Here is a 46,184-nt window from a genome sequence, read left to right on the forward strand (position 1 = left end):
CGACGCCCTCATCGAACGCACCGTCGAACACTTCGGCCGCCTCGACGTCATGCTCAACAACGCCGGCATCGGCGACCGCCGCGGCGCCGGCAACCGCATCCAGGACCTCGAGGATGACGACTGGCGCGACACCATCGAGGTCAACCTCTACAGCACCTTCTACTGCTCCCGCGCCGCCGCCCGGCAGCTCCTGAAGCAGGGCACCGGCGGCGTCATCGTCAACGTCGCCAGCGGCACGGCACTCCGCTCGTCGCCCCAGTCGCTCGCCTACGCCGCCGCCAAGGCCGGCGTCATCTCCCTCACCAAGAGCATGGCCGCCCAGCTCATCGGCGAAAACATCCGCGTCAACTGCATCATCCCCGGCTTCGTCGCCCAGCAGCCGCCCCGCTCCGATGAGGAGGCCGCGATGCGCGCCCAGCGTGGCCGCTTCATCACCGTCCGCCGCCTCGGCGAGGCCTGGGAGCTCGGCCCGCTCGCCGTCTTCCTCTGCTCCGATGCCTCCAGCTACATCACCGGCGAATCGTTCGTCATCGATGGCGGCGGCCTCGCCGGCGGCGTTGCCCCGACCGGCTGGGTCGTCACCGAACCCGCGGAGGTGCGCCATGGCTGAGTGGAACCGGAAACCGGGCTTCGACCTCTCCGGCAAGAAGGCGCTCGTCGTCGGCTGCGCCAACCCCGCCGGGCGCGCCCTCGCCCTCGCCCTCGCTGAGGCCGGCGCCGACGTCGCCATCGCCTCCGCCACCACCGACGGCGACGAGATGCTCGAGGCGAAGCGCATCGCGAAGGAGGTCGCCGCTCTCGGCCGCCGGTCCTTCTCGCAGGGGTGGGATGTCACCCTCCCCACCAACGTTCAGGTCAGCCTCAAGCAGCTCGGCAAGGAGTTCGGCCGGCCGACCATCCTCGTCTACAACGCCGACCTCCCCCTCGCGAAGCCGTTCGAAAAGGTGACCGACACCGAATTCGCGCGCCTCCAGGCCGTCAACCAGAACGGCGCGTTCTACACCGCGCGCAGCTTCGTCCGCGAATTCCCCGAAGGCGAAGGCCCGGGCCGCCTCATCTTCGTGACCTCCATCTTCGCCGAGCGCGGCGTCGAAGGCCTCGCTGCCTACACCGCCGTCAAGTCGGGCGTCATCGGGCTTTCGACGGCTCTCAGCCAGGAGCTCGCCGCCCGCGGCTTCACCTCCAACTGCATCGCGACCGGCTGGATGGACTGGACGCCCGGCCGAGGCCCCGACGATATCGGCGCCAACCTCCTCATGCGCTTCATCCCGATGCGCCGCTTCGGCCGCGCCGACGAACTCGCGGCGCTCGCTGTCCTCCTCGCCTCCGAGGCCGCCGGCTACATCTCCGGCCAGGTCTTCCACGTCGACGGCGGCGTCAGCCAGCACCTCTAAGGTTGCCGGCCAACGCACCGGCCGGGGGCGGCTGCCGCTACTCGCGGTGGCTGCCCTCGGCCTTCTGCCGCTCGAGCACCCGGCCCAGCGCCCGCCCCTTGTCCGGCGTCGGGTCCTTCACCAGCCCGTAGATCTCGCGGCCCTCGTGACCCTCCGGCAGGTACTCGGTGATCGGCAGCCCTTCCTCGGTGACGAACAGGAGGCAGTGGCAGTACTTGTAGATCTGCATCTCGTCGCACGCGCAGATCCACGTCCGCCGCTTCACCTCCTCCTCTTTCGGGAGGTAGAGCCCCTCCGGCCAGTTGCCGTTTTCATCCTTCGACGGATAGAAGTTGCAGGGGCAGAGCGGCCGCCCGTACTGGTCGAGATTCGCCGCCAGTCCGAGAATCACCCCTTCCGTGATATACCGGTCGGGGTGGAAGTGCGTCCCCGACTTCTCCGCGAACTTCTCCGCGTACGCCCACATCTTGTCGATCGAAGCCTGGCTCGGCTGTTCCAAGAGTCGCGACCTCCTCAGCTGCTGCCTCCGATTATCAGGCCCGCGCGCGAACCCCGCTCGCAGCGCGTACCATGCGCCCATGCCAGCCCTTCACCCCCTCTCCGGCGCCATCGCCGACGCCATGCGCGACGCCGCTCTCACGCTCGGCTGCCACCCCACCCTCGGGGAGGTCGCCGAGGTCTCCGGGTTCACCTGCATCGACGCCGGCCTCGGCGTCTCGTCCGCCAACGTCGCCATCCCCCGCGACATCCATGGTCCCGCGCTGCCCGCGCTCCGCGCCGCCGCCCAATGGTTCACCGCGAGCGGCCTCAACTTCCGCGTCGATATCCCCGGCGACGCCCCTTCCGACCTGATGGCCGCGGCGATGACCATCGGGCTCCGCTTCTGGGAGCGCCAGCCCGTCATGCTCCTCGATGCCGTCTGGCCGCAGCCGCTCCCCGGCGACCTCGAGATCCGCCCCGTCGAGTCCGACGAGGACGTCGAAGCCTTCGCCGCAGTCGACGCCTTCGAGCACGCAGGCGAACCGCTCCCCGCCGGCATCATCGCCGCTGCCCGGGACAACCCGCAGGTGTGGCTCCTCATCGGCATGCTCGAAGGGGAATGCGTCGCCCGCATCGCCGCCATGCTCCACGGCAGCCTCGCGACGCTCCACAGCCTCTACGTCCACCCGGCGGTCCGCCGCAGGGGCATCGGCACCGAAATGACGCTCGCCGCCCTCGCCGCTGCCGGGGCCGAAGGCGCGGACGCCGCCGCCCTCGCCTCGACCGTGGCCGCCGCGCCGCTCTACGAACGGCTCGGCTTCCGCGCAATCCGCGACATCATCGTCATGGGCTGCGACGCCCCGCTCCCCTGACGCCCCGGGTCAGATCGTCAGCCCGCCTAGCCCCTGCACGCCGCGCACGTACTCGATCTCTCCCACGTGCCGGTAGCCGTGGCTCAGGCACACCCCGTAAATCCCGTCCCAGAGCGACATCTCGCCCAGCGGCTTGATGGTCACCGTCCGCCGGTCGAACTCCTCCGGCGACATGCCCGCGAGGTACCGGTCCGTCGCCTCCCAGACTTTCTGCTGGTACTCGTGCCACTTCGCGACGTCGCTGACGCGGATGGCGTTCGCCTCCTCCTCCGTCATGCCCGTGCCCTGGCTCGTCCGCGGCAGGCCGAAATACTCGTGGTAATTCCCTTCCAGCCAGACCGTCGGCTTCTGCTGCGCCACCCAGTTGATGATGTTGTCCTCGGTCCGGACGTAGTGCCACAGGCTGAAGAACGCGCTCACGCCCCCTTCCTGCGGGCGGAAGTTCAGCTGCTCTGCCGTCATCCCTTCGACGGCCTTGTCCAGCAGGTCATGCATCGACTTGAGCGACGAGCGCAGGATGTCGTGAGCGGTCCGGGCCATGCTGCCTCCACGGTGCAGGGGTCTTGCGGCCCGATTCTACGCGAACCGCCGCTCCGCGCCCGCCCCGTCAGACCGCCACAGCGGTCCGCTTCGGCTCCTCGAGCGCATACCCCGCGCCCCACCGGTTGACGATGTACACCGGCCGGCTCGGGTCGTCCTCCAGCTTCTGCCGCAGGTACCGGATGTACAGCCGCAGGTAGTGCGTCTCCGCCGTGTACTGGTTGCCCCAGACCCGCGCAATGAGCGCTTTCGATGGCACCACCTCGCCCGCGTGTTCCGCCAGCGTCCAGAGCAGCCGGTACTCCGTCGGCGAAAGCGGCACCTCCTTGCCGTCCTTCCACACCGTCTGCGACGCCGGGTCGATTTCGATGGCGCCGACCCGCACCCGGCGGGGCGCCTCGGGCTCCGCCCGGCTCTCGTGGCCGTTCGCCATCCCGATGCGCCGCAGCAAGGCCCGCAGCCGCAGGTCGATTTCGTCCGTGCTGCACTGCGGCCGGCAGTAGTCGTCGGCTCCCGCCTCGAAGCAGCGCAGCATCTCCGCCATCGTCCCGCTGCACCCGACCGCCACGATCGGCGCGTCCGTCGCGCCGCGCAGCTTCGCGACCGCGTCCGCCGGGAAGCCGACCTCCCGCCCGAGGTCCACCACCGCAGCGTCCGGTTCGTGCCGCTCCATCGCTGCGACGGCGCTGCCGACGTCGCCGAAGGCCGCCACGCGGTAGCCGATCGCTTCGAGCCCCCGTGCGCGGTCGTAGGCGCGGTCCAGTCCCTGCGAGACGACCATCACGCGCAGTCCCACCGGCGGCGGCAGCCCGGCAACCTCACGGGAACGCAGGCCCGGCATGGCAGCTCTCCCTCCCCATCGGTGCCTTCCCCGATGTTTCGACGCGCGGGGCCGGCCGAAAGTACCGGTATGCGCAGGCTCTCGATCCTCCCGGTGCTCCTCGGCGGCGCGACAGTCTGCTCGGCCCTGGCCCTCGCGGCGCTCCGCCTCGAAGCCCCGGCCGGGGCAGCACACCCCGCACCCCAAATGTCGGCAGCCGAAGCGCCGCTCAGCGCTCCTGATTCCCTGCCTGTCACCGAGGTGACACCCGCCGCCGAGCCGACGCCGTTCCCGACGGCGATCGCCGAAGCCCGCGCCACCTCGCCCGCAGAGCCGGCCGCGCCATCCCCCGCACCGCCGACCCCGGCCGCCCCCCCTGCGGCCGCCTCGCCCGAGCCCGTCGCCGCGCTGCCCGCCGCCGTCAGCCAGCCCGTCGAAGTCGTCCCGGTCGAAGACAAAGCCGTCGCCCTTCTCGCCGCGATGAACGCCGCGCGCGCAGCCGGCGGCCTCAAGCCGCTCACCTGGAGCCCGGCGCTCGCCGAGGTTGCGCTCGCTCGCGCCCGCGACCTCATCGCCAACGGCTACTTCGACCACTACGGTCCCGACGGCCGGAGCGCCTTCTCCGAACTCGCCGTCCGGGGCATCCGCTACGGCCTCGCCGGCGAAAACCTCGCCCGCAACAACTACGCCGAGGCCCGCACCGTCGAAGCGGCGTTCCAGGGCCTCATGGGCAGCGCCGGCCACCGCGCCAACATCCTCGAACCGCGCTTTGCGAACGTCGGGGTCGCCGCCGTCCGCTCCGGGCGCACCTGGCTCTACGTGACCGTCTTTACCGACTGACCGAAAGGAGTGGTTGGTGGGCGATGAGGGGCTCGAACCCCCGGCCTTCTCGGTGTAAGCGAGACGCTCTGACCAGCTGAGCTAATCGCCCGCCTCCGGGTTGCCGCCTCCAGTCTACCCGTCCGTCCCGGTTCCGGTCGCCTCCGCCAGCCGCTCGAACGCCGCCAGCGTCGCCGCCCGGTCGATGCCGAAGGCCCGCTGCTCCTCCAGCCAGCGCTCCAGCACCGCCGGCCGCCACTCCCCGACCCGGCGGTAGCCGCCGAGGTCCGGGAAGAGCCGCGCCGCCGCGCGCAAGTCCATCAGCGCCCGGTTCCGTCCCGCGATCGCCCGCGCTTCCCCGCTTGCCAGCGCTGCCTCGAGCTTCGCGTTCCGCCGTCCGAGCACCTCGGCGGCCGTCCCCGGCGCTTCGAAATAGGCGTCGAGCGGCGCCGCGGCGAGCAGCCGCGCGGCGGTCAGGGCCCCCATCCCGGGTATGCCCGGCAGGTCGTCCGAGCTGTCGCCGCTCGCGGCCCGGAAATCGAGGTACCGCTCCCGCGGGAACACCGCCGCCCGACCCTCCGCGTCGCGAGGCGCCGCATGGTCGGCGAACGTCATGGGGTCGACCACCGCCTTCTTCACCGGCGAGTAGATCGACACCCGCTCGTCGACCAGCTGGAGGAAGTCCCGATCGGTCGAGGCGATCCGCACCGGCCCGGTCTCCTGCAGCGCCCGTGCGGCGATGAGGTCGTCGGCCTCCGTGTTCACCCCGCGGAGGACCTCGATCGGCAGCCCCGCTGCCAGCTCCTCGAACGCCGAAATCGCGGCGAGGATGTGCGGCTCGTTCTCCGCGAATGAGGGGTCTGCCTCCCGTCCCGTCTGGTAGGCCGGGTAGATGCTCCGCCGCCGCACCGGCCGCCCTTCATCGAACGCGACCGCGAGCCCGGTCACCCGCGGCCGTTCGCCGTCGAACAGCCGCCCCTGCCCGCCCGGCCGCCCGTCAGGCGGTTCGCCCGCGCGGACGAGGATGCCGAAGACCGCCTGCGCCAGCCCGAGCAGCGCAGCCCGCTCTTTCCGCTCCGGCGTATCGGCGCACATCGGCCGCCGCAGGGCGTGGAAGCCTGCCCACGCCAGGTTGTTCCCATCGAGGACCAGCAGCACTCCCGGAGTATCGCACGACCCTGACCGGGGTGTTTTGTTCGTAACCAGCGCAAATACGGGAAAAACCGTGTTCCTGAGGCCTCAGTCTTAGTCTGCGCTCAGGGTCTTTACTGATCCCCGTCGGCGGGGCCGCCACCGAATCTTTGGGAAGATCTCGCCCGGGGGCATGACATGACCGCTCAACGCTTGACCGAACTCCTCGCGGTAACCGCCGCCGACCAGGCGCTCCGCCTCCGCTGGCTCCAGTTCACCGACCGCGATGCCGCCCTCATCCGCGAGGCCGCCAGCTTCCTCCGCCCCCGCGCTGACGAGATCGTGCGCAGGTTCTACGACCACTCCTTCGCCTTCCCGCAGTTCGTCGCCAAGGTCGAGGAGGCGAACTCCAGCCGCGCCCGCGTCGAAAGCACCCAGAAGGGCTACTTCCTCAAGCTCCTCGACGCCCGCTTCGACGACGAGTACTTCGAGCACCGCCTCCGCGTCGGCGCGACCCATGCCGTCCTCAACGTCGAGCCCCGCTGGAACGTCGGCAACTACGCCGTCTACGCCAGCCTCGTGTACGAAGAACTCGCGAGGAAGCTGAAGGGTCAGAAGCTCGCCGACACCTTCCTCGCCTTCCTGAAGGTGTTTGTGCTGGACGCAAGCCTTGCGGTCGAAACCTACATCAGCGAGGGCGTGCTCGCGCGCCTTGTCGATGCATGCAAGACGGTGGGAGGCGCCGCTGGCGCGATGCGCGACGGCACTGCACAAGTAGATGCGGCTGCCCGCGAGATTGCGAATGCCACTCAGGAGATCGCCCGCGGCGCCACCGAGCAGTCTGCCGCAATCTCTCAGCTCAATTCGTCGATGCGTTCGCTCGCAGAGGCCATTAGCGAGGTCGCGACTGGAGCAGCAAACCAGGCTACGGGTCTCAAGGATGCCGCCGAAGGCGCCGCTGGCGTTCGCGAATCGCTTGCACGGGTTGCAGAATCTGCGAAAGCCGCCGCTGAAAAAGGGCAGAACTCCCTGGCGGCAGCCCGCGACGGCATGACCGCCGTCCAGCAAACCGTCGACGCGATGAACACCATCCGCGAAGCCGTCCGCAGCACCGCCGGGGAAATCGAAGACCTCGGCCGCCGCGGCTCCGAAATCGGCGCTATCGTGCAGGTTATCGAGGATATCGCCAGCCAGACCAATCTCCTCGCTCTCAACGCCGCCATCGAGGCCGCTCGCGCCGGCGAGCAGGGCCGCGGTTTCGCGGTCGTCGCCGAGAACGTCCGCTCCCTCGCCGAGCGCACCGCCGTTGCCACGAAGGAGATCGCCGGCCTCATCTCCGCCGTCCAGCAGGGCACCGGCCAGGCCGTCCGCGCGATGGAAGCCTCGGTCCGCGACGTCGAGGTCGGCGCCGCACGAGCCAGCGAAGCCGGGTCGGCCCTCAGTCGAATCGTCGAGTCTGCCAATGACGTCAATGCGGAAATCGATCGCATAGCTGCCGCGGCTTTCGAGATGCAGGCGGGAGTCGACGGTCTTGTAAAGCAGGTTCAGGATGTGGCGGCCATCGCCGACCGCTTGGCCAGCATCGCGGCCGACATGCGGTCACGAAGTGAACAGGCTGTGGAGGCGATAGGTTCTGCCTCGGCAGTCTCCGAAGAATCTGCCGCCGCGAGCCAGGAGGTTTCGGCGAGCGTCGAGGAGGTAACTGCTCAAATCTCCGAGCTCGCTACGCTGGCACGTAACCTCACCGAAATTTCTTCGGAAATGGGGAAATTCCTCGCACGTTTCGGCGCGCTCGCGCACGACACTTCAGGGCAGCATTATAAGCTCGCAGCATGACGAGCTTCTCACCGGCCTGCCTCGTCCGGCAGCTCGGGCAGCGGCACCACGTAGGTCCACCGGTCCGTCTCGTCGAAGACGAGCACGCCCCCGTCGTGCGCCGCCCGGGTCAGCTGCTCCGCATACCAGGCCGTCGCCGCACCGTGCGGATTCAGTTCGATCGCCCGGGCCACCGCCCGGGCGATTTCGTCCGCGGGGCGGCCGCGCCCCACGAGCACCGTCGCCAGGTTGAACGCATCCCCCGAGGCGAACCCGAACCGCCGGTCGAAGCGCTGCAGCGCTGCCTCAGCCGCCGGCAGCCGTGCCGGGTCCTGGGCGGCCGCCGCCACCAGCGCGATCGTCTCCCGCCGCGCGTAATCCCGTTCGAACGGCATCAGCCGCGCCGCATCGCCGTACGCGTCGGCTGATTTTTCGAACCGCCCGGCCGCGAAGGTGTCCCAGCCCGCCTGCGCCCGCAGGTCGGCGAACGGCAGCAGCGCGGCCAGCGCCAGCCCCGCGGCCGCCAGCGGCAGCCCGGCCGCGAGGCCGGCCAGCGATGGCCGTACCGGCGTGGTGCGCGCCAGCGCGGACGCGGCCATCGCCCCGAGCAGCGTGAAGAAGAGCGCGTGCGCCGCCAGCGAAATCGGGTTCACGAGCGTGAGCGCGCCGTAGGCCCCCATCGCCGCCCACGCAATCGTCCAGTCCGGCCCGCCGTTCGACCTCCGCCGCCGTTCGGTTCGCACCGAAGCCCACGCGCAGCTGCCGAGGAGCGCGGCCAGCACCGTCAGCCCCGGGAGCCCCGCGTTCGCCGCGACATCGAGCACGTAGTCGTGCGAGCTCTGCGCGATGAGGTCGTACTCGGCGTAGGCCCCGCCGAGGTCCGCCGGCCGCCACCGGGGGAAGCCGAGGTGCAGCCCGTCAGGGCCGACGCCCGTAACCGGCCGTGCCGCGATGACGTGCAGCGTCCCTTCCCACAGCGCCAGCCGCGTCGACCCGCCGTGCTCCGCTGCCGTCGCCTGCCCGGACACCCGCGCCGCCGTCCCCTCGAGCCCGCCGGCCGCGAGCGATGCCGCTGTGACGAGCACCAGCGCCCCGGCCACCGCCGGCACGGCGCGCAGCACTGGCCGCCCCGGCCGCCCCGCGAGCCACCGCGCAGCCGGCAGCAGGACGAAGAACAGCGCCACCGCCGCCAGCCCCGACCGGCTCTCCGCTTCGAGCACGATGAACAGCGCCGCGCCCCACGTTGCGGCCGCAGCCAGCGCGAACCGGCGCTCCGACACGAACGCGACCAGCCCCATCGACATGACCGCGAACGCCGCGAGCTCGTTCGCGTTCCCGATCGTCCCGATCGCCCGGTCCGAGGTGTCGATCCACCAGTCGAACGGGTCGAGCCCGGCCGCCTGGACCGCGGTGTACGCGAAGGCAACCGCCAGCCCCGCGAACCCGGCCGCGAACACCCGCCAGCGGCCCATTGCCGCAAGCGCCCAGCCGCCCGCGAACAGCCCGAGGTACGCCAGCTGCGTCGCCAGTCCCTGCCGGTACTGGTAGTAACCGAGGACGCTCCCCCGCCAGTCGAGGCCGAGGGCCGTCGAGAGCAGCAGCATGCCGGCCCAGCCGATGAGCAGCGCTCCGAGCCACCGGGGCACGGTCCGCCACCACCCGCCCCACAGGAACGCGAGCGCCGCGAGACCGCCCGCCGCCAGCAGCAGCGCTTGCTTCGGCAGCGTAAAGTCGTCGTAGAGCGGATGCCAGAAGACGGCCGGCACGCCCGCCAGCGCCGCCGCCATCGCGCCGGCCAGCACCCGGTCGGCCGGCGCCGTTCGTCGAACGCTCACATCGTCATGGTACGACCGTCAGCCGGTATGGCCCGGTTCAGCCCGCCCCCAGAGCGCCCGCTCGTCGATCCGCCGCTCCATCGTGTGCTCCACCGGCACGAACCCGTGGCCCAGCCAGAACGGCGCCCCGAGGTAATTCCCCGAGGCCCAGTGGAGCGTGCACAGCTCGTGGCCGTTCGCTGCCGCCCACGCCATCGACGCCCGCAGCAGCGCCGTGCCGACGCCGCTGCCCCGCGCCGCTGCGCTCACGACGCCCTCGAACAGGTACAGCCGCTGGTCCTGCCGCACGTGCTCCGGCGTGAAGCCCGGCACGAGGAACAGCTGCATGCCGACCGCCTCGTCGCCGTCCCACGCGAGGAAGGTGGGCACCGGCCCCGCGAGGCTCGCCTGCAGGAAACCGTCCAGCGCCGCCCCCGCCTCGATCACCGGCGGCCAGAACATCGGCGACCCCTGGTGATGGGCCGCCAGCTCGCGGCTCAGCCGGCGCACGGCGGCGAAATCTTCCGGGGTCGCCTGGTCTACCCGGACGGATGCTGCTGCTGCGCCGTCGACCGGCCGTGCGGTCTCGCGCGTGCCGGCGGTCGTCGCGCGCCCGAAGCCGAGGCTCACCCACGCCTCCTCGGCGGCCGCATCCCCCGGCACGAGGTGCACCCGGTGCACCAGTACGCCCTCCCGCACCCATGCTGCCGCCAGCGCCGCGTAGAGCAGCCGGTAGACCTCCGTCGCGTCCTCCCCCGGCGTGACGGCGTGCCCCGCGACCGGCACCACCGCCGACCGCAACGGGAGGAATTGCGAGGCAAAATCAGCCGCCGAGAAGGTCAGCCGCAGCCCGATGCAGAATCCCGCGATGCGCCCGCCGCGGACCGCTGCCACGCCGCCCGCGCCCGGCCGGCCCAGCAGGTGCCGCACCGCGCCCGCAGCCGCGCCAGGCTCCTCCAGCCCCGGCTCGAGGTACGGCAGCCGCGCCCGGTCTCGCCGGTGGCGCGCGGCGAGCAGCTCCCCGCACGCCTCTGCGTCGCTTTCGTCGAGCGGCCGCACCTGCAGACGTCCCGCCATGCGCCGAACTCTACACCAGCAGGTCGAACCTCCGCACCCTGTTTCGCTCGTGTTTCGCTTGTGTTACATTTGGATTAAATCTGCACGGAGGGCAGAGAATCCATGAGGAGTACCGTCGTGACCGACCCCGAAGAGGCCGTCAAGCAGGCATCCGCCCATCTTTATGAAGCGCTCACCCACCACTTCGGCCCGCTCGACCTTGCGGCCCACCAGCCGATCGTCAGGGCCATCTCCGAGTACGGGCAGCGCTGCCGTGAGCATGACGAGGCCGGCCAGGAAGTCGCCAGCCGCCACGTCTACGAGGCCCTGACCCAGCACTTCGGCCCGCGCGACCTCGCCGCGAACGACCCGGTCGTGAAGGCGCTCGCCGAATACGGCGAGGCCTGCCGCCGCGCCGGCGTCCGCAAGAGCTGACCCCGCCCGTTCGCAAATGCGGAGCGCCCGGCGAACGCCGCCGGGCGCTCCGTGTGTCGCGCATGTGCTCGCCTAGCAGCGCGGGATGCGCTCCTCCAGCGCCGCCACCAGCCCGCTGATCGGCACCCGCACCTGCTCCTGCGTATCCCGGTCGCGAATGGTCACGCAGTCGTCGCCCGGCTGGCCGTTCTCGCCCACCGTCTGGAAGTCGATCGTCACGCAGCACGGCGTCCCGATTTCGTCCTGCCGCCGGTACCGCCGGCCGATGCTCTGCGTCTCGTCGTACTGCGTCATCCACAGCGGCCGCAGCAGGTCGTACACGCGCCGCGCCGTCGGCCGCAGCGCGTCGTTCTTCGAAAGCGGCAGCACCGCCACCTTCACCGGCGCAATCCGCGGCCGGAACTTCAGCACGATGCGCTTCTCGCCCTTCTCGTCCGGCTCCTCGGTGTAGGCGTCCAGCAGCACCACCGCCAGCGTCCGCGTCAGCCCCGCCGCCGGCTCGATGACCCACGGGATGACGTGCTCCCCGCTCTCCTCGTCGAAGTACGTCAGCGGCTGGCCGCTCAGCTCCGCATGCGAACGGAGGTCGAAGTCCGTCCGGGCCGCGATGCCTTCCAGCTCGCCCCAGCCCCACGGGAACAGGTACTCGATATCCGTCGTGCCCGCGCTGTAGTGCGAGAGCTCCTCTTTCTCGTGGTCGCGCAGCCGCAGCCGCTCCGGCGCGATCCCGATGACGTCGATGTACCAGCGCAGCCGCTCCTCCACCCACTGCCGGTGCAGCGCGAGGTACTCCACCGGGTTCTCCCGGTCCTTGGGCGGCATGCAAAAGTACTCCATCTCCATCTGCTCGAACTCAAGCGTCCGGAAGATGAACCGCCCCGGCGTGATCTCGTTCCGGAAGCTGACCCGCGTCTGCGCGATGCCGAACGGCAGCTTCCGCCGCATCGTCTGCTGCACGTTCACGAAGTTCACGAAGATGCCCTGCGCCGTCTCCGGCGGCAGGTAGGCCATGTTCGCCTCGTCCGCCACCGGCCCGACCTGCGTGCGGAACATCATGTTGAACTGCCGCGGCTCCGTCAGCTCGCCCCCGTCGAACGGGCAGAGCGGCCGCCCCTGCGCGTCCCGCGGCACCTCGCCGTACATCCCCTCCTCCAGGTGGTCCGCCCGGAACCGCCGCTGGCACCGCTTGCAGTCCACCAGCGGGTCCGTGAAATTCGCCACGTGCCCGCTGCCCACCCACACCTGCGGGTTCGTGATCAGCGCCGCGTCGAGCCCCACCACGTCGTCCCGCTCCATCACCATCGACCGCCACCACGCTTCGCGGATGTTCCGCTTCAGCTCCACGCCCAGCGGGCCGTAGTCGTAGGCGTTGGCGAATCCGCCGTAAATCTCCGCCGAGGGAAACACGAAGCCCCGCCGCTTCGCGAGCGACACGATCGTTTCGAGGTCTGGTGCTGGCACGCTACCCTGCCCGGTTCGAAAGTCGGCGCGCCCGGCTGGCGCGCCGCTGATCCTCCACGTTACCGCGGCCCTGTCTTACCTGCTGGTCCGCTGCCCGCCCCAAGCCGCGTCAGCGCCTCCTCCAACGGCAGGCCGACCTCGAACACCTTGACCCGGCTCGCCGCGCCCTGCACGAGCACCACCTCCCGGCCTGGCAGCCCCAGCGCCTTCGCGAGCACCCGCGCGACCGCCGCATTCGCAGCCCCGTCAGCCGGCGCAGCCCGCACCCGCACCCGCAGCGCGCCGGACTCGTCGAACCCATCGACGCCGTCCCGGCCTGCGCGCGGCGTCACCCGCACGGTCAGCCGCGCCACCGTGACGCTACCCCTAGAACAAATGTGCGCCGCATGCTATCGTACCCAACGTCGGCGGCCGCGATGGTATCATCCGGCGCCGAACGAACCCGGCGGGTGGCCACACGCATGCCTGATCAAGACCGCGCTCGCGCGCTCGAACTCGCACTCTCCCAGATCGAAAAGCAATTCGGCCGCGGCGCCATCATCAAGCTCGGCGACGCCGAAGCGAACCAGACCGAGGTCATCTCCTCCGGCTCCCTCGCCCTCGATATCGCCCTTGGCGTCGGCGGCATCCCCCGCGGCCGCGTCACCGAAATCTTCGGCCCCGAATCCGCCGGCAAGAGCACCCTCGCCCAGCACGTCATGGCTGAGGCCCAGAAGATGGGCGGCACCGCCGCCTACATCGATGTCGAACACGCGATGGACCCCGGCTACGCCCGCGACCTCGGCATCCGCCTCGAAGACCTCCTCGTCGCCCAGCCCGACACCGGCGAACAGGCCCTCGAAATCTGCGAAACGCTCGTCCGCTCCAACGCCGTCGATGTCATCGTCGTCGACTCCGTCGCGGCGCTCGTTCCCCGCGCCGAGATCGAAGGCGAGATGGGCGACGCCCACGTCGGCCTCCAGGCCCGCCTCATGTCGCAGGCGCTCCGCAAGCTGACCGCCACCATCGCCAGGACGAGCACCGCCGTCATCTTCATCAATCAGCTGCGCGAAAAGGTCGGCGTCGTCTTCGGCAACCCCGAAGTCACCCCCGGCGGCCGCGCCCTCAAGTTCTACGCCTCCGTCCGCATCGATATCCGCCCCGTCGATTCCATCAAGCGCGGGCCTGACATCGTCGGGCGCCGCGTCAAGGCCAAGATCGTCAAGAACAAGGTCGCCCCGCCGTTCCGCCAGGCCGAGTTCGATATCATGTTCGAGCCGCCGCGCGGCATCTCCCGCACCGGCGACATCATCGACCTCGGCGTCGAACACGGCATCCTCACCAAAAGCGGCGCCTTCTACAGCTACGGCGACATGCGCATCGGCCAGGGCCGCGAAAATGCGAAACAGTTCCTCGACGATAACCCTGAACTCGCCAGCGAGATCGAAAATGAAATCCGCAGGCAGGTTGGCCTGCCAGTCCGCGAAGTGAGAGGAGAGCAGCTGGTGGAGCGCTAGCTCCCCGGCAGTATGGACGCAGAACCCGGTTCCCAGGTTCCCTACATCGCCTCCATGAGCCCCGCCGGGCGCGGGCGCCTCCGGATCGTCACCCTCAGCGACGGCCGCGAGCTCGTCTTCTCCGACGAAGCCTGCCAGCGCGCCGGCGCCGCCGAGGGCATGCCTGCCGACGCCGCGCTCCTCGAGCTCCTCGACCGCGAAGAGCGCCGGGCCGGCGCCCACGAAGCTGCCCTCCGCCTCCTGGACGCCCGCCCCCGCTCCGAGCACGAGATGCGCACCCGGCTCGCCCTCCGCGGCTTCGACCCGGAGACCATCGCCTTCGAAATCGACCGGCTCCGCAATGCCGGCCTGCTCGATGACGCCCGCTTCGCCCGCGCCTGGGTCGAAGACCGGAAGCGCGTCTCGCCCCGCGGCACCGCGATGCTCCGCTACGAACTCCTCGGCCGCGGCATCGACCCGGAAGCCGCCGCCGCAGCCATCGATGGCATCGACGACCTCGAACTCGCCACCGGCCTCGCCCTCCAGCGCGGCCGCCGCTACGCCGGCCGCGGCCACGACGAGTTCCTCGCGAAGGTCGGCGGCTTCCTCCGCCGCCGCGGCTTCGACTACAGCGTGACGTCGGAAGCGCTCCGCATCGCGTGGGAACAGCTGGCTGCGGAGGCCGAATCGCGCGAAGCCGGCCCCGCTGACGCGCCCTGAACCGGCGCCGGTACCCACCGCCCCGGAACTCTGGCAGAATCCGCAGGCACGTCACCCTCGGCCGCTTCACGCCGGCCGGCACCGGAGGTTCGTTCACCCCATGGAATTGCGCTTCGGCGAAAAAGAAGAGGCCCTCCGCGCGGAGGTCCGCAAGTTCCTGCAGGAGACGCTCGGCAACCGCCTCGAAGAAGGCGGCGAGCAGCTCGGCAGCCGCTCCGATGAAGAGTTCGAATTCGCCCAGGCCTTCAACCGCAAGCTCGCCGAGCGCGGCTGGATCGCCCCCGCCTGGCCGAAGGAATACGGCGGCCTCGGCGCCTCCATCTACGAGCAGATGGTCTTCAACGAGGAGTTCGGCTACTGGGGCGCCCCCGATACCGGCACCCGCGGCTTCGGCGTCGGCATGATCGGCCCCACCCTCATCATTCACGGCACCGAAGAACAGAAGCGCCACTACCTGCCGAAAATCACCAGCGGCGAACACATCTGGTGCCAGGGCTATAGCGAGCCCGGCGCCGGCTCCGACCTCGCCAGCCTCCAGACCCGCGCCGTCCGCGACGGCGACGACTACATCATCAACGGCCAGAAAATCTGGACCTCCGGCGGCCACCGCGCCAACCAGATGTTCTGCCTCGTCCGCACCGACCCCGAGGCGCCGAAGCACCGCGGCATCAGCTTCCTCCTCATCGACGACATCAAGAACACCCCGGGGCTGACCATCCGCCCTCTCATCAACATGGCCAACCGCCACCACTTCAACGAGGTCTTCTTCGAGGACGTCCGCGTCCCCGCGAAGAACCTCGTCGGCGAGGAGAACCGCGGCTGGTACGTCGGCATGACGCTGCTCGACTTCGAGCGCTCCGGCATCGGCACCACTGCCTCCCAGAAGCGCACCCTCGAAAAGCTCGCGAAGAACCTGCGTGAAGGCCCGGCCGACCGCCGCGCGAAGTACCGCACCCGCCTCGCCGACCTCGTCGTCGCCAACAACGTCGGCCGCTATCTTGGCTACCGCATCGGCTACATCCAGTCGAAGGGCCAGGTGCCGAACTACGAGGCCTCCGTCGTCAAGATCTTCCAGTCCGAACTCGGCCAAAAGATCTACAACTTCGGCGTCAACATGCTCGGCCTCGGCGGCCAGCTCCGCCCCGAAGAGCCGCGCGCGCCGATCCGCGGCGAGCTGCCCGAGTCCTACCTCATGTCGGTGCCCTCCACCATCTACTCGGGCACCAACGAAATCCAGCGCAACATCATCGCCACCCGGGGCCTCGGCCTGCCCCGCGGCTGACCCGCCCACCGGCCCTTCCAGCGGGGGCGCAGGATCGCTGCGCCCCCGCTGCGATCCCGGCGGTACAATCACCCCGTGCTCACCCCGGCGGATTTCGAGCGCCGTCTCCGCGTGTTCTCCGCGCTGGCGGCCGCCTTCCTCGTCGCCGCCCTCGCCGCCCTCGCCTGGTGGCAGGTGCTCGATACCGGCCTCGCCTCCGAAGACCGCAACCCCCGCCTCCTCTCCCGCTTCTACGACCCGAACCGCGGCCGCATCCTCGACCGCGACGGCAACGTGCTCGTCGAAACCCTCTCCGACGGGCGCCGCTACCTCTACGACGCGTCCCTCGCCCACGTCACCGGCTACCTCGACCCCCGCTACGGCTCGCAGGGCATCGAACTCGCCTACGAGGCCGCGCTCTCCGGCCGCGCCGGGAGCGGCTGGCTCGCCGCGCTGCGTTACGAACTCCTCCGCGAACCGCTCCGCGGCGATGACGTCCGGCTGACCATCGACCCCGCTGTCCAGGCCGCTGCCCGTGAGGCCCTAGGCGGCCGAAAAGGCGCCGTCGTCGCGCTCGACCCCGCGACCGGCGACATCCTCGCCATGGTCAGCGTCCCGACCTTCGACCCCGGCGCGCTCGGGTCGACCGGTGATGCGCTCCTCCAGGACCCTGCGGCGCCCCTCCTCAACCGCGCCACCCAGGGACTCTACCCGCCCGGCTCGACCTTCAAAACGGTCACCGCCCTCGCCGCCCTCGAAGCGGGCATCATCACGCCCGCTACCATCGTGGAATGCCCCGGCGAAGTCGTCATCGACGGCTTCCCCATCTCCTGCCGCAACACCCCCCAGGGCGTCGGCACCTACCCGTTCAGCCACGCCTTCGTCTATTCCGTCAACGCCGTGTTCGCGAAGCTGGGTGTCGACCTCGGCTGGCAGCGCCTCGAAGCCGCTGCTGCGCGCCTGGGATTCGGCCGCGACCTTCCCTTCCCGCTCGATACGGCGGCCTCGCAGCTCCGCTCGCCCGGCTCGCCGCGCACGACTGTGCTCCTCGCCTCCACCGCCTTCGGGCAGGGCGAACTCCTCGCCACCCCGCTCCAGATGGCCCTCATCGCCGCGGCCGTCGCCAACCGCGGCGTCATGCCCGCCCCCCGCATCGCCCTCGATGCCTGGCGCGATGGCGAACGGGTGGCCGAACTCTCCCGGCCGTCGTCGACCCGCGTCGCCGACGCGGTCGCGGCGGATGACGTCGCGGCGATGATGGCCGGGGTCGTCGAAGCCGGGCAGGCGGCTGGCGTCGCCATTCCCGGCGTCTCCGTCGCCGGCAAGACGGGCACTGCCGAGGCCGGCGACGGCACCTCCCACGCCTGGTTCATCGCCTTCGCCCCGGTCGAACAGCCGCGCGTCGCCGTCGCGGTCGTCGTCGAGTCTGGCGGCCAGGGCGGGGTGGTCGCGGCGCCCATCGCCGGGCAGGTCATCCGCGCGGCGGTGCAGCGGTGAACGGCCGCCCCGCCCTCGAACGGCTCGCATCCCGCGCCCTCCGGCTCGGCCTGCCGGCCGCGCTGCACCCGGCGGCGCTCGCCCAGGGGGTCGTCGATGCCGTTCTTGCCGGGGCGCGCGGCGGCGAAGCCCCCAACCGCGTCACGGTCCGCCTCAACCCGGCCGATGCGCGCCAGCTCGGCCCCGTGCTCGCTGACCTCGAACTCGCCCTCGCCGAATCGCTCGATGCCGCCTGCCGCGCTGCCGGCCTCCGCCCGTTCGCGCCCTGGCAGTTCCGCTTCAGCGCTGCCGCCGCCGCGCCCGCCGGCGAACCGGCCGTCGCTGCCGATTTCAGCGACCCGGCTGCCCCGGCGAGCGCCGCCCCGGTCCGCGAAACCGTCCGCATCCGGCGGCTCGCCGGCCTCCGGCTCCGGCTCCCCGGCGGCGCCGCGCTGCCGCTCACCCATGTGCCCTTCCTGCTCGGCCGCGCCCCCGAATGCGACGGCGTCATCGCCGACCTCGCCGTCTCACGGCGGCACGCCGAAATCCGGCACGCTCCGGGCGGCGGCCTCGAAATCCGCGACCTCGGCAGCCGGAACGGCACGTTCCGCAACGGCGAACGCATCGCGGCCGCACCGCTCGAACCGGGCGACCGCATCGCTCTCGGCCCCGTAGAACTCACGCTCGAGGAGCAGCCGTGACCGACTCCGTCGAGCTGCTCCTCCTCCGGCTCGCCATCTTCGCCGTCATCTTCGGCACCTGCGCGGCCATCGTCCGCTCGCTCCGCGCGAACTACCTCCCCCGGCCGGCCGCCGACACGCCGCGCGTCGAACCGCGCCCCTGGCGTCTCCTCCTCGAGGCCCCGGGCGAATCCGGGGTGCCGCCCGGAACGAGCTACCGCCTCGCCGGCCTCATGGAAATCGGCCGCGACGGCGGCGCCGGTATCGTCATCGGCGACCCCTCCGTCTCTGCCCGCCACGCCCGCCTGGAGCGGGTCGCTCGCGGCTGGCTCCTGCGCGACCTCGGCAGCACGAACGGCACCTACGTCGAAGGCCGCCCGGTGCCCCCGGGCGGGCTCCTCCTCGCCGGCGGCGAGCGGATCCAGCTCGGCGCCGTCGTGTTCCGCCTGCTCCCGCCCGGGAACTGAGCGCTACTTCCGCGCCTCCAGCCGTTCGAGCCGGTCCCGGAGCTTCGTGTTCTCCTCGCGCAGCTTCTCGAACTCCTCGCGCAGCTTCCGCACTTCGTCGTCCGTCGCTGCGCCCTTCCGCAGCGCCAGCGCGTTCTCCCGGGCCATCCGCACGCCGCGCCCGTCGAGCTCCCGCGCCGCCATCTTTTCCAGCGCCGGCACCTGGCTCGCGTCCCCGAGCGTCTTCAGCGCATTCGCCGCCGCGATCCGCACCCGGAAATCCGGGTCCAGCAGGAACTCGGCGATCTCCTCACCGAGCGGCTTCTTCCGCTCCGGGAAGAACTGCCCGAGCCGCGCCAGCGCGCCCACGGCCGGGGGCCGCGCCTGGAACGGCTCGCCGTAGCGGGCCGCCCGCCGGAGCAGGTCGAACCCGCGCTCGTCCCGCAGCTCGACCAGCCCGTCGATGCAGCCGACCCGCACCACCTGCCGGAACGACGGCCGGTCGAACTGCGCCGCGATCACGTCGAACGACGCCGGCAGCCGCAGCTTGCCGATGCTCCGGCAGGCCTCTGCTTCGACGAACCACGAGGCATCGCGCCGGGCGAACGGCCGCAGGGCTTCGAGTACGGCCTCGTCGCCGCGGAACTCTCCGAGTGCCGCGACGACCGCACGCCGCGCCCGCGGCTGCCGCACACCGAGGCAGCGCAGCAGGGCGTCCCGCGCCGCTGTCGTCCGGATCTCCCCGAGTGCGCGCGCCGCCGCCGCCTGCACCCCCCACCACTTGTCGCCCATCACCGCCGTCTCCAGCGCGGCGACGGCCTCCGCGCCGCCCTTCTTCCCCAGCTCCCCGGCGGCCCACTGCCGGCCGATGACGCTGTCGTCATCCCGCAGCTGCAGCCGGAGCTCTCCCGTCGACTTCTCCCACTCGAGCTCCTTCAGCACCGCGCCATACGGGTCGAACCGGCAGAGGTCCGGCTTCCACGGCAGCGGGAAGACGAACTGCTCCTCCGCGCGTGTCACTTCGACCCGGAACGACTGCGGCTTCCCGCGCCCCTTCCGGAAGTCAATCGTCACCGGGAAGCGGAAGACCGGCGTCCCGTCCGACGTGTCCTGGGTCTGCTTCACGGAGACGCTCGCCAGCCCCGTTGCGTCATCCCAGCTCCAGCTGACCTTGAGCTTCGGATGCCCGGGTTTGTAGACCCACTGGTCGAAGAACCACTCGAGGTTTCGCCCCGTCTCGGCCGCGATCGCATCGACCAGGTCCTGCGTGATGACGCTCTGCTCCGCGTGCTCCCGCACGTACCGCTGGATCGAGCGGAAGAACGCGTCGTCCCCCAGCTCCGCCCGCAGCATGTGCAGCACGAGCGACCCCTTCTCGTACAGGTGCCGGTCGAAGATGTCGATCGGGTCGTGGAAGACGTTCGTCACGATCGGCCGCCGGTACCGCTCGTCGAGGTACAGCCGCGTATTCTCGATGATCCCCTGCCGGTACCGGTCGATGCCGTGGTGGTGCTCGTCCCAGAGCATCTCGAAATACGTTGCGAACCCCTCGTTCAGCCAGCCGTGCGCCCAGTCCCGGCAGGTCAGCAGGTCGCCGAACCACTGGTGCGCGACCTCGTGCGACACCAGGTCGTCGCTGTCGAAATCCCGCTTCGCCTTCGCGTCGAGCAGGATGTTCTCGGTCATCGTCGTCGCGCTCGTGTTCTCCATCCCGCCGAACACGAAGTCCCGCACCACGACCTGGCTGTATTTCGCCCACGGGTACGGCATCCCGGTCAGCTTCTCGAACAGCGCGATCATCGCTGGCGTGTTCCCGAACGTCCGCGCCGCCGCCTCCGCATCCTTCGCCTCGACATAATAGTCGACCGGCACCCGCTCGGCAGCGCCTTCGACCCGCACGAACTCCCCGGCCGCAATCGTGAGCAGGTAGGCCGGGTGCGGCCGGTCCTGGTGCCAGTGGAACGTCCGTGTGCCGTCCCGGTTCGCCTTCTCCTGCAGCAGCCGCCCGTTCGAAAGCGCGAACCAACTGCCCGGCACGGTCACCACCACGTCCGAGGTGAACTTGTCGCTCGGGTGGTCGAAGCAGGGCAGCCAGTACCGCGTGTCCTCGTCCTGGCACTGCGTCCAAACCTGCCGCGGCTTGTCCGGGTACCCCTCGTCGGGCCCGATGAAGTACATGCCGATCCGCGGCGCCGCCTCGTACGTAATCGCGACCTGCAGCTCCTGGCCCCGCTTCCGCCCTTCGCCGAGGTCGACCGTCAGCCGCGCGCCGTCGTAGTCGAAGGCGGCCTCCCGCTTCCCCACGGTCACCCCGCCGATGACCATATCGACCGCGTCGAACGAAACGAACCGCGTGCCGTCGTTCAGCGGCGCGACCGTATGCGTGACCGTCCCGCGGACCTTCTTCGCGTCGACGTCGATCTGCACCTCGATCTTGACGTGCAGGATGTCGACGGCGCGGTCGCGCGGCCAGACAGGCCGGTCGCCCGGCAGCGCGTGGGGCGGTGTCCGCGGCTCATCGAGGCCAGTTTCGAGCCGCCCGCAGGAAAGGCGTTCGCCATACAGGAACGACATGGTGCCGTCCGCCTCCCGGTGGTCTGGCCCGCCATGCTACGGAGACGGCGACCTACGGGCGACCGGGCCGCTTACTTCGCGTTCGCCTCCAGCCAGGCGAGCACCTCGTCCCCGTGCCCGTCCGGCTTCACCTTCGGCCAGGTCTTCACCACCTTCCCCGCCGGGTCGATGACCACCGTCGAGCGGATCATCCCCTCGTACTCCTTGCCGTACATCTTCTTCGTGCCCCAGGCGCCGTACGCCCGTGCGACCTCGTGCTCCGTATCGGCCAGCAGCGGGAACGGCAGCGAGTACTTGTCCGCGAACTTCCGGTGCGAGGCGCTGCTGTCCCCGCTCACCCCGAGCACCACCGCACCCTTCGCCTGCAGCTCTGCGTGGCGGTCGCGGAAGCTGCAGGCCTCCTTCGTACAGCCCGGCGTGTCGTCCTTCGGATAGAAGTAGAGAACGACCCACTTCCCGGCGAAATCCGCCAGCGAGACGGTATTCCCATCCTGGTCGGGCAGCGAAAAAGCGGGCGCGGCGGCGCCAACGTCGGGCATGGACATCGGGGCGAACCTCCAGCAAGTGCTCCTGCTGATCCTACGCGCCCGCGGCCCGCTTCCGTCAGCCCGAAAGCTGCTGCGCCAGCCGCAGCAGCTCCGCGTTCACCGGCGGATGGGCGTTCGCCACCACCTCGCGCAGCGGCACTTCCACCGACCGGCCGCCCTGCCGGCCGATCATCACCCCCGTCCGCCCAGCGGCCAGCGCTTCGACGGCCATCGCGCCACCCTCCGAGGCGACCAGCCGGTCCCGCATCGTCGGCCGGCCGCCCCGCTGCGTATGCCCCAGCACCACCACCCGGTACGGCCGCCCGAGCGCCTTCCCGACCACGGGCGCAACTCCGAACGCGCCGCCCGCCTCGTCGCCCTCCGCGACTACGATGATGTGGCTCCGCTTGCCCTTCGCCATCGTCTCCCGCACCCGTTCGACCACGTGATCGATCTCCGCGTGCGCTTCCGGCACCACCACCCCGGCCGCGCCGCCCGCCACCGCCGTGTGCAGCGCGATCGCGCCGCTCGTGCGGCCCATCACCTCGACGAAGAACATCATCCCGGTCGATTCGCCGGTATCCCGGAGCTGGTCGATCGCGAGCAGTGCCGTGTTCACCGCCGTATCGAACCCGATCGATTCCTCCGTGCCCCAAACGTCGTTGTCGATCGTCCCCGGCAGGCCCGCCACCGCCACGCCGCATTCATCCTGCAGCGCCAGCGCCCCCCGGAAACTTCCGTCGCCCCCGATGACGACGAGGCCGTCGACGCCGTCCGCCCGCATCTGTTCCGCCGCCTTCGCCCGAACGGCCGGGTCGAGGAACTCCGGGCAGCGCGACGTGCCGATGATCGTCCCGCCGCGCTGGATGATGTTCCCCACGGCGCGGTCGTCCAGCTCGACGAATGCGCCCCGCACGAGCCCGCTGTAGCCATCGAGGTAGCCGACCGCCCCGATGCCGAGCCGTGTCGCCGTCCGGACCGCCGCCCGGATCGCCGCATTCATCCCCGGCGCGTCGCCGCCGCTGGTCAAAATCCCGATGCGCTTCATGCCTCAACTCTGCCGCCCAACCGATGAACCCGGCAACCCCCGTTGAACGCACCGGGCCCGCTGGTAGCATCCTGCCATGGCGGAACTGCAGCAGCTGATCCGGCGCCGGCCCGTCATCATCGCCGCTGCCGGCCTCATCGTCGTCGTCCTCGCAGCCATCGTCGCAATCGTCCTCGCCGGTGGCGGCTCGTCCGCCTCACCGGGCGACGAGAACCCGACCGCGACCGCGACGGCGACCGCGACCCGCACCGCCACCTCTACCGCAACCGCGACCGCGACGGCGACTCCCTTCGCCGGCATCCTCGACGGCGCCCCGATGACCGCCGACGAGTGGGCCGCCCGGAAGGACCTCCTCCCGCTCGCCGTGATGTTCGACAACACGCCGAACTCCATCCCCCACCATGGGCTCGGGCAGGCCGACCTCGTCTACGAAGCCTTCGTCGAAGGCGGCATCACCCGCCTCATGGCCGTCTTCTGGCGCCACGACGCCGACCCCGTCATGGCCGTGCGCTCGGCCCGCACCCCCTTCGTCATCTGGGTCGATGAGCTCGGCGCGCTCTACGCCCACGCCGGCTCCGCCACGACGAACAACGACGCCAACGCCGCCGGCCAGATCATCGAATGGGGCATCAAGGATCTCGACGCCTTCAAGCCCGGCTCCAGCTCGGCCTACTACCGCGATTCCAGCCGCTACGCGCCGTACAACCTCGCGACCAGCACCGCCCGCCTCCGCGCCGCCGCCGCCGCGCTCGGCTTCCAGGGCCCGCCCGCCGTCGCGTCCTGGAAGTTCCGCAACCCCGGCGACCCGCCTGCCGGAACCCCCGCCGGCGGCATCCAGATCGACTTCTCCGGCCGGATGTACGGCTGGCAGCTCATCCAGTGGCGCTGGGACGAGGCCCGCAAAGCCTACGGCCGCTTCCAGTTCGGCGGCCCGCAGGTGGATGGCAACACCGGCGAGCAGCTCTTCTTCACCACCGTCATCGTGATGCGCGTCAACTCCTCGGTGGTCGACAGCTCCGGCCACGTCCTGCTCGACCAGTTCGGCGAAGGTCCTGCGACCGTCTTCACCGGCGGCCGCGCCATCGAAGGCACCTGGCGCAAGGCCGACCGCAAGGCGCGCACCCGCTTCTACGACACGAACGGCAACGAAATCGCCTTCGAACGCGGCCCGATCTTCATCGAGGTGCTCGGCCAGCAGAGCGACTTCACTGTGACCGCCAGCGCCGCCGACCTCCCGCCGCTGCCGAAGTACACCCCCCCGCCGCCCGGCCCCGCCCCCGCGGACGACGACGTGCCGACGCCCGCCCCCACCTCCGAACCCTCGCCGGCCGCCACCTCCACCCCCACGCCGTCCCCGGAGGCGCCGCCGCCGCCCGCGACCCCGTCCCCGGCCGCCACCGCCGACCACACCGCTTCGCCCGAGGCTGGGACGGCGACGCCGGGGTCTTGAGGCGGTAGCCCGTTACGCCGCCGGCGCTATGATTCCCTCTCGAACGACTCAGCGGGGCCGAACTGCCCCGTGTGCCCTGGAGACGTGATGGCTGCCTTCCTGCCCTTCCTCATCAGCGCCATGAGCCTCGGCGTCATCAACCTGCTCATCTTCCTCGGGTCCGCCGTGATCATCACCATCCCGGTCTTCGCGACCCGCGGGCGCACGCAGGCCATCTGGGCAGCCGTCAGCGGCGGCATTCTCCTCGTCGAAGCCGCCGTCCTCGTCACCCTCGTCGTCCTGACGAGCCAGGGGCGCATCTTCAGCTAGCTGCGCCCGGCTCGCGAAACGCCGTCGTCGCCCATCGAACGGAACAGCGCCCCGGGATCACTCCGGGGCGCTGCCGCTTCGTGCCGTTTCGATTGTTGCCTGCCCGAAACCCACGGGCGGCGCGGATTCGCGCTACAGCAGCCGGCGAATCGGCTTTCGGCCGGGGCGCGGGTCGTAGTTGCTCTTGAACATCTCGAGCTTGTCCCGCGCAATCAGGTACTTTCCCGCGAACATCGTCGCCGGGATCTTGTTCTGCTTGATCAGGCGCCGCAGGCTCTGCGGATGGATCGCCAGCTCCCGCGCCGCCTCCACGAGGTCGTAGTAGTCGTCGAACGGTGTCACCGAGGCCATGGGCCAACCTTCGTCGAGGGTCCGCCAAATCGCTGAACTGCTTAGGCACCTGAGAACCTAGCAGAGCCCCGGCATTATTGTCTACACCCCTGAGCAATTCGCCTCAGCCGCGAACTTCGTTCACCAGCGGATCCCCCCGCCGCATCCGCGCGAGGTTCGGCAGAAAATACCCCTCCGTGGCCCGCCGCTCGTTCCCGGCTGCCACCGCCGAGTTGTGCGGCGAAATCACGACGTTCGGCAGCGTCCACAGCGGCGAGTCCGGCGGCAGCGGCTCTGTCGCGAAGACGTCGAGGTACGCCCCGCCGAGGTGCCCATCCTGCAGCGCCGCGATGAGCGCCGCCTCGTCGACCACTTCGCCCCGCGCGACGTTCAGCACGAACGCGCCCCGCGGCAGCGCCCGCAGCACCCGTTCGCTCACCAGCCCCTTCGTTTCGTCCGTCAGCGGGCAGGCCAGCACCAGCCAGTCCGTTGCCCGGGCCAGCTCCTCCAGCCGGCCCGGCGGCTCCACCCGCTCCACCGGGTCGCCCTCCCGCCGCGGGCTCCGCCGGACGCCCGTCACGTCGAGCCCGAACGCCCGCGCCAGCCGGGCCACCTCCGACCCGATGGCCCCGAGCCCGACCACCGTCATCCGCTGCCCGGCGAGGTCTGGCGGCGCCTCTGCCGCCGGTACCGGCTCCCACACCCGCCGGCGCTGCGCCTCCGCCCAGCGCAGGAACGGCCGCGACAGCAGCAGCATCCCGCCGATCACCGACTGCGCGATCGGCTGCGCCGTCGACCCCGACGAGGTCGAAAGCACCACCCCGCGGTCGAGGAACCGCCGGAAGACCGGGTTGTCGACCCCGGCATTGAACGTGTGCAGCCAGCGCAGGTTCGGCGCGCCCTGCGTCGCCGCGAAGAACGACCGGGAGTAGTCGGGGTACACGTCACCCGAGAAGTACGCGAAGTCGACCCGTTCGAGCGCGTCCGCCGGCAGCCGTCCGGCGGGGTCCGCCGGCAGCACGGCCAGCTCGATCCCGGGCCACGCCGCCTCGATGGCGGCCCGGTAGGTCCGTTCGATGAAAGGAGAAACGAGGAGCGTTGGCATGCCAGCGATTATGCCCTCTCGGCTCCCTCCGGGCGCTCCGGTCCGAGCGGCCGGCACACCGCCGCGAACCGTTCGCCGCCAACCGTCGTGCACACCAGCGCCACTGGCTCGCCCTCGAGCCGGCCCAGTTCTTTCCGCAGGTCGTCGGGCTCCACGGGAAACGCACGCCGTCGAATCTCCGTCGGCCGCCATCCCCGCGCACGCAGCACCTCCCGCAGCCGCTTCACCCCGAACGGCACGACCTCGACCACCTCGAACCCGGCAGCGAGCGGATGGCGCGCCGGCTGGTCGCCCGCGAGGTACGCCACCTGTGCATCGAGCCGCCACGCGCCGAGCGCCGCCGCCAGCTGCCGTACCAGCCCGGCGCGCGTCACGCACGAGGCCGGGTCGAACAGGTACCGCCCGAACCGCGCCGCGACCGCCTCGCTCGCCGCGGCCCGCGAATCCAGCTCGTGCCCGCCCGGCAGCAGAACCGCCCGCCGCAATCCCGGCTCTGCCCCTGTCCCCGCCCAGAGCGTCAGCTCCCGCAGGTCGCGCCCGATTTGCACCGCTTCCAGTTCGCACCATGGCGGCACCGCCGCGTGGTCCAGCCCCGGCGGCCCCTTCAGCGCCCCCGCCCGTGCCGCCTGCAGCAGCTCGAGGCATACCTCCCACGGCGGCGAAAACCCTGCGGGGTCGAACGTCCGCCGCCCGCCGGCGCGCCGCCCCGGGTCGATGACCACCGCCAGCCGCTCCAGCGCGAACGGCGGCCGCGCCGCGTCGCCCCTCGCGACCCTGCCCCGGACGTTTGCGCCGGCCAATAGCGCGGTCGCCGCGTCCCGTTCGAGCCCTGCCGCTTCGACCCCGGCCGCTGCCAGCGCCGCGAGGTCGCCCCCGAGCCCGCACGTCAGGTCCGCTGCCGGCAGGCCCAGCCCGGCGAGCCGCGCCGCCCGCCGCCGCGCCGCCAGCGGGTGCGTCATCATCTCCAGCCCCTCCGCGCTGTAGAGCGCCAGCGGCAGCTCGCCGAACCGCTCCCGCGCCCGCCTGCGCAGCGCAAGCTGCTCGCCCAGCGCTGCCGCTTCCTCCGCCGGGAAAGCCCGCCGGAGCCGCCCGGCCAGCGCGGCCGGGTCGAGCCCCTCCATGTCGCCGCCGAGGCCCTCCAGCGCCTCCCGCCCGGCCCGGCTCGCCAGCCACCGCGCCCGCTCCGGCCTCACGCTCCTCCCTCCATCCGCCCGCCGTGCGAAACTGGTCCCGTGGCGAACGTCATCTGCCTCGACTTCGACGACACCATCGTCCTCGACAATACCGCCCGCCAGCTCTTCGATCGCTTCGCGGCGCCCGGCTGGCGCGACCTCGAATCCCGCCTGCGCGCGGGCGAACTCAGCGTCGAACAGTACAACGCTGCCGCCCTCGACCTCGTCGACGCGGACGATGCGACCCTCCGCGCCTTCGCGCTCGAGGCCGCCCGCCTCCGGCCCGGTTTCCTCGACCTCATCGACTGGGCCCACTGGAACGGCTGGCTCCCCATCGTCGTCAGCAACGGCTTCGACCTCTACGTCGATCCCGTGCTCGATGCCCACCGCCTCGACCGCCTCGTCCGCCATTGCGGCCGCACCTGGTTCGCCTACCGCTGGCGCGTCCGCTACGACAGCCCGCGCGGCGTCGAACTGCAGGAGGGCTTCAAGCTCGCCTACGCGCGCGCCTTCCGCGACCTCGGCGATTTCGTCGTCTACGTCGGCGACGGCGCGAGCGATCTCCCGGCGGCGCGCCTCGCCCCGGCCGTCTTCGCCCGCAGCACCCTCCGCGAACGGCTCGAAGGCGAACATCCCCGGCTCTACCCCTTCGAAACGTTCCACGACGTCATCGCCGTGCTCGAACAGGAGGCTCCCCGGTGGCTCGCATCCTCCTCCTCTACGACTCCCGCGGAGGGCTGACTGCCCGCCTCGCCGATGCGGTCGAGGCCGGCATCCGCGAGGCCGGCGGCGAATGCCTCCGCCGCACCGTCGGCGAGGCCGTGCCCTCGGACCTCCTCGCCTGCGACGGCCTCGTCGTCGGCTCCCCGAACTGGAGCGGCGTCACCGGCCGCCTCAAGCAGTGGTTCGACGACAGCGGCGACCTCTGGGAATCGGGCGAGCTTGCCGGCCTGCCCGCCGGCGCCTTCACCGCCGGCTTCTCGCGGTCGGCCGGCACCGAGGCCACGCTCTTGCAGCTCCTCCACCTCCTGCTCGCCCACGGCATGCTCGTCGTCGGACTCCCCTGGAGCGAGCGCATGCGCCGGTCCGGCTCCTACTACGGGGCGACCGCCCACGGCGACGTCACTCCCGACGACGAGGACCAGGCCCGCGCCCTCGGCGCCCGCGTCACGGAATTCGCCCGCCGGCTCCGGGCGTCCCGGCCGTGAAAACCGGCGCCCGGTACGGCTGGAGGAACCAGCCGCCCCCGACGAGGTCGCGGAAGACCGTCAGGCGCCGGCCGCCCTCCAGCTCCACCTCGAAGTAGATCCGCGCGACCTCCTCCCGCCACCACTCGTCGTCGATCCGCCAGCGGTCGTGGATCGCTGCTACCCGCCGGAACCGCCCCTGCCAGGCGATCGCCCGCGGTTCGCCCGCCGCGTCCGCCTCCACCGCCAGCCCGCGCGGCCGGTTCAGGAACCGTAGGCCACGAGCGCCAGCTGACGCTCCGGGATCCGTGACCATGGCTGCACCTCCACGATGCGGAAGACCTGCGCTGCGCCGGCCCGGGCATGCAGCTGCGCGATCGCCTCATCGAGCTCGCGCCGCCGGCCCTGCCCGGCTGCCCAGAGCAGCTGCTGATGGGCGTACTCGCTGCACGCCCCGTTCAGCTCCACCCCCACGCTCACGGCCGGGGCCGGCAGCCGCAGCGTCTCCAGCTTCGCCCGCAGCACGAAGAGCGCGTGCCGCGGGTCCGCCGTCGGCTCCCGGAAGGCGAGCCGCCGGCTCACCCGGGCGCCGTCCTCCAGCCCCGCCCACCAGGTGACGATGCGCACGGCCCGGCCCTGGAGCTCCGGGTTCCCGAACGCCCGCCCCAGCGCCGCTTCGCTCCCTGCCAGCAGCGCCCCCAGCGAGACCGCCGGCGCCGGCAGGTCCACCTCCTCCCGCACCCGCAGCGCTGCCGGCGCCGGCTGCAGCCGGGCATCGTCCCGCCCGTTCGCCAGCTCCCACGCCCGCCGGCCCGCCGGCCCGAACTGCGCCTGCAGCGCCGAGAGCGGCAGCCCGGCCAGCTGCCCCAGCCGTTCGATGCCGAACAGCCGCAGCCGCTGGTGCATCGCCGGCTCCACCGGCAGCACCTCCACCGGCAGGTGTGCGAGGAACTCCCGCTCCCGCCCCGGCGCGATGACGATCGCCTGCCGCGGCCCGCCGCGCTCCCCCGCCACCCGGAAGCCCAGTCCCAGTGCGCTGCAGGCCGCGTGCGCTGCGAACACCGTCGTCGCCGCCCCTGCCAGCACCGGCAGCCCCGTCGCCCCCGCGAGCCCCTCCTGCAGCTGCGCCAGGTAGGCCGCCGGCCCCAGGCCCGCGAGCGCCGGCAGCCCCCGGATCTCGCAGTGCAGGTGCCCGTCCCCTGCCTCCTCCACCAGCGGGCTCCGCTCCCGCAGCAGCTCCGCCAGCCGCTCCGCTTCCGCCCGGATCGCCGAAGCCGCCAGCGGCAGGAAGACCGCCCCCGGGCAGAGCGCCAGCGCCCGCCGCAGGCTCATCCCCGGCGCAACCCCCGCTGCCATCGCCTCCGCCGAGCACGCCGTCACCTCCGCGTGCTCCTCCGGCGAGCCCCCGACCACCACCGGCCGCCCCGCCAGCCGCGGGTCATCCCGCCGCGCGATCGCGATCGCAAACCACGGCACCTGGATGCAGGCGAAGTCCATCGGACTTCCGAGATTAGAACATCAGTTCTACGATCGGAAGAGCCCGAACGTGAAAATTTTGCACCCTCAGGGTGCCGCCGCCTGCTCCCCGCCCCGCAGCCCGGCCGCCGCCAGCGTCGCCTCGAACGAAGCGATCGCCACCTCCACCTGGCTGTCGTCCGGCACCTTCGTCGTCAGCCCCTGCAGCGCGATGTTCGGCGCGAACAGCGCCCGCACGAACCCGTTCTCCCGGTAGCGCGCCCCGAACCGCAAGATTTCATAACTCACGCCCGCGATCAGCGGCACCAGCAGGATCCGCGAAGCCGTCCGCACCGCCAGCCCCTCATCCACCAGCAAGTCGAACACGAAGAACGTCAGCAGCGCCACCACCACCACCACGAGCAGGAAGCTCGTCCCGCAGCGCTGGTGCTCCTTCGGAAAATTCCGCACCTCCGCCACCGTCAGCGGCCGCCCCGCCTCGTAGGCGTGGATCGTCATGTGCTCCGCCCCGTGGTACTGGAACACCCGCCGGATATCCGGGATGAGCCCGATCGCCGCGATGTACCCGACGAACAGCCCCAGCCGCAGCAGCCCCTCCACCAGCACGATCCAGAACCGCGGCACGTCCCACCGCTCCAGCACGTTCGCCAGCAAAATCGGCGCCGCGAAGAACACCGCGACGACGAACACCAGCGCCAGCAGCATCGTCCCGAAGAACGCCTTCTCCGGGAACTCCACCGGCTTCCCGTCCTCGCTCTCTTCTTCTTCGAAAGCGATGCGCGATGAGAAGTTCAGCGCCCGCATCCCCAGCGCCAGCGTCTCCCACAGCACCACCACCCCCCGCACGAGCGGGATCCGCCGGCTCCGCCCCGTGTAGATGCCGCTCAGCCGCTCGGAGTGCGTCACGATGTGGCCCTTCGGGTGCCGCACGGCGACCGCCATGTGCTCCGGCCCCCGGATCATCACCCCTTCGATGACGGCCTGGCCGCCGTAGTACACCTGCGCCGGTTCTGCCCCCATGCACGGCCCCCGAAATGGAAAAGGGGCGCCCGCGGGCGCCCCTTTCGTCCTTCTCCAGCCGCTTAGCCGCGCTGGAACCGCCGGTTGAACCGCTCCACGCGGCCCGCCGTGTCCACGATGCGCTGCTCGCCCGTGAAGAACGGGTGGCACACGTTGCAGACATCGATGTGGATCGTCGGCTTCGTCGAGCGCGTCTTGATCTCGTTCCCGCAGGAGCAGTGAATCGTCGCTTCGACGTACTGCGGATGAATCCCTGCCTTCATGTCCTCGTCCCTCAGGCTTCCTCGAGCGCGTACACGCTCACCTTCTTCCGCCGCCCCTTGGCGAACGGTTCGAACTTCACCCGCCCATCGATGAGCGAGAAGATCGTGTAGTCGCGGCCGAGCCCCACGTTCTCGCCCGGGTGGAACCGCGTCCCCTTCTGCCGGATGAGAATCGAGCCCGGCTTCACGACTTCGCCGTCGAAATGCTTCACGCCCAGCCGCTTGCTGTTGCTGTCGCGGCCGTTCTTCGAGCTGCCGACACCCTTCTTGTGCGCCATCTCGCTACCCCTTCGTAATCGACTCGACGACCAGCCGCGTCACCGGCTGCCGGTGCCCGAACTTCCGCCGGTACCGCACCTTGTTCTTGTACTTCATGAACACCAGCTTCGGCGCCCGCCCGTGCTGCGTAATCCGCGCGCGGACCTTCGCGCCCTCCACCAGCGGCGTCCCGACCGTCACGTTCGGGCCATCGAGGACCATCATCACATCCAGGTCCACGATATCCCCCGGCTCGCCGTCGAGCCGGCTCACTTCGAATTCCTGCCCCTCAACGAGGCGCAACTGGCGCCCATCGGCGCGAACGATCGCTTCCATAGCTCAATACTCCCGGATTTGCCGAGGCGGTTCTTCAAGTGTCGCGTCAGCCCCGGGTCCAGTCAACGAACCCGGGGCTGCATCCATCTCCGTGCCCGCTGCGGGTCAGCCCCCGCCGCCATCCGTCCGCGCCTGGTTGCCAGCCTCCCAGGCGAGGCCCGTCGCCGGCTTCGGCTCGAACGCGGGCCGCCGCGGCGCCTCGTCGGCGGCCGGTTTCGGCGCCGCTTCCTGCTTCGGCTCTGCCATGTCCGGCGGCGGCCACGGCTCGTCCGGGTCGCTGTTCAGCAGCCGCACCAGCGCGTCGCCCTCCAGCGTTTCGACCTCGATGAGCACGTTCGCCAGCTTGTCCAGCAGCTTCCGGTGCTCCAGCAGGATCTTCGTCGCCGTCGCGTGTGCCTCGTCGATCAGCTCGCGGACCTCTTCGTCGATCTCTTCCGCAATCTTCTCGCTGTAGTCGCGCGTCTCGGAAATCTCCCGCCCGAGGAAGATCAGCTCCTCGGTCTTCCCGAACGTCCGCGGCCCGAGCTTCTTGCTCATCCCCCAGCGCGTCACCATGGAGCGCGCGATGCGCGTCACCTGCTGGATGTCGCTCGATGGCCCCGTCGAGGCCTCGCCGAAGACGATCTCCTCCGCCGCGAGCCCGCCGAGCGCGCTCGCCATCCGGTCCTTGAACATCGACGGCGTGTGATAGCTCGTGTCCTCGCCGAGGAAGCGGGTGTGCCCGCCGCTCATCCCGCGCGACACGATCGTCACCTTGTACACCGGGTCGTGATGCTTCAGGAAGTGCGCCACGATGACGTGGCCGCCTTCGTGGTAGGCCGTCACCTTCTTCTCGAGGTCGCTCATCACCTTGCTCTTCCGCTCCGGCCCGAGGATGACCCGGTCGATCGCCTCGAGGAACTCCTTCATCGTGATGATCTTCTTGTTCCGCCGCGCCGCGAGGATGGCCGCCTCGTTCACGAGGTTCGCGAGGTCCGCCCCCGAGAAGCCGGAGGTCGCTTTCGCCAGCACGCCGACCTCGACATCGTCCGCGATCGGCTTCCCTTTCATGTGGACGCTCAGGATCGCTTCGCGCCCCTTGATGTCCGGCGCGTCGAGCACCACCTTCCGGTCGAACCGGCCCGGCCGCAGCAGCGCCGGGTCGAGGATATCCGGCCGGTTCGTCGCCGCGATGACGATGACGTTCGTGCCAGTGTCGAAGCCGTCCATCTCGACGAGGATCTGGTTCAGCGTCTGCTCACGCTCATCGTGCGAGCCGCCGAGGCCCGCCCCGCGCTGCCGGCCGACCGCGTCGATTTCGTCGATGAACACGATGCAGGGCGCGTTCTTCTTCGCCTGGTCGAAGAGGTCACGCACGCGGCTCGCGCCGACACCCACGAACATCTCCACGAACTCGGAACCCGAGATGCTGAAGAACGGCACGCCCGCCTCGCCGGCCACCGCCCGCGACAGCAGCGTCTTGCCCGTGCCCGGCGGGCCAACGAGGAGCACGCCCTTCGGAATCCGCGCGCCCAGCGCCGCGAACTTCTCCGGGTACTTCAGGAACTCGACGACTTCCGCGAGCTCCTCCTTCGCCTCATCGACGCCCGCGACATCCGCGAACGTCACCGTCACCTTGCTCCCCGTGAACAGCCGCGCCCGGCTCTTGCCGAAGCTCATCGCCTGCGAATTCGAGCCCTGCGCCTGCCGCATGATGAGCAGCAGGAAGAGGCCGAACAGCAGGAACGGCAGGATGTTCAGCAGCAGCCCGAGGAACGGCCCGAACCCGGAGCTGTCCTTGTACTCGAGGTTGACCGCTGGCACGCCCTCGGCCGTCCCCGGCGCCCGGCTCAGCGCCACCCCGCGCTGCGTCAGGATGTCTTCGATGTTCGTGTTCGGCCCGACCTTCGCCGTGACGACCTTCCCGGTCTCTTCGTTCGGCTGCCGGATGTAGGTGACCGTCAGGTCGCGCCCGTCGACCTCGATCTTCTCGATTCGCCCGCGCTCAGCGTCCGTGATGACCTGCCCGAATTCGACCGACTGGTGGTCGCTCCCGTTCGCGAAGAACGCGAAGAAGATGGCGATGACCGCGACGATGACGAGGAGCCAGAAGAAACTGTTGCGAATCCAGCGGGAATACAATAGGAATCTCCGTGCGGCGCAGTCGGGGGCTGCGCTCATCCCGAGTATAGCAGAGGGCCCCCGCCGTGCCTGTGGGCGACGTAAGCGCGCCTGTACGCCGCCTGCGCGGGACGCTCCTCTTCTACCCTACGTCACCGCGCGCGCCCCGGCGCACCCCTTCGCCCAAAATCCCCGCATCGCCCCCTGCCGCCGCAGCCGCTACGCTGTAGCCCGTCCCTACACCCCCTCACCCTCAGGAGGCTCCAGCTCCATGAAGCTCGCATTCGTCGGCGGCACCGGTCCCGAAGGCCTCGGGCTCGCCATGCGGTTCGCCCGCGCCGGCCACGCCGTCGCCATCGGTTCCCGCTCCGCCGAGCGCGGCGAAGAAGCCGCCGCCAAAGTCCGCGAGGCCGTCCCCGGCGCTGCCGCGACCGGCGGCGACAACGCTGCCGTCGTCCGCGACGCCGATGTCGTCTTCCTCACCTTCCCCTACAGCGGCCAGGCCGCAACCCTCGAGTCTCTCAAGGGCGACCTCGCCGGGAAGATCGTCTGCAACGTCGTCGCCCCGCTCGAGTTCCGCCAGGGCGTCGGCGCCGTCGCCCTCGATGTCCCCGGCGGCAGCGCCCTCCAGGAGGCCATCGCGCAGCTCCCCGAATCCCGCGTCGTCTCCGCCTTCCAGAACCTCAGCGCTGAAGAGCTCCAGCACCTCGACCACCCCATCGAGGCCGACGTCCTCGTCTGCGGCAAGGACGCCGAGGCGAAGCAGGTGATCATCAGCCTCGCCAACGAGATCGCCGGCGTCCGCGGCATCGATGCCGGCGGCCCCTCCCAGAGCCGCTACGTCGAAATGCTCACCTCGCTCCTCATCAACCTCAACCGCAAACACAAGACCCAGACCAGCATCCGCATCGTGGGGATCTGACCATGCCCGTCACCGAGCGCTCCGGCGCCCGCATCTGGTACGACACCCGGGGCGAAGGCGACCCCCTCGTCATGGTCTACGGCATCGGCGGCCACTCCGCCGACTGGTGGGATGAGTTCCCCGCCCTCCTCGCCCGCCGTTACCGCCTCGTGCTCGTCGACAATCGCGGCACCGGCAACTCCGAGAAGCCTGCCGCCCCGTGGACCATGTCCGACATGACGGCCGACGTCATGGCCGTCGCCGACGAACTCGGCCTCGAACGCTTCCACCTCCTCGGCTGCTCGCTCGGCTCCATCATCGTCCGCCACGTCGTCCGCGAGTACGGCCCGGCGCGCATCCGCTCACTCAGCCTTCTTTGCCCGCCGAACGGCATCCCGGCGACCGAGGAGGATCTCCGCACCGCCCTCTTCTGGGACCCGGCGAAGCCGCTCATCGAGTCCGCCCGCGCGGCCTGGCCGATCATCCACCCGCCCGCCTGGATCGCCGCCAACGAGGCCGAGCTCGTCCGCCGCTTCGAGCTCACCATGCAGAACCCGACCCCGGCGCGCACCTTTCAGTTCCAGCTCCAGGCCGCCCAGGCCGCGCCGGACCCCAACCCGGCGGTCGATGCCGCGCCCTTCCCCGTCCTCATCATGCACGGCACCATCGACCGACTCGTGCCGCCAGCCAACGCGGAGCTGCTCGCCAACCAGGTGCCGCGCGCCCGCCTCGCCTGGCTCGAAGGCGACAGCCACAACTTCTGGGCGCACGACCCGGAGCGGTCCGCCGCCGTCCTCCTCGACTTCCTCGATGCCGTCCCCTGACTGGCGGCCCCGGAGGTGACCCCGTGAGCTCCCTCGAAATCTTCGGTATCCCGGGCCTCCCGGAAATCACCCCCGGCACCGACCTCGCCGTTGCCATCGCGGACGCCGCCGACGCGGCCGGCAAACCCCTGCGCGACGGCGACATCCTCGTCGTCACCTCGAAAATCGTCTCCAAGGCCGAGGGCCGGGTCGTCGAACTCGCCTCCGTCGAGGTCTCCCCCTTCGCCCGCCAGTACGCTGAGCGCTGGGAGAAGGACCCGGCAGTCATCGAACTCGTCCTCCGTGAAGCACGCCGCGTCGTCCGCCAGGTCGGCCCTGTCCTCATCACCGAGACCCGCCACGGCTTCGTCTGCGCGAACTCCGGCGTCGACCAGTCCTCGTCGGGCGGTCACGGCCTCGCCGTCCTCCTCCCCGAAGACCCGGACGCGAGCGCCCGCCGCATCCGCCAGGGCCTGAAGGCCCGCGGCGCCGACGTCGCCGTCATCATCTCGGACACCTTCGGCCGCCCCTGGCGGGAGGGCCAGACCGACGTTGCCATCGGCATCGCCGGCATGCACCCGATCACCAGCTACATCGGCCAGGTCGACCCGCACGGCCACGAGTTCCGCGTCCAGGCCCTCTGCACCGCCGACGAACTCGCCGGCGCCGCCGAACTCGTCAAGGGCAACCTCTCCCGCGTTCCTGCCGCCGTCATCCGCGGCCTCCCCTGGCAGCCCGACGAGGAGGCGACGATGCAGCTCATCATCCGCGAATCGGAGCGCGACCTCTTCCGCTAGGCCCCGCGGCTACAGCCCCACCGGCAGGTTCGCCGTGTACCCCTGCGACGGGCTGCCCGACATCTCCGCCAGCTGCAGCTGCCAGCCGTCCCGGAAGATACCATCCGTCTGCAGGCTCACCCGCGTGAGGTTCCGCGCGCTCTGTTCATAGCCCGCCGTCGCGTAGACGGCTTCGCAGACATCCTGCGGGAACGCCAGCTGCGACGTTGCGACTTTGTTCGCCGAAGAGGTCGCCTTCTCGAGGCTCGGGTACACCTCGAAGTGGATGTGCGGCCACCGCCCGGCATAGCACCCGGGAAAGATGCTCTCGAACGTCACCACCCCGTTTGCGTCCGAAGCCTGCACGCCCCGGAGGTAGTTTTCGTTCGGCAGGTTGTACATCGAGTACTGCCCCTCCCGGTCGCAGTGCCAGAGGTACACCGCCGCGCCCTCGATCGGCCGGCAGCCGTTCTTCGTGTCGAGCAGGGTCAGCCGCACGGTCAGCGGCACCCCCTGCGCCTGCGTCGCCGAAATCCCGAGGCTCGAGCGGATGTCCCGCCGGACGATGCCGCTCTGCACGAGCGCATTCGGCCCGTTCGAACCGTCGCCCGGGAACGGCCCGGCCGTCTCCGTTGGGATGACGCCCGTGCAGGCCGAGGCCGGCGTCGCCTGCGTGGGGATCGGCGAGACGTTCGCCCCCGCGCTGCTCCCCGCCGCGGCGGCCGTCGGGGACGGGGTCGCGCCGGACCCGTTCCCTGCCGCCGGCGAGGCGGTCCCGCTGCCGCTGCCAGCGCTCGAACTGCCGCTGTCGCTGCAGCCAACCAGCGCAATCGCCGCCACCCCGCCGAACAGCCGCAGTGCGTTCCGACGGCTCAGCTGCGCCCGCAGCGTCTCGAGGTCGAATTGCAGGCCGCGGTCGGTGATGTCGTCGTCGCCGTCGTGGCGGTGTTCGGGAATACGGGGCACCTGTCGTCGCATGGGAAACTCCTTCGAGCCGCCGGGCAACTCCGGCGGGGCTGCTGCCAATTCCGCCATGCTGCCCCCGCAGGCAAGGTAAAGAGATTCAGGAACCGGAAAGCCCGGATGGCCGCGGCCGCACCGCCTCCAGCAGCCGCCCCGCCCGCTGCAGCTGCCGCGGGTTCAGCGTCACCAGCCGGTCGCCCAGCGTCTCCGCCACCGCGAAGTAGAGCGCGTCGCTCCCGCGCAGCTGGTGCTCCGCCGCCAGCGCCGCCGCCCGCTCCGCCAGCGGCAGCGCGACCGGCAGGAATTCGAACAGCGGCGAGACCCGCAGGTGCTGCTCGACCTGCCGCGCCAGCTGCCCGTCCCCGGTGCCCGCCGCGATCGCCGCCGAGACCTCCGCCAGCGCGATGACCGGCGACCGCAGCGGCTCGCCGTCGGCGATCGCCTCCCGCAGCCACGCGACCGTTGCCTCGTGCTGGCGATCCTTCGCGTTGAACAGCGAAACGAAGACGCTCGCATCGACCGTCGCCATCAGCGGTCCCCGCCCGCGCCATCCGCCAGCGTCGGCAGTGTGAGCCACGCCGCCCCGATCGCCTCCGCCAGCCGCTCGATCGCCGCAATCTCTGCCTGCGCCTGCCCCCGCTCTACCCCGGCGATGTCCCGTTCCGAAAACGGCCGTAGCGTCGCCACCGGCTCGCCGTTCACCGTGATGACGTAGACCGCGCGCTCTTCGCGCACGGCGCGCACCACTTGCGTCGTTTCGTTCTTCAGCTGCCGGACGCCGATTTGCCGAATCACCGCAGTGTCCCCGTGGCCACATCGTGGCTACGCCGCGCCGAACGGTCAAGCCGCGCCTGCCTGACGCCGGGCCCGGCCGCTGCTACGATGCCCCCGTGGAACCGGCGACCGTGCGCGTCAAGCTCCTCCGCGATGGCGCCCGCCTCCCCACCCGTGCCACCGACCTCGCCTCCGGCTTCGACCTCTCCGCCTGCATCGAGGCGCCCGTGACGGTCGGCAACCGCCCCGTGCTCGTCCCCACCGGGATTGCCCTCGAAATTCCGCCCGGCATCGATGCCCAGGTCCGCCCGCGAAGCGGCCTCGCCCGCAGCGGCGTCCTTTGCACCTTCGGCACCATCGACGCCGACTACCGCGGCGAACTCCTCGTCACGCTCTACACCATCGCCCCCGGCATCGAACACGTCGTCGAGCCCGGGGACCGGATCGCCCAGATCGTGTTCGGGCTGCTCGCGCCTGCCCGCTTCGAACTCGCCGCCGACCTCGCGCCCACTGCCCGCGGCGCGGGCGGCCACGGGAGCACCGGGCGGTGAGCTACCTTTACGTAGCGCTCGGGGCCATCATCGGCGCGCCCCTGCGCTACTTCGTCGGGAGCCACGTGAAACCCGGCCTCATCGGCAACTTCCCCCTCGGCACCTTCGTCGTCAACGTCACCGGCTGCTTCATCATCGGCCTGTTGCTCGAATACGCCGCCGAGCGCGGCTCGCTCTCCCGCGAGGCGCGCCTCTTCATCGTGACTGGCTTCCTCGGCAGCTATACGACCTTCTCCGCCTTCGGCTGGGAGACCTACGACCTCGTCAAAGTCTCCGAGCCGTGGACCGCTGCTGCCTACGCCGGCCTTTCCCTGTTCGTCGGCATCCTCGCCGTCTGGGCCGGGGCCGTCATCGCCCGCGCCCTCCCGTAGGACGCTGGAACGTAGCCCGCAGCCGGGTATCCTGATTTGGTTACCTGATCCGGGGTTCTCTCACCATGTCCTACGAACTCGATACGCTCGTGCCCAACGCGGCGCCGGCCGAACGCCCTGACTTCAACAGCGGCGATACCGTCCGCGTCCACGCCAAGGTCGTCGAAGGCAACCGGGAGCGCATCCAGGTCTTCGAAGGCGTGGTCATCCGCAAGCGGAATAAGGGCCTCTCCTCGAACTTCACCGTCCGCAAAATCGCCGCCGGCCAGGTCGGCGTCGAACGCACCTTCCCGCTCCACAGCCCGCGCGTCGACAAGATCGAAGTCGTCCGCCGCGGCAAGGTCCGCCGGAAGAACCTCTACTACCTCCGCGGCCTCTCCGGCAAAGCCGCCCGCATCAAGGAGAAGCGGTAGCCCGCGCGGTCTGCTGCGCAGCGCACCCGAGAAGCAAGAGGCCCCGGGAAACCCCGGGGCCTTCGCATGTGCCGTTGGGCCGCGCCAGCCTACTCGCCGAGCGCCCCCGCGACCGGCAGCGGCGGCGCGCCGGCCTGGCCTTCGCGCCCGGGCTCCCCGGGCGGGCCGCCCGCCACCGTCCGCCGCAGCGGCAGCTCCGGCATCATGAACGCCAGCACCGCGCACAGGATCGCCGCCGCCACAGCGCCCCAGTAGATGTGCCGCACCGCGATCACCACCCCTTCGCCCTGCGCATCGTGCGTCCGCGCCAGCAGATTCTCCCCGTCCGGCATCTGCAGGATGGATTGCTCGATGCGGGCGTAAACGGCCTCGTTCAGCCGGATCGTCGGGTCGTCCAGCTGCTGCACCAGCTGCGGCCCGAGCGTCGCCTTGTCCTCCGCCGTCAGCCGGGCCGAGAACTCCGCGTGGTACGTGTTCGCGAGGATGGCGCCGAACACCGCAATGCCCAGCACGCTCCCGATCTGCCGGAAGAACTGGCTCGCCGAGCTCGCCACCCCGATGTACTGGTACCCCACCGCGTTCTGCACCACGAGCGACATCGTCGGCAGCACCAGCCCGAACCCGAGCCCCAGCACCACCATCGTCGCGCTCACCTGCCACAGCTTCGTGTCGAGGCTCACCTGCGTCAGCAGCCCCAGCGCCGAGGCGATGAGCACCGTGCCGAAGAACGTCTGCCATTTGTACCGCCCGGTCCGCGCGATCACCTGCCCGCCGACCACGCTCGTGACCAGCACGCCGAGGCTCTGCGGCGTCGTGATGACGCCCGACTCGGTGGCCGAGGCCCCAAGCGCCGTCTGCACGTAAATCCCGAGGAACTGGAACGCCCCGAACACGCCGAACCCGAACGTGAACACGACGAGGTTCGAGAGCAGGAACACCCGGTTCCGGAACAGGTGCAGCGGCAGCGTCGGCTCCGGGTGCCGCAGCTCCTGCAGCACGAACAGCCCGACCAGCACGACCGAGCCCGCCAGCAGCCCGACGATCTGCGGCGAATCCCACGCGTACTTCTCGCCAGCCCACACGAGCGCCAGCAGCGCCATCACGGAGGCCGCCGAGAGCAGCGCCGCGCCGAGGAAGTCCAGCTTCGGCGACCCGCTCCGCGCCTTCGCCGGCAGGTTGAACCAGATCGCCGGGATCGCGATCAGCCCCACCGGGATGTTGATGTAGAACACCCATCGCCAGCTCAGCGTGTCCGTCAGGAAGCCGCCGAACGTCGGCCCGACCACGCTCGCGAGGCTGAACACCCCGGTGAACAGCCCGATGTACTTCCCGCGCTCAGCCGGCGCGAAGAGGTCGCCCATCGTCGCGAACACCGAGGCGAAGATCATCCCGCCGCCGAGGCCCTGCAGCGCCCGCATCCAGATCAGCACCGGCATGTTCGGCGCCGCCCCGCACGCCGCCGAGGCGACCATGAACAGGAACACCCCGCCGATGAGGAAGAGCTTCCGCCCGTAGATGTCGCCCAGCTTGCCCACCAGCGGAATGACGACCGTCGACGTCAGCATGTAGCTCGTGAACAGCCACGAGAGCAGCGTGAACCCGCCGAGGTCGGCCAGGATCCGCGGCGTCGCCGTCGAAACCACGGTCTGGTCCAGCGCGCCGATGAACAGCGACACCATCAGGCTCCCGAGGAGGAGCCACTTCTGGCGCGGTGTCAGCGTCTCACCGAGCGGCTGGGTTGCCGGCGCTGCAGTCATCCGTCCCCTCCTACGTTCACGTGAGCGTGAACCATGCGTTCGAGCGTACATAGTTCGCCCTCACCGAACAATTGGGGCCGCCCGGGACCCCAATTGGTGTCACGCTCAGCACCACGCCAGCCGCGCCGTCTCGCCGTCGAACCAGACGATCGCCGCCTGCCCGAACTCGCGCCCGAGCGCCACCGCGTCGTCCAGCGTTGCGCCGAACACGGCGAACGACGGCTCCCGGTGGGCCCCGTCCGGCGAGCGGCCCTCCGCCGGCAGCCACCGCCACCCCCGCCGCTCGATCTCGGCCTGCAGCGCCCGGTTCCGCGCCTCGTTCTCCTCCCGTCCCGGCCGCTCCCGGCCCGGGTTCCACGCCGTGACCAGCGCGAACGTCCCCGGCGCGCCCGGTACGCGCTCCCCGATGCGGAACGCGGCCCGACCTCCCGGCAGCTCGACCTCGTACACCGCCTCCCGGTACAGCCGGTCGAGCTCCGGGTCCGGCGGCTCATCCCGGCCGTGCGGCGTAGAATCGCCCACCATGGAACAGCCCCTGCACTTCGAATCTCGCGGTCCCGTCGGCATTCTCACCCTCAACCGGCCCGAGCGCCTCAACGCCATCGACCACGCGATGCTCCGCGCCCTCCGCGCCTTCTTCGATGCGCGCCACCGCGACTTCGCGACCCGCGTCATCGTCATCACCGGCGCCGGCCGCGGCTTCTGCGCCGGCCTCGACCTCAAAGCCGGCGCCGAACAGGGCCCCTGGCAGCCGGGCGTCGGCCCCGTCCAGGATTCCCTCACCTTTCAGGAAGATATCGCCGACCTGATGGTGAAGATGCGCGAATGCCCCCAGGCGCTCATCGCCGCGGTCAACGGCCCCGCGACCGGCGGCGGCCTCTCCATCGCGCTCGCCTGCGACATGCGCATCGGCACCGCCGCCGCGCGCTTCGCCTGCTCCTACCTCAACCTCGGCCTCGGCGGCGCCGACGTCGGCTCCTCCTACTTCCTCCCCAAAATCGTGGGCATGGCCCACGCCGCCGACATGCTCTACTCCGGCCGCATCGTCGATGCGCAGGAAGCGCGCGAGATGGGCCTCCTCACCCGCATCGTCGAGCCCGACGACCTTCTCCCGGCAGCCCTCGCCATCGCGGACGGTATCGTTCGCAAGGCGAGCCCGCTCGGCCTCCGCCTCACGAAGCAGGTGCTGAACGAGACCGTCAACGGCATCTCGCTCCAGGCCGCGCTCAAGCTCGAAAACCGCAACCAGATCCTCGCCAGCCAGACGCAGGACGCCCGCGAAGCCCGGCAGGCGTGGTTCGAAAAACGCGACCCCGCCTGGCGCGACGCCTGACCCTCGAACATCGGCGGGAAACCGCGAGGCCCCGGGACGTCCCGGGGCCTCGCGCGTAATCGCCTCGCTGGCTGGGGATGGAGGATTCGAACCCCCACATACAGATCCAGAGTCTGCTGTCCTACCCTTAGACGAATCCCCAGCGCGGCCTCCAGATTACCAATCCTTCCGCGCCTGCGCCAAGTTTTCGCTACCCGAGCCGCGCCCGCGCCGCCCGCAGCCGCGCCAGCGTCCGCTCCCGCCCGAGAATCGCCGCCGAATCGAACAGCGGGATGCCCGTCGGCCGGCCCATCACCGCTACGTACAGCACCGGGATGAACTTCCGCAGCTTCATGCCCAGCGGCTCCTCCAGCCCGCGCAGCGCAGCCTCCACCGCCGCCGTCGTCCATTCCGCCTCGCCGATGGCATCGAGCCGCACCAGCGCCTCGTCCAGCACCCGCACCGCCGTCGCGGCGTCGCCGACCCGCTCCGCCAGCAGCGACGTCTCGTACTCCGGCGCGTCGTAGGTGAACAGGAAGGCGATGAGCCCCGGGATCTCTTCGAGCAGCGTCACCCGCTCCCGGAGCAGCGGCGCCGCCGCCCGCACCACCGCCTCATCCAGCGGCCGCGGGATGGACGCCGGCAGCCCCCGGTCGGCCCACTCCGCCACCAGACGCACCCACCGCTCCTCGTCCATCGCGCGGATGTAGTGCCCGTTCAGGTAGTTCAGCCGCTCGATGTCGAACACGGCCGGGTTCGGCACCACCCGCGCGAGGTCGAAGTGCCGCGTCAGCTCCTCCGCGCTGATGATCGTCGTGTGGTCGTCCAGCGACCACCCGAGGAAGGCGAGGAAGTTCAGCATCGCCTCCGGCAGGTAGCCCCGCTCCCGGTAGTCGAGCAGCGCCGTGTCCCCGGACCGCTTGCTCAGCTTCTTGTGGTCCGGCCCGAGGATGAGCGGGAGGTGCGCCCACGCCGGCTGCTCCCAGCCGAGCGCCTCGTACAGCTGGATGTGCTTCGGCGCGCTCGAAATCCACTCGTCGCCACGGATGCAGTGGCTGATCGCCATCGCCGTGTCGTCGACCACGACCGCGAGGTGGTAGGTCGGGAACCCGTCCGACTTCAGCATCACGAAGTCGTCTTGCAGCGCGTTCTCGAAGACCACCTCGCCGCGGATGACGTCGTGCAGCACCGTCACGCCCTCCCGCTCCATGGCGAACCGGATGACGTGCGGCTCATCCTTCGCCCGTGCGGCCGATTCCGCCGGGTCGATCCGCCGGCAGAGCCCGTCGTAGCCCGGCGGCTGCTTCGCCGCAGCCTGCGACGCGCGCAGCGCATCGAGTCGCTCCGGCGTGCAGAAACACCGGTACGCGCGGCCCCGTTCGATGAGCAGCTCCGCCGCCTCCCGGTAGCGCGGCAGCCGCTCGGACTGGAAGTACGGCCCGTGCGGCCCGCCGATGTCCGGGCCCTCGTCCCAGTCGATGCCGAGCCAGCGGAGGCTTTCCATGATCGCCTCCACCGCGCCTTCGACGTACCGGTTCCGGTCGGTGTCTTCGATCCGCAGGATGAACTTACCGCCGCGCGCCCGCGCATACGCCCAGCTGAACAGCGCCGAGCGGATGTTGCCCACGTGGGGGTTCCCCGTCGGGCTCGGGGCGTAGCGGGTGCGTACAGGCCGATCGGTCACGAATCCTCGCCTCGCTCGAGGGTCGCCGGCGGAACCGCCGCGTACCGAGAGGCTACCGCCTCCCCTGCGATGGCGCGAATCGCCTCCAGCAGGTCGCCCGGCGCCGGCGCGCCCGCCCGCAGCACCCCGCCCGCCGGGTGCGGCACCGCGATTTGCAGCGCGTGCAGCAGCTGCCGGGCACCCGGCTCGGCCCGCCCGTACACCGCATCCCGCGCTACCGGCGTTCCCGCCGCCGCGAGGTGGACGCGAATCTGGTGGGTCCGGCCCGTCTCGGGGTACACCTCCAGCACCGCGCGCCCTTCGCCGCTCGCGACCACCCGGTACTCCGTCCGCGCCGGCCGGCCCCGGCTCGTGACCGCCATCCGCGTCCGGTCCCGCGGGTCGCGGTCGATTGGCGCCTCGATGACCGCATGCGGCTGCGCCGGCACCCCGTCGACCACCGCGAGGTAGACCTTCTTCGCCAGCCGCTCTTCGAACGCCCGGCTCAGCGCCGCCTGCGCCGCTGGCGTCTTCGCCAGCAGCAGCACGCCGCTCGTCTCCTTGTCGAGCCGGTGCACGATGCCCGCCCGCTCGGCATCGAATTCCCCCGCAGCGTCGCCCAGCTTCGCGAGCCACCAGCCCGCGACCGACGGCCCGGTATCCCCGGGCGCCCCGTGGACCGCGAGCCTCGCCGGCTTGTCGACCGCCGCCAGCAGCTCGTCCTCGTACACTACCGGCAGATCGAACTCCGGCTCGCCCGGCGCGTGTGCGGCCGGCTCCAGCACCACGACCACGCGGTCGCCCGGCGCGACCGCCGCCGATTTCCGCGCTGCAGTGCCGTTCACGCGCACGAGGCCCCGCTCGATCAGCCGCTGCGCCCGCGCCCGCGAGAAGCCTTCGAGCGACGCCGCGACGAACGCGTCGAGCCGGCACCGTTCGGCGGCTAGGAGTTCGATGGCCCGTCCTTCTCCGGCGGCTGGAACACCATGGTCCACAGCAGGATCACCACCCCGATGCTGATCGCCGAATCGGCGACGTTGAACGCCGGCCAGTTCGGCACCTTCAGAAAGTCGACGACCCGGCCCTCGCTCACCCGGTCGATCAGGTTGCCGACCGCGCCGCCCAGCATGAGCGCCAGCCCGAGGCGAACGACCGGCTGCGCGAACCCCGGGTTGAACAGGTAGATGAGAATCGCCGCCAGCCCTGCGAGGCTCGCGATGATCAGGAGCGGCCCCGCGCCCTGCAGGATGCCGAACGCCGCCCCCGTGTTCGTCACGTGCACGATGCGGAAAAACGGCAGCACGTCGATGCTGTCACCGCGCTCCAGGTTCGCCTTGATGAGCCACTTCGTGAGCTGGTCCGCGCCGACGATGGCCGCTGCCAGCAGCAGGAACCACCCGTCGCGCCGGGCGACCGCCAGCCGCGGGCCGGCCCGGCCCGGTGCGCGCGCTTCTTCCATCCCTCCCAGTGTACCCCGTTGCCCGCTTCGCCGCGGCAACCCGCCTTGCCGCGCCGGAATTCGACCCGCTACGCTCATCACGACCCCTCATCCGCAGCGGAGGAACCGCGAATGTCCACCACGGCATCGAAAGAACTGCGCCCCGACGGCAAACTCCGCCTGCCCCCCGGCCAGCACCTCACCACCGGGTGGCCGGTCCTCCACTACGGCAGCATCCCGCGCATCGACCTCGAAACCTGGCGCTTCCACGTCTGGGGGCTCGTCGAAGAAGAGAAGTCGTTCACCTGGGAGGAGTTCAACGCCCTCGGCCAGGTGACCGACACGAGCGATATCCACTGCGTCACAACCTGGAGCAAGTTCGACAACACCTGGGAGGGTGTGCCGTTCCGCGCGCTCTACGATGCCATCCGGCTGAAGCCCGAAGCGAAGTACGCAATGATTCACTGCTACGGCGGCTACACGACCAACCTGCCGGTCGAAGACCTGTTGCGTGAAGGCGTCCTTTTCGCCCACTCCCACAACGGCCAGCCCCTGACGAAAGAGCACGGCTGGCCGATGCGGCTGGTCGTCCCCCATCTCTACTTCTGGAAG

General features: G+C 70.8%; 53 protein-coding genes and 2 tRNA genes (1 of these 55 only partly in view). 24 read left to right on the forward strand and 31 right to left on the reverse strand.

All coding sequences use genetic code 11. From position 1 onward, the window contains the following. Both N2041_RS06250 and N2041_RS06255 read left to right on the forward strand, forming a co-directional pair. Positions 1–610, forward strand: partial view of an SDR family NAD(P)-dependent oxidoreductase gene (locus tag N2041_RS06250; RefSeq protein WP_297676906.1) — the 3' portion only. It extends 233 nt beyond the left edge of the window; the window shows 610 of its 843 coding nt (coding positions 234–843); its start codon lies beyond the left edge, outside the window; it ends in the stop codon at positions 608–610. Next, positions 603–1,394, forward strand: a complete 792-nt coding sequence (locus N2041_RS06255) for an SDR family oxidoreductase (protein ID WP_297676909.1) — start codon at positions 603–605, stop codon at positions 1,392–1,394. The genes N2041_RS06250 and N2041_RS06255 overlap by 8 nt, the downstream gene beginning before the upstream one ends. A gap of 37 nt (positions 1,395–1,431) precedes the next feature. Here the strand turns inward: N2041_RS06255 and N2041_RS06260 are convergent, their stop codons facing one another. After that, positions 1,432–1,860, reverse strand: coding sequence for a ferredoxin-thioredoxin reductase catalytic domain-containing protein (locus N2041_RS06260; RefSeq protein WP_367187696.1), 429 nt, complete (start codon positions 1,858–1,860; stop codon positions 1,432–1,434). 112 nt (positions 1,861–1,972) lie between these two features. Between N2041_RS06260 and N2041_RS06265 the strand changes: the two genes are divergently transcribed. Further along, positions 1,973–2,746: a GNAT family N-acetyltransferase gene (locus tag N2041_RS06265; RefSeq protein ID WP_297676925.1), complete on the forward strand. Its 774-nt coding sequence runs from the start codon at positions 1,973–1,975 to the stop codon at positions 2,744–2,746. A 9-nt stretch (positions 2,747–2,755) separates the two neighbouring features. On the opposite strand, the gene N2041_RS06270 is transcribed toward N2041_RS06265, so the two are convergent. Together N2041_RS06270 and N2041_RS06275 are read right to left on the reverse strand one after the other, a co-directional pair. Further along, complete coding sequence (locus N2041_RS06270; RefSeq protein WP_297676927.1) at positions 2,756–3,286, reverse strand: DinB family protein; 531 nt, start codon at positions 3,284–3,286, stop codon at positions 2,756–2,758. 67 nt (positions 3,287–3,353) lie between these two features. After that, positions 3,354–4,127, reverse strand: a complete 774-nt coding sequence (locus N2041_RS06275) for a response regulator transcription factor (protein ID WP_297676929.1) — start codon at positions 4,125–4,127, stop codon at positions 3,354–3,356. Between the two features lie 69 nt (positions 4,128–4,196). Here N2041_RS06275 and N2041_RS06280 point away from each other — a divergent pair, with 69 nt between their 5' ends. Then, positions 4,197–4,946 carry a CAP domain-containing protein gene (locus N2041_RS06280; RefSeq protein WP_297676931.1) on the forward strand — a complete coding sequence of 250 codons (750 nt, stop codon included), beginning with the start codon at positions 4,197–4,199 and terminating at the stop codon, positions 4,944–4,946. A gap of 14 nt (positions 4,947–4,960) precedes the next feature. On the opposite strand, the gene N2041_RS06285 is transcribed toward N2041_RS06280, so the two are convergent. Both N2041_RS06285 and N2041_RS06290 read right to left on the reverse strand, forming a co-directional pair. Further along, positions 4,961–5,037 (reverse strand) — tRNA-Val (locus N2041_RS06285). Positions 5,038–5,060: 23 nt separating this feature from the next. Then, a complete protein-coding gene (locus N2041_RS06290; RefSeq protein WP_297676933.1) occupies positions 5,061–6,083 on the reverse strand; it encodes a hypothetical protein in 1,023 nt (340 codons plus the stop codon). A 171-nt stretch (positions 6,084–6,254) separates the two neighbouring features. Between N2041_RS06290 and N2041_RS06295 the strand changes: the two genes are divergently transcribed. After that, positions 6,255–7,892 carry a globin-coupled sensor protein gene (locus N2041_RS06295; protein WP_297676934.1) on the forward strand — a complete coding sequence of 546 codons (1,638 nt, stop codon included), beginning with the start codon at positions 6,255–6,257 and terminating at the stop codon, positions 7,890–7,892. An 8-nt stretch (positions 7,893–7,900) separates the two neighbouring features. Here the strand turns inward: N2041_RS06295 and N2041_RS06300 are convergent, their stop codons facing one another. Both N2041_RS06300 and N2041_RS06305 read right to left on the reverse strand, forming a co-directional pair. After that, a complete protein-coding gene (locus N2041_RS06300; RefSeq protein ID WP_297676936.1) occupies positions 7,901–9,706 on the reverse strand; it encodes an O-antigen ligase in 1,806 nt (601 codons plus the stop codon). Positions 9,707–9,724: 18 nt separating this feature from the next. Continuing rightward, positions 9,725–10,762: a GNAT family N-acetyltransferase gene (locus N2041_RS06305; RefSeq protein WP_297676938.1), complete on the reverse strand. Its 1,038-nt coding sequence runs from the start codon at positions 10,760–10,762 to the stop codon at positions 9,725–9,727. Between the two features lie 117 nt (positions 10,763–10,879). On the opposite strand from N2041_RS06305, the gene N2041_RS06310 reads away from it, so the two are divergent. Next, positions 10,880–11,176: a hypothetical protein gene (locus N2041_RS06310; protein WP_297676940.1), complete on the forward strand. Its 297-nt coding sequence runs from the start codon at positions 10,880–10,882 to the stop codon at positions 11,174–11,176. Between the two features lie 72 nt (positions 11,177–11,248). On the opposite strand, the gene N2041_RS06315 is transcribed toward N2041_RS06310, so the two are convergent. Both N2041_RS06315 and N2041_RS06320 read right to left on the reverse strand, forming a co-directional pair. Next, complete coding sequence (locus N2041_RS06315; RefSeq protein ID WP_297676943.1) at positions 11,249–12,637, reverse strand: glycine--tRNA ligase; 1,389 nt, start codon at positions 12,635–12,637, stop codon at positions 11,249–11,251. A 59-nt stretch (positions 12,638–12,696) separates the two neighbouring features. Next, positions 12,697–12,990, reverse strand: coding sequence for a DUF167 family protein (locus tag N2041_RS06320; RefSeq protein WP_297676945.1), 294 nt, complete (start codon positions 12,988–12,990; stop codon positions 12,697–12,699). A gap of 108 nt (positions 12,991–13,098) precedes the next feature. Between N2041_RS06320 and recA the strand changes: the two genes are divergently transcribed. From recA to N2041_RS06350, 6 genes are all read left to right on the forward strand, one after another. Then, positions 13,099–14,133 carry a recombinase RecA gene (gene recA, locus N2041_RS06325; protein ID WP_297676947.1) on the forward strand — a complete coding sequence of 345 codons (1,035 nt, stop codon included), beginning with the start codon at positions 13,099–13,101 and terminating at the stop codon, positions 14,131–14,133. Positions 14,134–14,187: 54 nt separating this feature from the next. Then, the gene (locus N2041_RS06330; protein ID WP_297676949.1) at positions 14,188–14,832 is read left to right on the forward strand and encodes a regulatory protein RecX; all 645 of its coding nucleotides are present in this window, start codon (positions 14,188–14,190) and stop codon (positions 14,830–14,832) included. 100 nt (positions 14,833–14,932) lie between these two features. Next, positions 14,933–16,114 carry an acyl-CoA dehydrogenase family protein gene (locus N2041_RS06335; protein WP_297676951.1) on the forward strand — a complete coding sequence of 394 codons (1,182 nt, stop codon included), beginning with the start codon at positions 14,933–14,935 and terminating at the stop codon, positions 16,112–16,114. 75 nt (positions 16,115–16,189) lie between these two features. Further along, a complete protein-coding gene (locus N2041_RS06340) occupies positions 16,190–17,590 on the forward strand; it encodes a penicillin-binding protein 2 (RefSeq protein ID WP_297676953.1) in 1,401 nt (466 codons plus the stop codon). Then, positions 17,587–18,270 (forward strand): FHA domain-containing protein, encoded by a 684-nt coding sequence (locus tag N2041_RS06345; protein ID WP_297676955.1) that lies wholly within the window; start codon positions 17,587–17,589, stop codon positions 18,268–18,270. Before N2041_RS06340 ends, N2041_RS06345 begins: the two co-directional genes overlap by 4 nt. Further along, the gene (locus tag N2041_RS06350) at positions 18,267–18,716 is read left to right on the forward strand and encodes an FHA domain-containing protein (RefSeq protein WP_297676957.1); all 450 of its coding nucleotides are present in this window, start codon (positions 18,267–18,269) and stop codon (positions 18,714–18,716) included. Before N2041_RS06345 ends, N2041_RS06350 begins: the two co-directional genes overlap by 4 nt. A gap of 3 nt (positions 18,717–18,719) precedes the next feature. Here N2041_RS06350 and N2041_RS06355 read toward each other — a convergent pair whose 3' ends face one another. The 3 genes from N2041_RS06355 to N2041_RS06365 all read right to left on the reverse strand — a co-directional run bounded on the left by N2041_RS06355 (position 18,720) and on the right by N2041_RS06365 (position 22,844). After that, positions 18,720–21,269, reverse strand: coding sequence for a M1 family aminopeptidase (locus N2041_RS06355; RefSeq protein ID WP_297676959.1), 2,550 nt, complete (start codon positions 21,267–21,269; stop codon positions 18,720–18,722). A gap of 71 nt (positions 21,270–21,340) precedes the next feature. Then, the gene (gene bcp / locus N2041_RS06360; RefSeq protein ID WP_297676961.1) at positions 21,341–21,814 is read right to left on the reverse strand and encodes a thioredoxin-dependent thiol peroxidase; all 474 of its coding nucleotides are present in this window, start codon (positions 21,812–21,814) and stop codon (positions 21,341–21,343) included. A 58-nt stretch (positions 21,815–21,872) separates the two neighbouring features. Then, positions 21,873–22,844, reverse strand: coding sequence for an ATP-dependent 6-phosphofructokinase (locus N2041_RS06365; protein WP_297676963.1), 972 nt, complete (start codon positions 22,842–22,844; stop codon positions 21,873–21,875). 76 nt (positions 22,845–22,920) lie between these two features. Here N2041_RS06365 and N2041_RS06370 point away from each other — a divergent pair, with 76 nt between their 5' ends. Beyond that, positions 22,921–24,294, forward strand: a complete 1,374-nt coding sequence (locus N2041_RS06370) for a DUF3048 domain-containing protein (protein WP_297676965.1) — start codon at positions 22,921–22,923, stop codon at positions 24,292–24,294. 87 nt (positions 24,295–24,381) lie between these two features. Beyond that, the gene (locus N2041_RS06375) at positions 24,382–24,603 is read left to right on the forward strand and encodes a hypothetical protein (protein WP_297676967.1); all 222 of its coding nucleotides are present in this window, start codon (positions 24,382–24,384) and stop codon (positions 24,601–24,603) included. A 132-nt stretch (positions 24,604–24,735) separates the two neighbouring features. Here N2041_RS06375 and N2041_RS06380 read toward each other — a convergent pair whose 3' ends face one another. From N2041_RS06380 to N2041_RS06390, 3 genes are all read right to left on the reverse strand, one after another. Further along, on the reverse strand, positions 24,736–24,954 hold the full coding sequence (locus N2041_RS06380) for a helix-turn-helix domain-containing protein (protein ID WP_270056623.1): 219 nt from the start codon (positions 24,952–24,954) through the stop codon (positions 24,736–24,738). 103 nt (positions 24,955–25,057) lie between these two features. After that, positions 25,058–26,038, reverse strand: coding sequence for a D-2-hydroxyacid dehydrogenase (locus N2041_RS06385; RefSeq protein WP_297676971.1), 981 nt, complete (start codon positions 26,036–26,038; stop codon positions 25,058–25,060). 8 nt (positions 26,039–26,046) lie between these two features. Continuing rightward, positions 26,047–27,231, reverse strand: a complete 1,185-nt coding sequence (locus tag N2041_RS06390; RefSeq protein WP_297676973.1) for a hypothetical protein — start codon at positions 27,229–27,231, stop codon at positions 26,047–26,049. A 39-nt stretch (positions 27,232–27,270) separates the two neighbouring features. Here N2041_RS06390 and N2041_RS06395 point away from each other — a divergent pair, with 39 nt between their 5' ends. Both N2041_RS06395 and N2041_RS06400 read left to right on the forward strand, forming a co-directional pair. Then, the gene (locus N2041_RS06395; protein WP_297676974.1) at positions 27,271–27,951 is read left to right on the forward strand and encodes an HAD-IB family phosphatase; all 681 of its coding nucleotides are present in this window, start codon (positions 27,271–27,273) and stop codon (positions 27,949–27,951) included. Then, positions 27,909–28,418: a flavodoxin family protein gene (locus N2041_RS06400; RefSeq protein WP_297676976.1), complete on the forward strand. Its 510-nt coding sequence runs from the start codon at positions 27,909–27,911 to the stop codon at positions 28,416–28,418. Before N2041_RS06395 ends, N2041_RS06400 begins: the two co-directional genes overlap by 43 nt. Here N2041_RS06400 and N2041_RS06405 read toward each other — a convergent pair. The 7 genes from N2041_RS06405 to ftsH form a co-directional block, all read right to left on the reverse strand. After that, positions 28,378–28,713: a hypothetical protein gene (locus N2041_RS06405; RefSeq protein WP_297676978.1), complete on the reverse strand. Its 336-nt coding sequence runs from the start codon at positions 28,711–28,713 to the stop codon at positions 28,378–28,380. The genes N2041_RS06400 and N2041_RS06405 overlap by 41 nt on opposite strands. Beyond that, positions 28,662–29,894, reverse strand: coding sequence for a hypothetical protein (locus N2041_RS06410; protein WP_297676980.1), 1,233 nt, complete (start codon positions 29,892–29,894; stop codon positions 28,662–28,664). Before N2041_RS06410 ends, N2041_RS06405 begins: the two co-directional genes overlap by 52 nt. A gap of 66 nt (positions 29,895–29,960) precedes the next feature. Next, entirely contained in the window at positions 29,961–30,893 is a 933-nt protein-coding gene (locus N2041_RS06415; protein WP_297676982.1) for a DUF1385 domain-containing protein, read from the reverse strand. A gap of 62 nt (positions 30,894–30,955) precedes the next feature. After that, positions 30,956–31,156 (reverse strand): 50S ribosomal protein L31, encoded by a 201-nt coding sequence (gene rpmE / locus N2041_RS06420; RefSeq protein WP_270056617.1) that lies wholly within the window; start codon positions 31,154–31,156, stop codon positions 30,956–30,958. Positions 31,157–31,167: 11 nt separating this feature from the next. Then, the gene (gene rpmA, locus N2041_RS06425; protein WP_270056616.1) at positions 31,168–31,434 is read right to left on the reverse strand and encodes a 50S ribosomal protein L27; all 267 of its coding nucleotides are present in this window, start codon (positions 31,432–31,434) and stop codon (positions 31,168–31,170) included. A gap of 4 nt (positions 31,435–31,438) precedes the next feature. Continuing rightward, positions 31,439–31,750, reverse strand: coding sequence for a 50S ribosomal protein L21 (gene rplU, locus N2041_RS06430; RefSeq protein WP_297676985.1), 312 nt, complete (start codon positions 31,748–31,750; stop codon positions 31,439–31,441). A gap of 105 nt (positions 31,751–31,855) precedes the next feature. After that, the gene (gene ftsH / locus N2041_RS06435) at positions 31,856–33,910 is read right to left on the reverse strand and encodes an ATP-dependent zinc metalloprotease FtsH (RefSeq protein ID WP_367187695.1); all 2,055 of its coding nucleotides are present in this window, start codon (positions 33,908–33,910) and stop codon (positions 31,856–31,858) included. Positions 33,911–34,121: 211 nt separating this feature from the next. Between ftsH and npdG the strand changes: the two genes are divergently transcribed. From npdG to cofE, 3 genes are read left to right on the forward strand one after another with little or no spacing between them, the layout of a single operon-like run. Then, positions 34,122–34,772, forward strand: coding sequence for an NADPH-dependent F420 reductase (gene npdG / locus N2041_RS06440; protein ID WP_297676989.1), 651 nt, complete (start codon positions 34,122–34,124; stop codon positions 34,770–34,772). Between the two features lie 2 nt (positions 34,773–34,774). Next, a complete protein-coding gene (locus N2041_RS06445) occupies positions 34,775–35,575 on the forward strand; it encodes an alpha/beta hydrolase (protein WP_297676991.1) in 801 nt (266 codons plus the stop codon). A gap of 23 nt (positions 35,576–35,598) precedes the next feature. Continuing rightward, positions 35,599–36,351 carry a coenzyme F420-0:L-glutamate ligase gene (cofE, locus tag N2041_RS06450; RefSeq protein ID WP_297676993.1) on the forward strand — a complete coding sequence of 251 codons (753 nt, stop codon included), beginning with the start codon at positions 35,599–35,601 and terminating at the stop codon, positions 36,349–36,351. 9 nt (positions 36,352–36,360) lie between these two features. On the opposite strand, the gene N2041_RS06455 is transcribed toward cofE, so the two are convergent. The 3 genes from N2041_RS06455 to N2041_RS06465 all read right to left on the reverse strand — a co-directional run bounded on the left by N2041_RS06455 (position 36,361) and on the right by N2041_RS06465 (position 38,088). After that, complete coding sequence (locus N2041_RS06455; RefSeq protein ID WP_297676995.1) at positions 36,361–37,308, reverse strand: intradiol ring-cleavage dioxygenase; 948 nt, start codon at positions 37,306–37,308, stop codon at positions 36,361–36,363. 85 nt (positions 37,309–37,393) lie between these two features. Next, positions 37,394–37,822, reverse strand: a complete 429-nt coding sequence (locus tag N2041_RS06460) for a PIN domain-containing protein (protein WP_270056610.1) — start codon at positions 37,820–37,822, stop codon at positions 37,394–37,396. Beyond that, positions 37,822–38,088, reverse strand: a complete 267-nt coding sequence (locus tag N2041_RS06465; protein WP_297676997.1) for a type II toxin-antitoxin system Phd/YefM family antitoxin — start codon at positions 38,086–38,088, stop codon at positions 37,822–37,824. Before N2041_RS06465 ends, N2041_RS06460 begins: the two co-directional genes overlap by 1 nt. Positions 38,089–38,183: 95 nt before the next feature. Here N2041_RS06465 and dut point away from each other — a divergent pair, with 95 nt between their 5' ends. The 3 genes from dut (at position 38,184) to rplS (ending at position 39,402) form a co-directional block, all read left to right on the forward strand. Next, complete coding sequence (gene dut, locus N2041_RS06470) at positions 38,184–38,618, forward strand: dUTP diphosphatase (protein WP_297676999.1); 435 nt, start codon at positions 38,184–38,186, stop codon at positions 38,616–38,618. Then, positions 38,615–38,989, forward strand: coding sequence for a fluoride efflux transporter CrcB (crcB, locus tag N2041_RS06475; protein WP_297677001.1), 375 nt, complete (start codon positions 38,615–38,617; stop codon positions 38,987–38,989). Before dut ends, crcB begins: the two co-directional genes overlap by 4 nt. Positions 38,990–39,054: 65 nt before the next feature. Continuing rightward, complete coding sequence (gene rplS, locus N2041_RS06480; protein WP_297677003.1) at positions 39,055–39,402, forward strand: 50S ribosomal protein L19; 348 nt, start codon at positions 39,055–39,057, stop codon at positions 39,400–39,402. An 89-nt stretch (positions 39,403–39,491) separates the two neighbouring features. Here the strand turns inward: rplS and N2041_RS06485 are convergent, their stop codons facing one another. Together N2041_RS06485 and N2041_RS06490 are read right to left on the reverse strand one after the other, a co-directional pair. Then, a complete protein-coding gene (locus N2041_RS06485; protein ID WP_297677005.1) occupies positions 39,492–41,159 on the reverse strand; it encodes an MDR family MFS transporter in 1,668 nt (555 codons plus the stop codon). A gap of 105 nt (positions 41,160–41,264) precedes the next feature. Further along, the gene (locus N2041_RS06490; protein WP_297677006.1) at positions 41,265–41,684 is read right to left on the reverse strand and encodes a DUF3293 domain-containing protein; all 420 of its coding nucleotides are present in this window, start codon (positions 41,682–41,684) and stop codon (positions 41,265–41,267) included. Here N2041_RS06490 and N2041_RS06495 point away from each other — a divergent pair. Then, positions 41,683–42,492 (forward strand): enoyl-CoA hydratase/isomerase family protein, encoded by an 810-nt coding sequence (locus N2041_RS06495; protein ID WP_297677007.1) that lies wholly within the window; start codon positions 41,683–41,685, stop codon positions 42,490–42,492. The two genes, N2041_RS06490 and N2041_RS06495, sit on opposite strands and share 2 nt — an antisense overlap. Positions 42,493–42,560: 68 nt before the next feature. Here N2041_RS06495 and N2041_RS06500 read toward each other — a convergent pair. The 4 genes from N2041_RS06500 to lspA form a co-directional block, all read right to left on the reverse strand. Then, positions 42,561–42,634: transfer RNA gene (locus N2041_RS06500), tRNA-Gln, on the reverse strand. 48 nt (positions 42,635–42,682) lie between these two features. After that, on the reverse strand, positions 42,683–44,155 hold the full coding sequence (gltX, locus tag N2041_RS06505; protein ID WP_297677008.1) for a glutamate--tRNA ligase: 1,473 nt from the start codon (positions 44,153–44,155) through the stop codon (positions 42,683–42,685). Continuing rightward, positions 44,152–45,129: an RluA family pseudouridine synthase gene (locus N2041_RS06510; protein ID WP_297677009.1), complete on the reverse strand. Its 978-nt coding sequence runs from the start codon at positions 45,127–45,129 to the stop codon at positions 44,152–44,154. The genes gltX and N2041_RS06510 overlap by 4 nt, the downstream gene beginning before the upstream one ends. Beyond that, positions 45,078–45,593: a signal peptidase II gene (lspA, locus tag N2041_RS06515; RefSeq protein WP_297677010.1), complete on the reverse strand. Its 516-nt coding sequence runs from the start codon at positions 45,591–45,593 to the stop codon at positions 45,078–45,080. Before lspA ends, N2041_RS06510 begins: the two co-directional genes overlap by 52 nt. A gap of 111 nt (positions 45,594–45,704) precedes the next feature. Between lspA and N2041_RS06520 the strand changes: the two genes are divergently transcribed. Further along, positions 45,705–46,184: molybdopterin-dependent oxidoreductase (locus tag N2041_RS06520; RefSeq protein WP_297677011.1), on the forward strand; the 480-nt coding region annotated here is incomplete at its 3' end.

This window comes from Tepidiforma sp. (assembly GCF_026419595.1).
Taxonomy (GTDB): Bacteria; Chloroflexota; Dehalococcoidia; order Tepidiformales; family Tepidiformaceae; genus Tepidiforma.

Excerpts from the sequence above, each read along its gene's own strand:
- N2041_RS06255 (WP_297676909.1), top strand. The coding sequence starts at position 603 with ATGGCTGAGTGGAACCGGAAACCGGGCTTCGACCTCTCCGGCAAGAAG.
- N2041_RS06260 (WP_367187696.1), bottom strand. The coding sequence starts at position 1,860 with ATGTGGGCGTACGCGGAGAAGTTCGCGGAGAAGTCGGGGACGCACTTC.
- N2041_RS06265 (WP_297676925.1), top strand. The coding sequence starts at position 1,973 with ATGCCAGCCCTTCACCCCCTCTCCGGCGCCATCGCCGACGCCATGCGC.
- N2041_RS06270 (WP_297676927.1), bottom strand. The coding sequence starts at position 3,286 with ATGGCCCGGACCGCTCACGACATCCTGCGCTCGTCGCTCAAGTCGATG.
- N2041_RS06275 (WP_297676929.1), bottom strand. The coding sequence starts at position 4,127 with ATGCCGGGCCTGCGTTCCCGTGAGGTTGCCGGGCTGCCGCCGCCGGTG.
- N2041_RS06280 (WP_297676931.1), top strand. The coding sequence starts at position 4,197 with ATGCGCAGGCTCTCGATCCTCCCGGTGCTCCTCGGCGGCGCGACAGTC.
- N2041_RS06295 (WP_297676934.1), top strand. The coding sequence starts at position 6,255 with ATGACCGCTCAACGCTTGACCGAACTCCTCGCGGTAACCGCCGCCGAC.
- N2041_RS06305 (WP_297676938.1), bottom strand. The coding sequence starts at position 10,762 with ATGGCGGGACGTCTGCAGGTGCGGCCGCTCGACGAAAGCGACGCAGAG.
- recA (WP_297676947.1), top strand. The coding sequence starts at position 13,099 with ATGCCTGATCAAGACCGCGCTCGCGCGCTCGAACTCGCACTCTCCCAG.
- N2041_RS06330 (WP_297676949.1), top strand. The coding sequence starts at position 14,188 with ATGAGCCCCGCCGGGCGCGGGCGCCTCCGGATCGTCACCCTCAGCGAC.
- N2041_RS06335 (WP_297676951.1), top strand. The coding sequence starts at position 14,933 with ATGGAATTGCGCTTCGGCGAAAAAGAAGAGGCCCTCCGCGCGGAGGTC.
- N2041_RS06355 (WP_297676959.1), bottom strand. The coding sequence starts at position 21,269 with ATGTCGTTCCTGTATGGCGAACGCCTTTCCTGCGGGCGGCTCGAAACT.
- bcp (WP_297676961.1), bottom strand. The coding sequence starts at position 21,814 with ATGTCCATGCCCGACGTTGGCGCCGCCGCGCCCGCTTTTTCGCTGCCC.
- N2041_RS06365 (WP_297676963.1), bottom strand. The coding sequence starts at position 22,844 with ATGAAGCGCATCGGGATTTTGACCAGCGGCGGCGACGCGCCGGGGATG.
- N2041_RS06370 (WP_297676965.1), top strand. The coding sequence starts at position 22,921 with ATGGCGGAACTGCAGCAGCTGATCCGGCGCCGGCCCGTCATCATCGCC.
- N2041_RS06375 (WP_297676967.1), top strand. The coding sequence starts at position 24,382 with ATGGCTGCCTTCCTGCCCTTCCTCATCAGCGCCATGAGCCTCGGCGTC.
- N2041_RS06380 (WP_270056623.1), bottom strand. The coding sequence starts at position 24,954 with ATGGCCTCGGTGACACCGTTCGACGACTACTACGACCTCGTGGAGGCG.
- N2041_RS06385 (WP_297676971.1), bottom strand. The coding sequence starts at position 26,038 with ATGCCAACGCTCCTCGTTTCTCCTTTCATCGAACGGACCTACCGGGCC.
- N2041_RS06405 (WP_297676978.1), bottom strand. The coding sequence starts at position 28,713 with ATGGTCACGGATCCCGGAGCGTCAGCTGGCGCTCGTGGCCTACGGTTC.
- N2041_RS06410 (WP_297676980.1), bottom strand. The coding sequence starts at position 29,894 with ATGGACTTCGCCTGCATCCAGGTGCCGTGGTTTGCGATCGCGATCGCG.
- N2041_RS06415 (WP_297676982.1), bottom strand. The coding sequence starts at position 30,893 with ATGGGGGCAGAACCGGCGCAGGTGTACTACGGCGGCCAGGCCGTCATC.
- rpmE (WP_270056617.1), bottom strand. The coding sequence starts at position 31,156 with ATGAAGGCAGGGATTCATCCGCAGTACGTCGAAGCGACGATTCACTGC.
- rpmA (WP_270056616.1), bottom strand. The coding sequence starts at position 31,434 with ATGGCGCACAAGAAGGGTGTCGGCAGCTCGAAGAACGGCCGCGACAGC.
- rplU (WP_297676985.1), bottom strand. The coding sequence starts at position 31,750 with ATGGAAGCGATCGTTCGCGCCGATGGGCGCCAGTTGCGCCTCGTTGAG.
- ftsH (WP_367187695.1), bottom strand. The coding sequence starts at position 33,910 with ATGAGCGCAGCCCCCGACTGCGCCGCACGGAGATTCCTATTGTATTCC.
- npdG (WP_297676989.1), top strand. The coding sequence starts at position 34,122 with ATGAAGCTCGCATTCGTCGGCGGCACCGGTCCCGAAGGCCTCGGGCTC.
- N2041_RS06445 (WP_297676991.1), top strand. The coding sequence starts at position 34,775 with ATGCCCGTCACCGAGCGCTCCGGCGCCCGCATCTGGTACGACACCCGG.
- N2041_RS06455 (WP_297676995.1), bottom strand. The coding sequence starts at position 37,308 with ATGCGACGACAGGTGCCCCGTATTCCCGAACACCGCCACGACGGCGAC.
- N2041_RS06460 (WP_270056610.1), bottom strand. The coding sequence starts at position 37,822 with ATGGCGACGGTCGATGCGAGCGTCTTCGTTTCGCTGTTCAACGCGAAG.
- rplS (WP_297677003.1), top strand. The coding sequence starts at position 39,055 with ATGTCCTACGAACTCGATACGCTCGTGCCCAACGCGGCGCCGGCCGAA.
- N2041_RS06485 (WP_297677005.1), bottom strand. The coding sequence starts at position 41,159 with ATGACTGCAGCGCCGGCAACCCAGCCGCTCGGTGAGACGCTGACACCG.
- N2041_RS06495 (WP_297677007.1), top strand. The coding sequence starts at position 41,683 with ATGGAACAGCCCCTGCACTTCGAATCTCGCGGTCCCGTCGGCATTCTC.
- N2041_RS06490 (WP_297677006.1), bottom strand. The coding sequence starts at position 41,684 with ATGGTGGGCGATTCTACGCCGCACGGCCGGGATGAGCCGCCGGACCCG.
- lspA (WP_297677010.1), bottom strand. The coding sequence starts at position 45,593 with ATGGAAGAAGCGCGCGCACCGGGCCGGGCCGGCCCGCGGCTGGCGGTC.